The sequence below is a fragment of the Nonomuraea sp. NPDC003804 genome (assembly GCF_040610675.1).
Classification (GTDB): domain Bacteria; phylum Actinomycetota; class Actinomycetes; order Streptosporangiales; family Streptosporangiaceae; genus Nonomuraea.
In genome coordinates this window covers 112,022-168,375 of sequence record NZ_JBEXMT010000018.1, presented here as the reverse complement: position 1 = coordinate 168,375, position 56,354 = coordinate 112,022, and the positions used below count along the sequence as shown (strand labels likewise).

At 71.6% G+C, this 56,354-nt stretch carries 51 protein-coding genes and 1 pseudogene (2 of these 52 running past the window's edge); 34 read left to right on the top strand and 18 right to left on the bottom strand.

Annotation, left to right across the window (positions count from 1 at the left end; genetic code table 11):
• Positions 1-1,942, bottom strand: partial view of a discoidin domain-containing protein gene (locus ABZX22_RS24955; RefSeq protein WP_354913154.1) — the 5' portion only. Its footprint begins 1,202 nt before the window's first position; 1,942 of the gene's 3,144 nt are visible here — the first part of the coding sequence; the start codon lies at positions 1,940-1,942; the stop codon falls past the left edge of the window.
• A 205-nt stretch (positions 1,943-2,147) separates the two neighbouring features.
• Between ABZX22_RS24955 and ABZX22_RS24950 the strand changes: the two genes are divergently transcribed.
• The gene (locus ABZX22_RS24950) at positions 2,148-3,950 is read left to right on the top strand and encodes a DUF5107 domain-containing protein (protein WP_354913152.1); all 1,803 of its coding nucleotides are present in this window, start codon (positions 2,148-2,150) and stop codon (positions 3,948-3,950) included.
• 333 nt (positions 3,951-4,283) lie between these two features.
• Positions 4,284-5,768 (top strand): serine hydrolase domain-containing protein, encoded by a 1,485-nt coding sequence (locus tag ABZX22_RS24945; protein WP_354913151.1) that lies wholly within the window; start codon positions 4,284-4,286, stop codon positions 5,766-5,768.
• A 6-nt stretch (positions 5,769-5,774) separates the two neighbouring features.
• Here the strand turns inward: ABZX22_RS24945 and ABZX22_RS24940 are convergent, their stop codons facing one another.
• From ABZX22_RS24940 to ABZX22_RS24930, 3 genes and pseudogenes are all read right to left on the bottom strand, one after another.
• Positions 5,775-6,383 (bottom strand): cysteine hydrolase family protein, encoded by a 609-nt coding sequence (locus ABZX22_RS24940; protein ID WP_354913149.1) that lies wholly within the window; start codon positions 6,381-6,383, stop codon positions 5,775-5,777.
• 87 nt (positions 6,384-6,470) lie between these two features.
• Positions 6,471-7,454, bottom strand: a complete 984-nt coding sequence (locus ABZX22_RS24935) for a helix-turn-helix domain-containing protein (protein WP_354913147.1) — start codon at positions 7,452-7,454, stop codon at positions 6,471-6,473.
• 180 nt (positions 7,455-7,634) lie between these two features.
• Positions 7,635-8,078: pseudogene (locus tag ABZX22_RS24930) on the bottom strand (hypothetical protein); the annotation flags it as partial.
• A gap of 156 nt (positions 8,079-8,234) precedes the next feature.
• Here ABZX22_RS24930 and ABZX22_RS24925 point away from each other — a divergent pair.
• From ABZX22_RS24925 to ABZX22_RS24900, 6 genes are all read left to right on the top strand, one after another.
• Positions 8,235-8,909 carry a hypothetical protein gene (locus tag ABZX22_RS24925; RefSeq protein WP_354913145.1) on the top strand — a complete coding sequence of 225 codons (675 nt, stop codon included), beginning with the start codon at positions 8,235-8,237 and terminating at the stop codon, positions 8,907-8,909.
• A 127-nt stretch (positions 8,910-9,036) separates the two neighbouring features.
• On the top strand, positions 9,037-10,182 hold the full coding sequence (locus ABZX22_RS24920; RefSeq protein WP_354913143.1) for an epoxide hydrolase: 1,146 nt from the start codon (positions 9,037-9,039) through the stop codon (positions 10,180-10,182).
• Between the two features lie 235 nt (positions 10,183-10,417).
• Entirely contained in the window at positions 10,418-10,849 is a 432-nt protein-coding gene (locus ABZX22_RS24915; RefSeq protein ID WP_354913142.1) for an SRPBCC domain-containing protein, read from the top strand.
• Positions 10,839-11,219 (top strand): metalloregulator ArsR/SmtB family transcription factor, encoded by a 381-nt coding sequence (locus ABZX22_RS24910; RefSeq protein WP_354913140.1) that lies wholly within the window; start codon positions 10,839-10,841, stop codon positions 11,217-11,219. The genes ABZX22_RS24915 and ABZX22_RS24910 overlap by 11 nt, the downstream gene beginning before the upstream one ends.
• A 226-nt stretch (positions 11,220-11,445) precedes the next feature.
• Positions 11,446-12,294: a DUF899 domain-containing protein gene (locus ABZX22_RS24905; protein ID WP_354913139.1), complete on the top strand. Its 849-nt coding sequence runs from the start codon at positions 11,446-11,448 to the stop codon at positions 12,292-12,294.
• A gap of 219 nt (positions 12,295-12,513) precedes the next feature.
• On the top strand, positions 12,514-13,251 hold the full coding sequence (locus ABZX22_RS24900; RefSeq protein ID WP_354913137.1) for a dienelactone hydrolase family protein: 738 nt from the start codon (positions 12,514-12,516) through the stop codon (positions 13,249-13,251).
• Between the two features lie 64 nt (positions 13,252-13,315).
• Here ABZX22_RS24900 and ABZX22_RS24895 read toward each other — a convergent pair whose 3' ends face one another.
• A complete protein-coding gene (locus ABZX22_RS24895; RefSeq protein ID WP_354913135.1) occupies positions 13,316-15,454 on the bottom strand; it encodes an alpha-L-fucosidase in 2,139 nt (712 codons plus the stop codon).
• A 356-nt stretch (positions 15,455-15,810) separates the two neighbouring features.
• Here ABZX22_RS24895 and ABZX22_RS24890 point away from each other — a divergent pair, with 356 nt between their 5' ends.
• On the top strand, positions 15,811-16,107 hold the full coding sequence (locus tag ABZX22_RS24890) for a hypothetical protein (protein WP_354913133.1): 297 nt from the start codon (positions 15,811-15,813) through the stop codon (positions 16,105-16,107).
• A gap of 352 nt (positions 16,108-16,459) precedes the next feature.
• On the opposite strand, the gene ABZX22_RS24885 is transcribed toward ABZX22_RS24890, so the two are convergent.
• Positions 16,460-17,098 carry a hypothetical protein gene (locus ABZX22_RS24885; protein ID WP_354913131.1) on the bottom strand — a complete coding sequence of 213 codons (639 nt, stop codon included), beginning with the start codon at positions 17,096-17,098 and terminating at the stop codon, positions 16,460-16,462.
• Positions 17,099-17,328: 230 nt separating this feature from the next.
• Here ABZX22_RS24885 and ABZX22_RS24880 point away from each other — a divergent pair, with 230 nt between their 5' ends.
• Positions 17,329-18,345, top strand: a complete 1,017-nt coding sequence (locus ABZX22_RS24880; RefSeq protein ID WP_354913129.1) for a TetR/AcrR family transcriptional regulator — start codon at positions 17,329-17,331, stop codon at positions 18,343-18,345.
• Positions 18,346-18,718: 373 nt separating this feature from the next.
• Here the strand turns inward: ABZX22_RS24880 and ABZX22_RS24875 are convergent, their stop codons facing one another.
• Positions 18,719-23,173 (bottom strand): cation-translocating P-type ATPase, encoded by a 4,455-nt coding sequence (locus ABZX22_RS24875; protein ID WP_354913126.1) that lies wholly within the window; start codon positions 23,171-23,173, stop codon positions 18,719-18,721.
• 390 nt (positions 23,174-23,563) lie between these two features.
• On the opposite strand from ABZX22_RS24875, the gene ABZX22_RS24870 reads away from it, so the two are divergent.
• The 6 genes from ABZX22_RS24870 to ABZX22_RS24845 all read left to right on the top strand — a co-directional run bounded on the left by ABZX22_RS24870 (position 23,564) and on the right by ABZX22_RS24845 (position 27,479).
• The gene (locus ABZX22_RS24870; protein ID WP_354913125.1) at positions 23,564-25,330 is read left to right on the top strand and encodes a thiamine pyrophosphate-binding protein; all 1,767 of its coding nucleotides are present in this window, start codon (positions 23,564-23,566) and stop codon (positions 25,328-25,330) included.
• Positions 25,331-25,569: 239 nt separating this feature from the next.
• Complete coding sequence (locus tag ABZX22_RS24865) at positions 25,570-26,025, top strand: ATP-binding protein (RefSeq protein ID WP_354913124.1); 456 nt, start codon at positions 25,570-25,572, stop codon at positions 26,023-26,025.
• A 214-nt stretch (positions 26,026-26,239) separates the two neighbouring features.
• The gene (locus ABZX22_RS24860; protein ID WP_354913122.1) at positions 26,240-26,488 is read left to right on the top strand and encodes a DUF6400 family protein; all 249 of its coding nucleotides are present in this window, start codon (positions 26,240-26,242) and stop codon (positions 26,486-26,488) included.
• A complete protein-coding gene (locus ABZX22_RS24855) occupies positions 26,475-26,699 on the top strand; it encodes a hypothetical protein (RefSeq protein ID WP_354913121.1) in 225 nt (74 codons plus the stop codon). Before ABZX22_RS24860 ends, ABZX22_RS24855 begins: the two co-directional genes overlap by 14 nt.
• Positions 26,700-26,865: 166 nt before the next feature.
• Positions 26,866-27,060 carry a DUF5999 family protein gene (locus ABZX22_RS24850; RefSeq protein WP_354913119.1) on the top strand — a complete coding sequence of 65 codons (195 nt, stop codon included), beginning with the start codon at positions 26,866-26,868 and terminating at the stop codon, positions 27,058-27,060.
• Complete coding sequence (locus ABZX22_RS24845; protein WP_354913117.1) at positions 27,057-27,479, top strand: hypothetical protein; 423 nt, start codon at positions 27,057-27,059, stop codon at positions 27,477-27,479. The genes ABZX22_RS24850 and ABZX22_RS24845 overlap by 4 nt, the downstream gene beginning before the upstream one ends.
• A gap of 163 nt (positions 27,480-27,642) precedes the next feature.
• Here the strand turns inward: ABZX22_RS24845 and ABZX22_RS24840 are convergent, their stop codons facing one another.
• The gene (locus tag ABZX22_RS24840) at positions 27,643-29,946 is read right to left on the bottom strand and encodes a LuxR C-terminal-related transcriptional regulator (protein ID WP_354913115.1); all 2,304 of its coding nucleotides are present in this window, start codon (positions 29,944-29,946) and stop codon (positions 27,643-27,645) included.
• Positions 29,947-30,216: 270 nt separating this feature from the next.
• Between ABZX22_RS24840 and ABZX22_RS24835 the strand changes: the two genes are divergently transcribed.
• The 3 genes from ABZX22_RS24835 (at position 30,217) to ABZX22_RS24825 (ending at position 35,306) form a co-directional block, all read left to right on the top strand.
• Entirely contained in the window at positions 30,217-32,562 is a 2,346-nt protein-coding gene (locus tag ABZX22_RS24835; protein ID WP_354913113.1) for a LuxR C-terminal-related transcriptional regulator, read from the top strand.
• The gene (locus ABZX22_RS24830) at positions 32,559-34,628 is read left to right on the top strand and encodes an AAA family ATPase (protein ID WP_354913111.1); all 2,070 of its coding nucleotides are present in this window, start codon (positions 32,559-32,561) and stop codon (positions 34,626-34,628) included. Before ABZX22_RS24835 ends, ABZX22_RS24830 begins: the two co-directional genes overlap by 4 nt.
• A 213-nt stretch (positions 34,629-34,841) precedes the next feature.
• Complete coding sequence (locus tag ABZX22_RS24825) at positions 34,842-35,306, top strand: hemerythrin domain-containing protein (protein WP_354913109.1); 465 nt, start codon at positions 34,842-34,844, stop codon at positions 35,304-35,306.
• Positions 35,307-35,357: 51 nt separating this feature from the next.
• On the opposite strand, the gene ABZX22_RS24820 is transcribed toward ABZX22_RS24825, so the two are convergent.
• Positions 35,358-36,611 (bottom strand): hypothetical protein, encoded by a 1,254-nt coding sequence (locus ABZX22_RS24820; protein WP_354913107.1) that lies wholly within the window; start codon positions 36,609-36,611, stop codon positions 35,358-35,360.
• 459 nt (positions 36,612-37,070) lie between these two features.
• Between ABZX22_RS24820 and ABZX22_RS24815 the strand changes: the two genes are divergently transcribed.
• From ABZX22_RS24815 to ABZX22_RS24790, 6 genes are read left to right on the top strand one after another with little or no spacing between them, the layout of a single operon-like run.
• Entirely contained in the window at positions 37,071-37,763 is a 693-nt protein-coding gene (locus ABZX22_RS24815) for a hypothetical protein (RefSeq protein WP_354913105.1), read from the top strand.
• Between the two features lie 3 nt (positions 37,764-37,766).
• On the top strand, positions 37,767-38,270 hold the full coding sequence (locus ABZX22_RS24810) for a hypothetical protein (protein ID WP_354913104.1): 504 nt from the start codon (positions 37,767-37,769) through the stop codon (positions 38,268-38,270).
• Complete coding sequence (locus ABZX22_RS24805; protein WP_354913103.1) at positions 38,267-38,770, top strand: hypothetical protein; 504 nt, start codon at positions 38,267-38,269, stop codon at positions 38,768-38,770. The genes ABZX22_RS24810 and ABZX22_RS24805 overlap by 4 nt, the downstream gene beginning before the upstream one ends.
• 3 nt (positions 38,771-38,773) lie before the next feature.
• Positions 38,774-38,941, top strand: coding sequence for a hypothetical protein (locus ABZX22_RS24800; protein ID WP_354913102.1), 168 nt, complete (start codon positions 38,774-38,776; stop codon positions 38,939-38,941).
• An 18-nt stretch (positions 38,942-38,959) separates the two neighbouring features.
• The gene (locus ABZX22_RS24795; protein ID WP_354913100.1) at positions 38,960-39,502 is read left to right on the top strand and encodes a hypothetical protein; all 543 of its coding nucleotides are present in this window, start codon (positions 38,960-38,962) and stop codon (positions 39,500-39,502) included.
• Positions 39,499-39,882, top strand: a complete 384-nt coding sequence (locus tag ABZX22_RS24790) for a MauE/DoxX family redox-associated membrane protein (protein WP_354913098.1) — start codon at positions 39,499-39,501, stop codon at positions 39,880-39,882. Before ABZX22_RS24795 ends, ABZX22_RS24790 begins: the two co-directional genes overlap by 4 nt.
• Positions 39,883-39,892: 10 nt before the next feature.
• On the opposite strand, the gene ABZX22_RS24785 is transcribed toward ABZX22_RS24790, so the two are convergent.
• From ABZX22_RS24785 to ABZX22_RS24775, 3 genes are all read right to left on the bottom strand, one after another.
• A complete protein-coding gene (locus ABZX22_RS24785; RefSeq protein ID WP_354913096.1) occupies positions 39,893-40,915 on the bottom strand; it encodes an LLM class flavin-dependent oxidoreductase in 1,023 nt (340 codons plus the stop codon).
• 181 nt (positions 40,916-41,096) lie between these two features.
• A complete protein-coding gene (locus tag ABZX22_RS24780) occupies positions 41,097-42,548 on the bottom strand; it encodes a S1 family peptidase (RefSeq protein ID WP_354913095.1) in 1,452 nt (483 codons plus the stop codon).
• A gap of 86 nt (positions 42,549-42,634) precedes the next feature.
• Positions 42,635-43,564 carry a LysR family transcriptional regulator gene (locus ABZX22_RS24775; protein WP_354913093.1) on the bottom strand — a complete coding sequence of 310 codons (930 nt, stop codon included), beginning with the start codon at positions 43,562-43,564 and terminating at the stop codon, positions 42,635-42,637.
• Positions 43,565-43,662: 98 nt separating this feature from the next.
• On the opposite strand from ABZX22_RS24775, the gene ABZX22_RS24770 reads away from it, so the two are divergent.
• The 7 genes from ABZX22_RS24770 (at position 43,663) to ABZX22_RS24740 (ending at position 48,577) form a co-directional block, all read left to right on the top strand.
• A complete protein-coding gene (locus ABZX22_RS24770; protein WP_354913091.1) occupies positions 43,663-43,878 on the top strand; it encodes a DUF6158 family protein in 216 nt (71 codons plus the stop codon).
• Positions 43,875-44,111: a hypothetical protein gene (locus tag ABZX22_RS24765; RefSeq protein ID WP_354913090.1), complete on the top strand. Its 237-nt coding sequence runs from the start codon at positions 43,875-43,877 to the stop codon at positions 44,109-44,111. The genes ABZX22_RS24770 and ABZX22_RS24765 overlap by 4 nt, the downstream gene beginning before the upstream one ends.
• A 91-nt stretch (positions 44,112-44,202) precedes the next feature.
• Positions 44,203-44,577: a DUF4190 domain-containing protein gene (locus ABZX22_RS24760; RefSeq protein WP_354913088.1), complete on the top strand. Its 375-nt coding sequence runs from the start codon at positions 44,203-44,205 to the stop codon at positions 44,575-44,577.
• Positions 44,578-44,687: 110 nt separating this feature from the next.
• Entirely contained in the window at positions 44,688-45,806 is a 1,119-nt protein-coding gene (locus ABZX22_RS24755) for a substrate-binding domain-containing protein (protein WP_354913086.1), read from the top strand.
• Between the two features lies 1 nt (position 45,807).
• Positions 45,808-46,572, top strand: a complete 765-nt coding sequence (locus tag ABZX22_RS24750; RefSeq protein WP_354913084.1) for an ATP-binding cassette domain-containing protein — start codon at positions 45,808-45,810, stop codon at positions 46,570-46,572.
• A complete protein-coding gene (locus ABZX22_RS24745; protein WP_354913082.1) occupies positions 46,565-47,791 on the top strand; it encodes a sugar ABC transporter permease in 1,227 nt (408 codons plus the stop codon). Before ABZX22_RS24750 ends, ABZX22_RS24745 begins: the two co-directional genes overlap by 8 nt.
• Before the next feature lie 9 nt (positions 47,792-47,800).
• Entirely contained in the window at positions 47,801-48,577 is a 777-nt protein-coding gene (locus tag ABZX22_RS24740) for a putative hydro-lyase (RefSeq protein WP_354913080.1), read from the top strand.
• Positions 48,578-48,607: 30 nt separating this feature from the next.
• Here ABZX22_RS24740 and ABZX22_RS24735 read toward each other — a convergent pair whose 3' ends face one another.
• A complete protein-coding gene (locus tag ABZX22_RS24735) occupies positions 48,608-49,204 on the bottom strand; it encodes an ATP-binding protein (RefSeq protein ID WP_354913078.1) in 597 nt (198 codons plus the stop codon).
• Between the two features lie 85 nt (positions 49,205-49,289).
• Between ABZX22_RS24735 and secY the strand changes: the two genes are divergently transcribed.
• Positions 49,290-50,561, top strand: coding sequence for a preprotein translocase subunit SecY (gene secY, locus ABZX22_RS24730; protein ID WP_354913076.1), 1,272 nt, complete (start codon positions 49,290-49,292; stop codon positions 50,559-50,561).
• 296 nt (positions 50,562-50,857) lie between these two features.
• Here the strand turns inward: secY and ABZX22_RS24725 are convergent, their stop codons facing one another.
• The 3 genes from ABZX22_RS24725 to ABZX22_RS24715 form a co-directional block, all read right to left on the bottom strand.
• Positions 50,858-51,511 carry a response regulator transcription factor gene (locus ABZX22_RS24725; protein ID WP_354913075.1) on the bottom strand — a complete coding sequence of 218 codons (654 nt, stop codon included), beginning with the start codon at positions 51,509-51,511 and terminating at the stop codon, positions 50,858-50,860.
• Between the two features lie 205 nt (positions 51,512-51,716).
• Positions 51,717-52,991 (bottom strand): sensor histidine kinase, encoded by a 1,275-nt coding sequence (locus tag ABZX22_RS24720; protein ID WP_354913073.1) that lies wholly within the window; start codon positions 52,989-52,991, stop codon positions 51,717-51,719.
• 184 nt (positions 52,992-53,175) lie between these two features.
• Positions 53,176-53,823, bottom strand: coding sequence for a DUF899 domain-containing protein (locus ABZX22_RS24715; protein ID WP_354913071.1), 648 nt, complete (start codon positions 53,821-53,823; stop codon positions 53,176-53,178).
• An 81-nt stretch (positions 53,824-53,904) separates the two neighbouring features.
• Between ABZX22_RS24715 and ABZX22_RS24710 the strand changes: the two genes are divergently transcribed.
• Positions 53,905-54,534 carry a winged helix-turn-helix transcriptional regulator gene (locus ABZX22_RS24710; protein WP_354913069.1) on the top strand — a complete coding sequence of 210 codons (630 nt, stop codon included), beginning with the start codon at positions 53,905-53,907 and terminating at the stop codon, positions 54,532-54,534.
• A 252-nt stretch (positions 54,535-54,786) separates the two neighbouring features.
• Here ABZX22_RS24710 and ABZX22_RS24705 read toward each other — a convergent pair whose 3' ends face one another.
• Both ABZX22_RS24705 and ABZX22_RS24700 read right to left on the bottom strand, forming a co-directional pair.
• The gene (locus ABZX22_RS24705) at positions 54,787-55,965 is read right to left on the bottom strand and encodes an ROK family protein (RefSeq protein WP_354913067.1); all 1,179 of its coding nucleotides are present in this window, start codon (positions 55,963-55,965) and stop codon (positions 54,787-54,789) included.
• Positions 55,966-56,229: 264 nt separating this feature from the next.
• Positions 56,230-56,354: the end of an aryldialkylphosphatase gene (locus ABZX22_RS24700; protein WP_354913065.1), read on the bottom strand. 778 nt of this gene lie beyond the right edge of the window; 125 of the gene's 903 nt are visible here — the last part of the coding sequence; its start codon lies off the right edge, out of view; the stop codon is at positions 56,230-56,232.

Here is a 56,354-nt window from a genome sequence, read left to right as displayed (position 1 = left end):
TGGTGCTGCCGCCGCCGGCGTTCACCCCGATGATCCGCAGGTCGACGCCGGCCACCACGTCGCGGTAGGCCCGGCCCTCCAGCGCGGCCGTGACGCCCCAGCCGGCGGAGGAGTCGGACTGGACGTATTCGCCGCCGCTGACCGACCAGGAGCCTGCGCTGTGGCGCCAGCTCGCCTCGCCCGTGGCGAAGTCGTCGGCGTAGGGGAAGCTCAGGTCGGGTTCGGGCGAGACGAGCGCGTCGAGGATCTGCCGGTGACGGTTGTCGACCTCCAGGCCGCTCTGCTCGTAGGAGGTCGAGTCGGTGATGAGCGTGTTGGCGATGGCCCTGGCGGTGACCGGCTTGGTCCGCGCCAGCAGGTTCAGCAGCTCCACGTCCTCCAGGCCGTCCAGCTGAGCCTCGCTGCGCACGCTGTCGTAGATGTCGTAGGCGGCCTTGTTCGGCCGGACCAGCCAGTTGTCGCCGGTCTGCCAGTCGTCGAAGGTGTCAGAGGGCCGGTTGAGGTCGCTGAAGTCCCACCAGAAGTTCCAGCCCCAGTGCAGGTAGCCGGTCCCGCCGATCTTCCAGGTGAGCCAGGGAGTGAGCCGGGTCGAGGCCAGGTGGTAGGAGATGAAGCGGTTCATCCGCTTGTCCTGCGGGACGATGCAGTTGTAGAGCCACAGGTCCGCGCCGCTCAGGCGGCGGCGCTGGTAGTAGCCGACGTTCCCGTCGTAGAGGCCGGTGTACGGCGTCGCCGTGGTGAGGTCGCCCTCCATCGCGGGCAGCACGGCCAGGTGGGCCTCGTTGGTCAGCGGGTTCGGGAAGTACTGGCGGTACTTGGCGTAGAGCCATCGGGCCGCGTTGACCTGGTTGGCGGTGGACGGCTCGTCCAGCGCGCTCATGTAGAAGAGGTTCGTCCAGCCCTTGGCGTCCAGGTGGGCCTTGAGAGCGGGGAACAGCTGGGCGAGGTAGGCGTTGGTCTCGGCGGTGTCCGGGTCGGCCAGCACCCGTTGGACGACGCCGTTCACCTTCTTGATCATGTCCAGCTTGACGACGTCGTTCGGCAGGCTCTCGAGCAGGTGGGGGGTGTAGATGTACTGCATCGCCCCGGCGTCGACGAAGGTCTGGACGAACCTGTCGAAGGTGTCCCAGCCGAAGGTGTAGGTGCCGGCCGCGTCCACGGTCGTGTCGGGGATGAGCAGGGCCTGGAAGTCGGCGAAGATCACGTTGTTGCGATGCCTGGCGTGGTTGGCCGCGATGTTCTCGATGACCCGCCACCAGTTGGCGTCGAACATCTGCACGCCGTACTGGGCGGGGATGGCCCTGATCGTGCCGTTGTAGTCCCAGCCCGCCGAGGTGAACCAGTTGTTCATCTTGAAGGTGGACCGGTCGGCGGGCGGGATCGTGACGTCGTAGACGGTCACCGCGACGTTCACCGTGACGTCGCCGGCATCGCTCCTGACGGTGGCGGTCCCGGTGTAGGTGCCGGGGGCCTGGGTCGCGGGGACGCGGACGCTGTAGTGGTAGGGCAGGGTGAGGTCGGCGGCCAGCGACTGCGGGGTGTTCTCCACCAGCGCGTCGTAGTAGGCGGTGCCGCCGTCGGGCGGGTTCTGGTGGACGCCGATCTTGGAGATGCGCGGGTGGTTGTACTCGCGCCTGACGGTGATCGCGGACGCGGGGATCGTCGCGCCCGCCTGGCTGCTCAGCGCGCCGGCGGTGACCTGGACGCCGGTCGCCGAGGCGGTCGACCTGACCAGGATCTGGGCGGCCTCGGTCTCGCCGCGGGCGGCCCGCAGCGCGATCGACGAGGGGGCGCCGGACGGGCGGGTGGTGGAGGAGAAGGCCCGGTCGGCCGCGCTCTGCACCCAGACGGACAGGGGTGCGGCCGCGTGGGCCGGAACGGCCACGAGCATGGAGAGGATCAGGAGGGATAACGCGGCGAGCGGGACGGGTCTGATTGCCATGGACGGCTCCTCACGAGGTCCCCGAGCCTGCAATAAAACGTTTCAAATTGCTGGACTGGACGGTAGGCGTGCACAGACCTGTCGTCAATGACTCGTATTCGGACCGTTATACGCACCGATGGCGCCGTTGACAGACCCGCCGGGCGGTCTCTAGCGTTCGCACCGGATCTTCTTAAAACGTTCTGCGCGAAGGGCGGACGTCCGGATGAAGCTCACCATCGCCGACCCCGGGCCGGTCAGCGCGCTGCCGATCCTGCGGCCCCCCGCCGTGGCCGTCACCGACTTCGGGCACCCGCCCTCGATGCTCCCGTACGGCAGGCGCGACTCCTACGGGCGGGACCCGGTCGAGCGGGAGGTGCCCGCCGTCACGCTGGAGAACGAGCGGCTGCGGGCGGTGTTCCTGCCCGGCCTCGGCGGGCGGTTGTGGTCGCTGGTCGACCTCGCCACCGGCCGGGAACTGCTGCACCGCAATCCCGTGATCCAACCGGCCAACCTCGCCCTGCGCGACGCGTGGTTCGCCGGCGGCGTGGAGTGGAACCTCGGCACGACCGGCCACTGGGCGTTGACCTGCGACCCGCTGCACGCGGCCTGGGTGGAGGCGCCGTACCCCGTGCTGCGGCTGTACGAGTACGAACGGCTGCGCGGCCTGGTCGTCCAGATCGACGCCGGCCTCCCGCCCGGCTCTCCCGCCCTGGTCGTGTCCGTCTCCGTCCGCAACCCGCGCCGGGAGACCGTACCCGTCTACTGGTGGTCCAACATCGCCGTCCCGCAGACGCCCGGCACCCGCGTCCTGGCCCCTGCCGCGCAGGCCGATCACTTCGGATACGCCCAGCGCCTGACCACCGTCGCCTACCCCGGCGACCCCGACGCCAGCTATCCCGGCACCTGGCGCGCGGCCGCCGACTACTTCTTCCACGTCACGTCGGACACCCCCTGGATAGCCGCCGTCGACGGCGAAGGCCACGGCCTGCTGCACACCTCCACCTCCCGGCTGAAGGGCCGCAAGCTGTTCGGCTGGGGCACCTCTCCCGGCGGCGCCCACTGGCAGCGCTGGCTGTCCGGCCCGCACGCTCCCTACCTGGAGATCCAGGCCGGCCTGGCGCGGACCCAGCTGCAGCACCTGCCCATCCCCGGCGGCACCACCTGGACCTGGACCGAGACCTACAGCCCCCTCACCCTCGCCGACCCCCACGCCCCCTACGACCAGGCCCGCGCGGCCGTCGAGGCGTCAGCCGGGACACTCGCCCGGACCCGGACCACCGCCCAGGGGCACGCGGGCGGCGCGTGGGCCGATCGTCCCGTCGCCGAGGCCGTCCACCGCGGATCCGGATGGGGGGCGCTGGAGCGCAGGGCCGGAGAACTGCCGGCATCGGCGGTCACGCCGTTCCCCGACGACACGCTCGGGGAGGAACAGGAGCCGTGGCTGACCCTCCTCGACGAGGGCCGGTTGCCGGGCGAGGCGGTGTGCGTGGTCGGACCGCGCTGGCTGAGCCTGCTGCGCGCGGCGGCGGACTGGCACGGCCTCTACCATCTGGGCCTCAACCTGTGGGCCACGGGTGACCGGGCCGCGGCCACGGACGCCTGGGGCAGGGCGCTGGCCGAGCGGCGCCATCCGCTGGTCCTGCGGGCGCTCGCCGAATCCCGCCGCATCGACGGCGACGACGTGGCCGCGGCCGTCCTTCTCCTGGAAGCGCACACGCTGGCGCCCGCCGTACGCCCGCTCACCGTCGAGGCCCTGTCCGCCCTGATCGCCGCCGGCCGCCCGGCCGACGCCCTGACGCTCGTCGACGGCCTGGCCCCCGGCGACCGCGCCCACGGCCGCATCCGCCTGCTGGAGGCCCAGGCCGGCCTGGCCGCGGGCGACCGGGACAGGACCGGCCGCATCCTGGAGGAGGGCCTGGTCGTGCCCGACCTGCGCGAGGGCGAGGACGCCCTGGACGACCTGTGGTCCACCTATCACGGCGGTGACCGCGACCTCCCGGCGGAATACGACTTCCGCATGAGCTAGCGGCGCAGCCGTTGTCCGCGACCCGGCCGCGTCGTGGGAGCGGGGCACTACCGGATGGTCCGGCTCCTGGCCCCAGGAAGGAGACGACGATCGTCCACGGTGGGGAGGAACGGGCGATGGGCGGCTCCTAGCGTGAGCTTCGATCGTTCGAACCAAGGAGTCGTCGTTGCTCTCGCTCTTCCTCGCGGCGGGCCCTGTCGCCCCACCAGGCGGACCCGCCTGGCATCCCTCCCGCAACGTCGTCCCACGGTCGGTCCCGCCGCCGTCCGGGCCGGCCGCGATCTCCACAGCGGTGGCGCGCACCCGGGCGAGACGGCCGGAGGTGGACACCCGGTGATCCGGGAACGGACAAGCGTCCTCGTCGTCGCGGTGTCGGCCGCCGTCGCGGCACTGCTGGCCACCCTGGTCGTACCTGCCCGCCCGCACCTCGGCCCGCAGACAACGGGTGATCCGGCGCTGGCAGGAGCGGTACGGCACGCGGCACTGCCGTCGGCCGGCCACGTCGGACTGGCCGTGGCTCGCATCGAGAACGGCTCCGTCAAGACCGCGGGACTGGGCACCGACCGCCTGCGAGACGGGAAGCCCGTGACCTCGCGCACCCTGTTCGAGTTCGGGTCGGTCATCAAGACCATGACCGCCATGATCCTCGCCGACATGGTGGACAGGGGCGAGGTCCGCCCGCGGACCACCCTCGCCGAGGTCGTTCCGGCCCTGCGCGGCACCGCGGTGGCGGCGACATCGCTGGAGGAACTGGCCGGCCAGCGCTCCGGCGTTCCGAGCATTCCCGCCTCGTTCGGCATCTCGTCGGTGATAGCCGGCGAGACCGGCGGCAACCCCTACCGCGGGCAGCGCACCGCCGACGTGGTCGACGACGCTGCGCGCACGGTCCCCGTGGGCAGGGGCGAGATCGCCTACTCCAACCACGGCTTCGCCCTCCTCGGCCATGCACTCGCCGCGCGGGCGGGAACCACCTACGAAGCGTTGCTGCGCGAGCGTCTCCTCGATCCGCTGGGCATGCGGGACACGGTCCTGATCAGCGACAGCGCGCGCCTGCCCGAGCAGCGGGCGCACGGCTACCTCACCTCCGGCCTGGAGGCGGACCCCTGGCCCAGTGAGGGGTACGCGCCCACCGGCGCGGGCGGCTGGAGCACGGCCGAGGACTTGGCCCGCTACCTGGCGGCCACCATCGCGGGCGACGCGCCGGGGGCGTCCGCGACCGAGCCGCGCTGGCAGATCGCCGACGATGACCTCATCGGCTACGGCTGGCGCACCACCGGCGCCATCACCTGGCACGACGGCAGCACGGGCGGCTTCTCCAGCTACGTCGGCCTCGACCGGCGCAGCGGGCGCGGCGTGGTCGTCCTGGGCAACTCGTCCGCCTCGGTGGCCTACATCGGTGAGGCACTGCTCGGCGTCCGGACGCCGGCTCACGCCGACCCGCTCACCGGCGGGCTTCCGCTGATCGCCATCACGGTTCTGGGTCTGCTCGCCGTCGCCCGCACCGCGGAGGTGGCCGTTCGCCGCGGGAAGCGCCCCATGCTGCCGCTCCCCGACCGGCTCAAGCTGATCTCGATGACCTGGCGCGGGCTGGTGCTGCTCGCGATCACCTGGATGCTGGGCGCCTGGGCCGTCGTGTGGCCGGGGCTGTGGGTCCTGGCGGCGGTGTCGCTCGCCGCCGGAGCGGCCGTGGGGCTGGTGAGGGCGCCGCGGCTGCCCCTGGCCAGGACACCGCGACTGCGCTGGGTGACCACGGCGGCCTCGCTGCTGCTGTGGGCCTGCGCCGCCTCGGCCGTACTCGTGACGTGGACGGCACGCTAGCGTCGGTCAGGAGGGCAGGGCATCGGCGGTGGGCACCACCACGCCGAACAGGTCACCGATCGTGGTCAGGGCGGCGGCGTGCAGGGTGGCGGCGGGCAGCGGCGCGCCGCCGGGGCCGGAAAGCGGGCGGGTGGCGCAGGCGTCGGCGACGACGGTGGGACGGTAGCCCAGGTTGAACGCTCCCTGCGCGGTGAAGGTGACGCACATGTGAGTCATGAAGCCCGCCAGGATCAGGTCGGGTCCGGCGTTCAGGTCGGTCAGGACCTGGTGCAGGCCGGTCTGGTGGAAGGCGTCAGGGAACGTCTTGACCACCACCGGTTCGCCGTCGCGCGGCGCGACCTGTGGGCTGATGGCGCCGATCTCGGCCCGGATGTCGTAGGGAGTGCCGGGACCGCCGTCGTTGACGACGTGGACGACGCGGGATCCGGCGGCGCGGGCGCGCTCCAGCAGGCGGGCGCCGGCCGCAAGAGCCCGATCGGCGGCGGGCAGGGCCATGACGCCGGTGGAGTAGGCGTTCTGGTAGTCGATCAGGACGAGGGTCGCGTCGGCCAGGCACGCCGGGTCGGTGGGCAGGCCGATGACCTGACGGAGGGTGGGGGAGGCGGTGCTGCTCATGGCGGGGTTTCCTTTCGGGGTTCGGGCAGGCTCACGCCGCCGTCGGGCGCGCGGTGAACGGGTCGGGGTGAACGGGATGAACGGGGGTCAGGCCACCGTGTGGAAACGGCGGCGGTAGGAGCCGGGGCCGGTGCCCAGGCGGCGCCGGAACGCGCGGTGCAGGGTCTCCACCGAGCCGAGGCCGCTGCCGGCCGCGACCTGCGGCAACGGCAGGTCGGTGGTCTCCAGCAGCCGTCGCGCCACCTCCACGCGGGCGGACTCGATGTAGGCGGCGGGGGTGGTGCCGGTCTTCTGCCGGAACACGCGGGTGAACTGGCGTTGGCTCAGCCCCATCCGTGCCGCCAGTTCCGTCGTGGTGAGCTCCTCGGCGAGGTGCTCGCCGATCCACAGGCGCAGGTCGTCGATGTCGCGGCGGCCGGAGGCGGCGTAGGCCATGGGCACGCTGAACTGGCTTTGACCGCCCTGGCGTTTGAGGTACATGACCAGTTCGCGAGCCACCGCCAGAGCCGTCTCCTCGCCATGGTCCTCGGCCACCAGCGCGAGTGTCAGGTCCAGGCAGGCGCTGATGCCGGCGCCCGTCCACACCCGGCCGCTGGACCGTACGAAGATCGGGTCGGGGTCGACGGTGACGTCCGGGTGGTCGGCGGCCAGTTGCGCGGCGGTGGACCAGTGGGTGGTGGCGGTCAGGCCGTCCAGCAGCCCCGCCGCGGCCAGGACGTGCGCGCCGACGCACACCGAGGCCACGCGGCGGGTGGAGGGAGCGATCCGCCGCACCCATGCCACCACCTCGGCGTCCGTCAGGGCGCGCGGCCCGTCAGGGGTGACGTCCACGGCGCCCGGGACCAGCAGGGTGTCCACCTCGTCGCCGACCTCGTCGAACCTCAGGTCCGCGACCAGTCGCACCCCGGCGGCCGTGGTGACCTGGCCGCCCTGGGGCCCGGCGAGCCGCACGTCGTACAGGGCGCGGCCACCGATCCGGTTGGCCAGGGCGAACACCTCGGCCGGGCCGGTGACGTCGAGCAGGTCGACGTTCGGGAAGAGCGCGATGACGACGCGGTGCGCGGTGGACATGAGCAGATTGTTACCGGCCCCTCCGAGTGGCCGCAACGACAGTTATCTGTCACATACGGACATCGCCGCAGCTCGTCGCTCGCGTCCCGCGCAGCGGCGGGAAGCGGCCGGGGAACGAGGCCGCTACCTGTCTGGGCGATGCCGATGATCGGCCGCGCAGTCGATGGCATCAGGTACTCCTCATCGGCCTGGCCGGGCCCCCGCCGGGCCGACCTCCTGGGGGCGGGCGGGCCCGTCCGATCCGGCCGGGTATTGGAGAAGCGGGACCAGGCCCCTGGACCAGGCCGACATGACAAGTGCGAGGACCCGCCAGGACTCCTCGGCCTCGTCGCCGCGGATGGACAGGGCGGCGTTGCCGTGCAGGACGTCCAGCAGCAGCCGGCCGTAGGCAGGCAGATCGGGGGCCTCCAGCTGCGCGGTGAGAGTGAGCGGGGCAAGGGCATGGCCGCCGGGACCGACGCCGGTCAGCGCGAGGGTCATGCTCTCCGGCTCCAGCCCGAAGCGCAGCACGTGGGGCGCGTGCTCACTGTCGCCGAAGGGCAGATGTGGTGCGGGCCGGAACCGTACCGCGACCTCTTTGCGGTCCTGTTCGAGCGCTTTGCCGGTGCGGAGCCGGAAGACCGTGCCGGACCAGCGTCAGAAAGGGTGCCCACGATCTCGCGGCGTACGGCCCCTGATCGGTGCCGCCGCCCCTCCTTAAGTCGATGATTTCCGGACTTCGGTCGCCGATCGGGGCATGCGCCGGACAACGCGCCTCGGTTGGCGGTATCTACAGATGACGTGAAAGCCGGTAAAGACCCCGAGGCCACCGTCGTCGCCGATTCCGCCCTGATCGTGATGCTGGTCTGCGTCGCCGGTGGCGCCGTCCTGGGCTGGGTGGTGAAGCTGCTCGCGCGATGGCTGGTGTCCCTGCCCTGGGCGCCGTTCCAAGGCCCGGCCAAGCTGCTCAACTCGTTCCCGGAACCGGGGCTCACCGTCGGCGTCGTCGCCGTGGGCGCCCTGGCGGGCCTGCTGCTGGGCCTCACCGCCCTGCACGAATCCCTGACGGTCACCGTCTCCGACACCCAGGTGACGCTCTCCACCAGGGACGAGACCCAAGTGGTCGAGCGGGGCGAGATCGCCCTGGCGTTCAAGGACGGCAAGCAATTCGTCCTGCTCGGCCACCACGGCGGGGAGGCCGCGAGGGAAGAGACCGACCTGAGCGCGAAACGCCTGGCCAGGGCCTTCACCAAGCACGGGTACGGCTGGGCGGACGCGGACCCGCACGACGACGCCTACCGGCTCTGGGTGCCCGGCGCCTCCGGCCTCCCCGACGGGGCGAACGCCGTCCTCGCCGCCCGCGCCAAGGCGCTGAAGGCGGACAAGGGCGGCGACGCCCGGGAGATGCGCAAGGAACTGGCCAGATTCGGTGTCGTCGTGCGAGACAGGGACAAACGACAGTATTGGCGCATGTGATCTCCGACCGGTGGGCGGCACCGGGGTCGCGAAACTCCCAGGGCGCCGGGCGCGGTTGTGCGGGTGCTGAGGCCGGTGGGCCGATTGCGGAAAGGACCTTTCCGCAGTGCCGTCTAGCTTGGGCTTCATGACGCACGACGTGACCGACATCCGGCCCTTCCGCATCGAGATCCCGCAGGGCGACCTGGACGACCTGCGCGACCGGCTGGCCCGCACCCGCTGGCCCAGCCGTCTGCCGGGCGCCGAGTGGAGCCGCGGGGTGCCCGTGCCGTATCTCAAGGACCTGGTGGAGTACTGGGCGGGGGAGTACGACTGGCGCGCCCAGGAAGCGAAGCTGAACCGGTTCCCGCAGTTCACCACCGAGATCGACGGGCAGACCGTGCACTTCTTCCACGTCCGGTCCGCTGACCCTGACGCGCTCCCGCTGATCATCACGCACAGCTGGCCGAACTCGATCGCCGAGTTCACGAACCTCCTCGGCCCGCTGTCGGAGACCTTCCACGTGGTGGCCCCCTCGCTGCCCGGGTTCGGGTTCTCCCCGTTCCCCGAGCCCGCGGACGAGCGGCCCTGGAGCATCGAGCGGGTCGCCCGCACGTGGGCGGAGCTGATGAGCAGGCTGGGCTACGAGCGCTACGGCGTCCACGGCAACGACGCGGGCGCGCTGGTTTCGCCGCAGCTCGGCGCGCTGGCCCCGGAGCGGGTGGTCGGGGTGCACATCACCGGCGGCGTCGGCATGCCGACCGGCGACCCGGCCGAACTCGAGGGGCTGTCGGAGCAGGAGCGGGCCAGCGTGGAATGGCTGGCCGGCATGCTGAGTGGCGCGGGAGGAAGCGGCTACGCGCCTTACCTGGCCGCGCGGCCGCAGACGCTCAGCTTCGGCTGGGCGGACTCGCCGGTCGCCCAGCTGGCCTACCTGGTGGAGAGGTTCAAGGAGTTCGACGGCTGGCCCGACGGGGCGGCGCCGAAGGAGCCCGTCGACCGCGACCTGGTGCTCACCAACGCGAGCCTGTACTGGCTGACGGGCACCGGCGGGTCGTCGTCGTGGACCTACTACGAGGGCGCGGCGGGCATGCCGATCGACCAGAACGTGGTGCCGACGGGCGTCTCCCATGGCGGCCCGTCGGCCTTCCGCCGGATCGCCGAGCGCGGGAACGACATCGTGCACTGGGAGGACCACGAGCACCCCAGTCACATGCTGGCGATGGCGGCCCCCGATCCGCTGGTGGCCGACATCCGGACGTTCTTCGCGGGTCTCAGCCAGCCCATGGCCTAGCCCGGCCGCGATGGCCGTCCGGCACCTCCGCCGGGCCATGACGCTCACCGCCTCGCTGGACGGCTCGTGGCGGGCAACGCCAGGAAGGCGCCGGCCGTACGGCTGGACAGCCCATGGCGGACAACGCCAGGAAATCGCCGGCCGTACGGCCGGCCGACCTCCGGGTGCCCATTGACGCAACCAGTCGATTGCTATAGTGTCGCAACTGTTCGGTTGCTACTTGTGGGAGGGTCTCATGGGTTTTCCTGATCGCATCGAGCGGACCCTGGAGGTCGCTCACCCGCCGAGCAAGGTCTGGGCGGCGCTCACCACGGCCGAGGGTCTCGGCTCCTGGTTCGGCGACGAGGCGACGATCGACCTGAGTCCGGGCGGGCCAGCCCAGCTGAGGTGGGCCGGCGGAGCCACGGTCGACCTGCGCGTGGAACGGGTGGAGGAGCCGACGGTCTTCGGCTTCACCTGGCACATCCACGGGCTGCCCGAGGACGATCCGCGCCGTACCTATGTCGAGTTCACGCTCGAACCGGTCGGCGCGGGCACGCGGCTGACGGTGGTCGAGACCGGTTTCGCCCAGCTGCCCGAGGACGCCTACCGCAAGGCGTACGACTCCAACACCCACGGGTGGGCGAGCGAGCTGGGTGAGCTTGTCGAATACCTCGATGCCGCCTGACGTCGAGGCGGTCGCCGAACAGGTCTTCATCGCCCTGGCCGACCCGAGCCGGCGCGCCATCCTGGCCGCGCTGGCCTCAGGAGGGCCGGCCACGGCCACCGACCTGGCAGATCGGCTGCCGATCACGCGGCAGGCGATCGCCAAGCACCTGGCCCTGCTGGCCGAGGTGGGCCTGGTCACGGCCGAGCCAGGGGAGCGGCGCCGGGTGCGCTACCGGCTTCGCTCCGCGCCGATGCAGGTGGCCCAGCAGTTCCTGGCCGCGCTGGCGCGCGACTGGGACAGCCCGCTGGAGGCGTTGAAGGACCACCTCGACCGGGACGCCGGCGGGCCCGCCACAACCCCATCCCGCGAAAGGGGACATCAGGCCTGATCACGGGCTCCGCGTGACGGAGGCCGTTCCCTGGGAAGGGTTTCCCTGGCTCGGCTTCTCCGTCGACAGCAGCCCGCAGGGCTTGATCACCACCGGCGCGGGCGGCCCGAGAGCCGCGACCGCCCGCGCCTGCCCGCCGAAGAGGCGGCGGCCCGTCAGGGGCCGTGACAGCGGCTCGCGTGCTCGGCCCGTGAGAGTGGGCCCGAACCAGAAGGAGGAGAGCACGATGAAGACCCCACCGATCGTCACGCCGCAGGAGTGGGAGGCAGCGCGACAGCAGCTGCTCGTGAAGGAGAAGGAGATGACCCGCGCCCGGGACGCGCTGGCCGCGGAGCGGCGGCGGATGCCGTGGCTGGCGGTGGAGAAGGAGTACACCTTCGAAGGGCCCGGGGGCAGGGCGAGCCTGCTCGACCTGTTCGAGGGCCGTCGCCAGCTGATCGTCTACCGCGCCTTCTTCGAGCCCGGCGTGTTCGGCTGGCCCGACCACGCCTGCCGCGGCTGCTCCCTGGTGGCCGACCAGGTCGCCCACCTCGCGCACCTGAACGCCCGCGACACCACGCTCGTCTTCGCCTCGCGCGCGCCGCAGCAGGACATCGAGCGGGTGAAGGCGCGGATGGGCTGGACGATGCCCTGGTACACCATGACCGACGCGTTCGACGCCGACTTCGGCGTGGACGAATGGCATGGCACGAACGCGTTCATCCGCGACGGCGACGGCGTGTTCCGTACCTACTTCATCAACAACCGCGGGGACGAGGCGCTGGGCAGCACCTGGAGCTACCTCGACATGACCGCGCTCGGACGGCAGGAGGAGTGGGAGGACTCACCCGAGGGCTACCCGCAGAGCCGGCCGTACGAGTGGTGGAACTGGCACGACGAGTACGACGACGCCGGGCCGGCGCAGGGATGGCTGGACAAGATCGCCGCGGCCACCGGCACCGGCGACGACGGCAAGGACGACCCCGGCTCCACCAGCCCCGGCTTCACCGACTCCACCGACTCCCGGCCCAGCGCCGCGAAGGGCGAGGGCACGACGGGATCGAGCGGGTCGGCGGGGTGCTGCTGTCCGGGATGAGCGGCCAGGGCGGGGCGGCGATGTCCCGCTGTCGTCGACCGCTCCGGCGCCGTGGCCGATGCCGAAGAGACCGTGTCGGCGCAGGGGCTACGCCCGGCCGCGCGTCGACCGCCGGCGTGCAGCGACATGACGGTGCGGCCGCCGAAGCCCGCCTTCCGCGGCACCTGTGACGACCTGTTACGTTACGTCTCCTGTGACCGGGTCGGCGGAGGGCTGCCCATGAGGAGACAACACGCGCGCATCCCGTTACCGGACGGCAGCTCGCTGGCCGCGACGGTGGCACTGCCGGAGGGGCCGGCACCGGCGGCCGGATGGCCGGGGGCGGTGGTCGTGCACGAGGCCTACGGCGTCGAACCGGACATGCTGGATGTCGTGGACCTGTTCGCCGCCCATGGGTACGCGGCCGTCCTGCCGGATCTGTACAGCCACGGGAGCAGGATCGGGTGCCTGACCCGGGCCATGCACCAGCTCGCGACCGGCAGGCCGGGCCGGCCGGCCGCCGACATCGACGCGACCCGGCAATGGCTGGCCGGCCACGACGGCGTCGACGGCGACCGGCTCGGTGTGATCGGGTTCTGCATGGGCGGCGGGTTCGCCCTCGCGTATGCGGCGAGCGCGCCGCCCGGCGTGCGTGCCGTGTCGGTGAACTACGGCGTGGTTCCCCGCGACCAGGAACAGCTGCGGTCGGTGTGTCCCGTCGTGGGCTCCTACGGTGGCCGTGACCTGGGCTTCCGGGCGCAGGGCGCGCGGCTGCAGGAGCACATGCGGGCGCTCGGCATCGAGCACGACGTCGAGATCTATCCGAGCGCCGGTCACTCGTTCATGACCGACGGCCATCACCCGGTCGCGAAACTGGCGGCCTTCCCGCTGCGTCACGGCCTCGTCCGCGCGGCGGCCGACGACGCGTGGCAGCGCACCTTCGCCTTCTTCGACACCTACGTCGCCGACCACCGGTAGGACCGGCCGGCCGTACCGAGCGGACAGGCCGGTCCTGCCCGCTCGGTCCTGACGAAGCCGGGTCCTAGCCTCTGACCTGCACCTCGGCCAGGGACAGCGGGTTGGACGGCGAGGCGAGCTGGATCCTGACGTACCTGCCTCTGGTGCCCTCGGGCAGCTTGATCTTGCTCGGCGACCCGGCCTGGGCGCTGACGTGCACGGCGGTCACGCCGGGCGCGGTGCGGGCCTGGTCCAGGTCGTCGGTGGTGAACGGCTGGTCGGAGGCCATCACCCAGAAGTCCTTCAGCCGGTCGGCGCAGCAGTCGAGCCGGTTCCAGATGTCCACGCTGTCGAGCGCGGCCGAGGCGCCGAGATCGACCTGCCACCAGGCCTGCTTCTCCGGCTCGGCGGTGTGCGTCGTCGTTCCGGCGCCCCAGTTGCCGTCGGTGTCGCCGTCGACGGCCCGGGAGGCCGGGGCGTCGTAGCCGGTGCTCTTCTGCGTGGCCGGTTTGCCGAGCGAGAGGTTGGGCCGGTTGACCGTCAGGGGCAGGGTGGTGGTGGTCTCCAAGCGTCCGGTGCGCTGGCGCAGCTCAAGCGGGTACTCCCCGGGAGGGGTTCCCGCCGGGGCGCGCACGCTGATCGGCACGGTCACGCTTTCGCCGGGGCCGAGCGGGCGCACGCCGGTCGCCCCGAGCGTGGCCGTCCAGCTCTGAGGCGCGGTGAGGGAGAGCGCGGTGGCAGGGGCGTGCCGCTTGCCGGGGTTGGTGACCGTGAGTTCACCGGTGATCGTCTGATCGGCGGCGATCTCCTTGGCCAGGCTGGAGGAGGTACGCAGCAGGCTGCGCACGCCCGGCGTCTCGATCTTGAAGACGTAGGCGTGCTTCCCGGTCTGCTCCGGCGTGTCCACCACGAGGCGGCCCCGCTCGTCGCGGCTCCACGACAGGGGCGCGCCGGAGCCGAGCATGGTGATGCGGGTGCTGTGGTTCACCGGCAGGTCGGCGCCCAGTGTGAGCTGCTCGCCCGGCCAGGTCAGCGCCGTGGCGTACAGGGTGCCGTCCTTCACCGTGTAGCGGACGTCGTCGGGGCCGCCCTTCTCCTCGGCCCGGTTCCAGTACGTGGTGCCGTAGATCGCCTCGCCGTTGGCCTTGAGCCAGGCCCCGATGTCCAGCAGCCGCTGCCGCTGGATCTCGGGGATCGTGCCGTCGGCCTTCGGGCCGATGTCGAGTAGCAGGTTGCCGTTCTTGCTGACGATGTCCACGAGCGAGTCCACGAGCTGGTCGGAGGTCAGGTGGTCCTCCTCCGGCTCGTTCTGGTTGTAGCCGTAGGAGTGCGCGATGCCGCGGCTGGACTCCCACTTGACCGGGTCGATGTCCGGTTTGACGGTGTACTCAGGGGTCTGGAAGTCCAGCTCGGGGCTGTCGAGGTTGCCGCTCTGGATCTTGCACCGGTTGGCGACCGCGACTTCCTTGCCGCTCTTGACCGCCTTGTTGTAGTAGTCGGCCAGCACCACCGCGGTGTTCCAGTAGGAGGCCGGCTTCTCCCACTGGCCGTCGCACCAGAGGATGTCCGGGTCGTATCCGTCGATGAGCTCACGCATCTGCGGGAGCATGTAGTCCTTGACGTAGTCGACCCCGCTCGGCGCTCCGGCGTAGGGAATCGCCGCGCCCGTGTAGGGGTTGGTCGCCGGCCGTCCGGTGTAGGCGGGGTTGTACCACTCGTAGAGCGAGTAGTAGAAGCCGGCCTTCAGCTTGGCCTCGTCCTTGCGCGCCGCGTCGAACAGTTCCTTGGCCAGATCGCGGCCCGGCCCGAGGTCGACGCTGTCACGCCCGCTGACCTTGCTGTCCCACAGGGCCATGCCCTCGTGGTGCTTGGAGGTGAGGACGAAGTACTTGGCGCCGGCGTCCTTGAACAGCTTGATCCAGTCGGCCGCGTCGAACTTCTCCGCCTTCCACTGCCGCAGGAAGGTGTCGTAGTCGAAGCCCTGGCCGTAGGTGGCCTTGTGGTGGGCGTTCGTCGCGCTCCCGCGCGCGTTCATGTAGTTCCAGTACCACTCGGCGTAGCTGCCGCGCGGTCCCCACGCGGGCACCGAGTAGGCGCCCCAGTGGATGAAGATGCCGAACTTGTCGTCATTGAACCATCGGGGCACCGGGTGGCTGTTCAGTGACTCCACCGTGGGCTCGTACGCGGGCGGCGTGTCGGCGGCGACCGGCTGCGTGACGCACATAGGTCCGATGAGAAGGAGGCTGATTGCAGGAGCTAAGCGGAGATTTCGCCTCATGTGGGGGGCTCCAGACGTTGATTGATCGGATGAAAAGTAACCTCCGTGTCATCGCCTTCACAAGAGGGTCAGATCAAAACGAGAGTCGTCCCACGACGGGAGGCCCCGGTGCATGACGGCGAGCCCTGGCGGTCATTGCTCGCGCCACGCGGGCGCCGCGAGCGGGCCGACCGCCCTCACCCCACCGAGAGCTCCGGCGGCCAACGCCGTCTTCCCCGCGGCCACGCAGGGTGACGACGACGCGCGGGCACCCGAGGCGGCGCCCGTTCAGGACGATCACACAGCGTGCCGTACACGAGGTCATGCCCGCGACCGGTCGGCTGCGGGCGGGCGTCTACTCCCTGCGTTCCAGGACCTCGCGCCTTGCAGGCGAGCGGGTCGTGCTCAGCGGCGGGCGCAGGCTCGCCCCGGGACGGATCAGCCATCAGGGCGCCACCCCGGTCGCCGACATCGGCAAGGGCCTCGCCCTCGACGAACTCTTCCTGGACGTCAAGCGGCCGGCGCCGGCTTGGTTCCCGAACGCCGATTCCAAAGTCGCGGTGCGGTCGCTTGGGCGCCGGAGCCGGTTACCGCCCTGGTGGTGGATGTGGTCGGGCTGATGGTCCTGCCGGAGGTGATGAGTTCGGGCGGTCTGCGGAGGGTGTCGATCGCCCACCGCGCCGGGACGTCATTTCGCGGTTGCATGAGTGCATCGCCGGGCCGCTTGACGATGATCGCCAGGGCGTATCCGATCGGTTGATCTGCGGCCCAGGCGATGAGGGCACGGAGGTCTCACGCGCCAGGTGAGCTTTCCAGGGGGCTCCCCGGTGCTGAGCAGCCGTCGCAGGACCGTGGCAGACGCCCTGCGTACACAGGCCCAAGATCGTGCTCGACCAGTCCCCCGCTGGTGGCCAGTTCATGACCACCAGCGGGGACACGCACCCGCCTTCGACAAGGATGAAAAGGGTTTGCTCACGAAAAACCTTTGGATCGACTCCACCTAAGGCTTTTTTTCCAGGCTTCGTTGACAAACATGACAACGTCACCGTCACTCGATATGGAGAACTTCTCCCAGCCGTCGAAGCTTTCGGTAAGGTGCGTATCCCACTTTTCGAGTGTGCTCGCGCCGACTATGGCAACGGACTCCTGCGGGGGTTCGCCGTCAAAACAATAGGTACCCCAGTTGGCAACAGCCGCAACCGTTCCCGCCTTGGCCTCCAATTCGATGCCCTGACACGGGTGTTCCTTCGTTCGATAAAGCAGGACGGGCCTGGTCCATCCGCCATCTGTCGGATCGAAGTGTTGCTCCATGAGACCCTTGTCAGTGGCATAGAACATCGCCACCCGCCGACCGTCAGCGAGCTCTGTCTGTGCGTTATAAGAGCTGGCATCTTGATCGCTCCAGTCGCTCTTCTGCAATTCGAAGGAGTAGGCCGAGCGCCTCGCACGAGGTGCGGTGATCGTGGGCTGAGGAGACATGCCTTCAGTCCTGGCGCCCGGGGACGTAGGGGAGCCGCTTGCGACGACGACGTCCCGCTGTCCGCAGCCCGCCGCGACAGCGATTACCGCAGCAACGCTCAAGGGGGCCATGCCTCTCATGAATTTATGCATTCCATCTCCATGCCCGCTGTGAGGCCACGCCTGTCTTGGACAACGGTTCGACAAGGCCATAAACCTACCGTCATTGGGCGCATAACATCATGCCCAAGCATGAGGGCACGGATGCCGCCGCCCTGGCCCTCCTGGCGCGGGCGTTGGCTCCGACCGCCGCTCGCCGCCTCTTCCAGCGGCACCTGTCACCCCCCCACGAGGCAGGATTCATATCCCAGGTTGCCTCTTGGGTGAGTAACGGCATCGCCGGGCTGTTCACCGCGGAGCCGCAGGGCGAGGTGCGTCCCGGCGGGCAGCAGGTCAACCTGCCCGGTAGCCGAGCGTCCGCTTTCCACCGCGGCGGCGAAACAGCCGCCGCCGGGCAAGCGCGTCAAGGACCCTCACCGGGATGGTCAACGCCCTGGTATGCCACCGTCGATGCGCCGATGCACGGCTACGACCGGAGAGGCCGTCGAACCAACATCGGCGACTACAACGACCGCGGTGCCGTCACGAACGCGCTCGCTTCGCTGGGCTGTTGCCGATGCTCCACGAACTGGCCGGCAGATGGCCTGCCCTTGCCTGTCAAATGGTTGACCGTGCCGGATTCCATTCATACCGTCCGATTCATGACCTCTGCTGCCGACGACCAGCGCGAGGCGATCCTGCAGATTGCGACCCGCATGTTCGCGGCTCTCGGATATGACGGGACTTCCCTTCAGCAGATAGCGGAGGCCGCCGGATTCGAGGTCGCCAAGGTGACCTCCCTGTTGGGGAGCAAGCGGGACCTCTACCTGACCATCATGGAACGTGCCCACGAGGCTGATCGCGCCGCGATCGAGGCGGTCATGGCCCGATTCACTCCGCTGTCCCCCGCCGACGCCCCCAAGATGATCCATGCGCTGGCCGACAGCTATCTGGACTTCTGCCAAACCAACCCGCAGATCCCCGCACTCTGGGCGCACCGCAGCCTCTTCGACGCCCAGGACGTCACCGACCTCGAGCGTCGCTACGTCTGGCCGCTGCACGCCCAGATCCACAAGAGCATCGAGCCCGCCCTCGAGGCAGGACACATCGACGACGCTCCCGACTTCAGATACGTCCTCTGGACGATGATCTGGTGCGTCGAAGGCTTCTGCTGCGGCGACGTACTCGACGACGAGGGCAACCGCCTCGGCCCCGATGATCGGAAAGCCTCCATCGACTTCCGCAGGTACCTCCACCTCCTGCTCGACCGTCTGCTCATCCCGCCGCCGAAACCGGTGTGACTCGGCGGCGGCTGCGTGACGAAGGTCGTACGGTCCGCCTGCCAGGTGGAGGCGGACCTGGTCGGAGGACGGGGTGATGTTGTCGGCTCGGCGCTCGAGGCGGTTCTTGGTGGGGTGTCATCGCGGTCCGTGAACCGCTTGGTGCTTGCTGGCCGGACCGGCGTGTCAGGCGAGCCGGAGGCCGGCCGGTCGGGTCATCGACGCGATCAGGGCCTGGACGAGGCGCGTGATCAGCGCCTCCACGAGCATGAAGGCGGCCTTGGCAAGCAGAGACGCCAAGAAATCAGACACTTGCTACCTCACATGGAGAAAGTCACTGTTATAGGCATATTCCGCTATAAATTTCCGTGTTCGGGTGTCGTTCGGATGACGGTCAGGTGAACTGTCCAGAACGTTTCCGCCCCAGGCTTTCGATCACCGTGGCCAGCAGCACCGCGAGCGCCGCGCAGCCGAGCCCGATGCCCCAGCCGAGCGGCCCGATCGGCCGGTTCCCGAAGAACTGGCTGAGGCCGGGGACCGAGACGATCACACCCAGCGCCGCCAGCGACGACACCGAGGCCAGCACCACCACCCGGTCCTTGCTGCCCAGCGCCAGCGTCTGCAGCAACTGGGCGCCGACCAGGGCCACCAGCCCGACCGTGTCCGCGCGGCCGCGGGTGCCGGTCATGCGGGCGAGGATCCAGGCCGCGGTCGCCGCCGCGGCCGTGGTGGCCGCGCGCAGGTAGATGTCCCGCGTCAGCGCGGCGCCGAGCGACGCCTCGGGCCCCTCCGCCAGCAGCGCCTCCGGACTGGCGGCGCCGGGCGGCCGGACGGCCACCGCCATCGCCGGCAGCATGTCGGTGAGCAGGTTGACCAGCAGCAACTGTCGGGCGTTCAGCGCGCTGCGCCTGGTGAGCAGGCTCGAGCCAAGCGTGAAAGCGATCTCTCCGATGTTGCCGCCGAGCAGGATGCCCAGCGCGTCGCGGACGGAGCCCCACATGGCCCTGCCCTCGACGATCGCGTCGATGATCGTCTCGATGCGGTCGTCGATCACGACGATGTCGGCGGCGGCCCTGGCGGCGGGAGTCGCACGGGGTCCGAGGGCGACACCGACGTCGGCGAGCCGGATGGCCGGCACGTCGTTGGCGCCGTCACCGGTGACGGCCACCACCCTTCCCGCTCGGCGCAGGCTGGTCACGATCCGCGCCTTGTGCTCGGGGGTGACCCGGGCGAAGACCGCCACGTCCGGCAGCGCCGCGCCCAGGGCCGCGTCGTCCAGGCCGTCGAGCTCGGGGCCGGTCAGGACGCGCCCGCCGTTCAGGGCGTTGATCTCGGCGGCGATCGCCTCGGCCGTGCTGGGATGGTCACCGGTGATCATGACCACGCGGACGCCCGCCCGCATCAGTCCTTCCACGCTGCGCTTGGCCGTCGGCCGCACGGGGTCGGCCAGACCGAGGAAACCCAGGAAGGAAAGGCGTTCGATGCGGGACTCGTCGAGGTCGGCGCGGCTGGAGGCCGGCCGTTCGGCGACCGCGAGCACGCGGTAGCCCTGCAGCGCGAGCCGGTCCACCTCCTTCTCCAGCGCCCGCCTGGCCGCCGGGTCCAACGGGACCCGCCGGCCCCCGCGGACGAGGTCGGCGCAGCGGGTGAGCACGACCTCGGGAGCGCCTTTGACGCTCAGCAGATGACCGGACTCCGACAGGCCGAGGACCGCGTGGTAGCCGCGCCCCGGTTCGAAGGGCAGCTCGTCGACCCGCTCCCAGCGCGCCAGCCCGTTCCGCGCGGTGACCCCAAGCCGGGCGGCCCCCTCCACCACGGCCCGGTCCGTGGGATGGGGAATGGCCCGCCCGCCGCCGAACCGCGGTCCCGCGCGCAGCGCCGCGGCGACGATCTCCCGCAGCGCCGGTGTCGCCGCCTCCAGCGCCTCCTCGGACCACCCGTTCGACACCCTGCGCAGGCTGATGTGCCCCTCGGTCAGGGTTCCCGTCTTGTCGAAGCAGAGCACGTCGACCCGGCCCAGCGCCTCGATCGTCGACGGGTTGCGGACGAGCGTGTTGCGCGCCGACAGCCGCTTGGCCGAGGCGAGCTCGGCCACGGTGGCGACGAACGGCAGCCCCTCGGGGACCGCGGCCACCATCATGCTCACCGCGGGCGCCACCGCCTGCGCCAGGCGCGAGCCGCGAACCATCTCGACGACCATCAGGACCACCCCGGAGCCGACCGCGGCGGGCAGGATCCTGCTGCTCAGCTCGCGAAGCCGCAGCTCCACCCCGCTGTCCGGCGGCCGCTCGCGGGCCATTCTGGCGGTCCTGCCCGCCTCGGTCGCCTCGTCGGTGGCCACGACCACGGCGAGGCCATGGCCGGCCGCGACGGTCGTCCCCTGGTACACCATCGAGGCGCGGTCCGCGACGGCGCGCGCCGCGGTCGGCGCCGCCGTCTTGGCGACGAGCTGCGATTCGCCGGTGAGGACCGACTCGTCCAGCTCGAGGCCGGTCTCCTGGATGAGCCTGCAGTCGGCGGGTACGGCGTCGCCGGCCCGCAGCTCGATCACGTCCCCCGGCACCAGGTCGTCGGCGACGCCCGTCAGGCCGCCGCCGGGCCGGCGCAGCCGTACCCGCACGGCGGTGGCCTCGGTGAGGCGGCGCAGCGCCCGGTCGGCGCCCTGGCGCTGGGCGCCGCCGATGAGCGCGTCGACGACCATCACGCCGCCGATGAGCACGCTGTCCAGCGCCGAGCCGACGACGGCCGACAGGCCGGCGCCCGCGGCCAGGACCGGAGTCAGCGGGTTGGCCAGCTCGTGCAGCGACGCGCCCACCAGGGACGTCGGGCCGGCCGCCTGCCGTCGCGGCGCCTTCCGGCGGCGCCGGGCCGCCTCCGCCTCGGTCAGGCCGCCGGGCGAGGTGCGCAGCCGGGCCAGCACGTCGCGCACCGCCATGGCGTGCCAGGGCGTGTGGTCGGCCTGGATCGGCGGCAGCCGGCGCTCCACGTGACGTCCCGCCCACTCCCCGACGACCAGCGCGGCCAGGGAGGTGCAGTCGCGCACCAGGTGGGCCTGCCGGACGGCGACCGGCTGCGGCACCAGGAACGCCAGTCCCGCCCCCGCGACGGCTCCCGCGGCGGCCACCCGCACGCTTCGCGTGCTCGCCTTCCTGGCGTACGGCAGGCACTGGAGCAGCAGGTGCACCCCGTCGAGCTCGCCGATCACGTCCGCGTCCCAGGGGACCCGCCGCAGCCGTCCGAGCACCCCGATGCCCAGGTCGGCCTGGCTCAGGCCGCGGCGCGCGCGCTGGGACACCACGGCCACTGCGTGCCCCTCGAGCTGGAGCGCGCGGACCGAGGCGGCCAGCCGGGACCCGCCGGCGACGGTCCGTTCCACACCGAGCCGGCGGGCGAAGCCCGTGTCCCCGCCGGCCAGGACCACCTCGCAGACGCCGTCCGGCGCCGCGACCACGGCTTCGGCCAGCGGGTGCAACTCCCTGGCCAGGCCGACCATGGCCCGCGGGACCTCACGCTCGGCCACCACGACGGCCCGGATCCCCTGCTCGCGCCACTCGGCCAGGCGGGCGGGCCCGACGGCCGCCGCGACCGGCCCCTCCGCCTCCTCGTACGGCACGGCGGTCCACCCGTCGTGCTCGCACCTGGCCGCGGGATCGGTCAGGTCGAGCAGGGTGTAGAGCCTGGCGTGCAGGTCGTCCGTGTCCACGTCCTGGGCGAGCGGGACGACGCCGTCGACCGTCCAGGCGCCGGAGGCGAGCACGTCGGCGTCCAGGACGACCATGTCGATGCGATCCATGCGGTGCAGCGCGTGGCGATCCAGCACGATCGTGTCGCGTCCCGCCAGGGCACGCAGGGTGGCGCTGGTGAAGGCGTCCCTGCCGAGGCGCGCGGCCTTGGGCGCCCCGGTGATGAGCACGGACAGTCCCCGCTGGTGGTCCTGGCTGATGGCCGTGGTCACGCCGTGCGCCACCACCGAGGCCGCGCTGGCCGCGTCGGCGTAGCGCTCGACGGGCCCGTGGGGGAGCGGAACCGGGCGGGCGGTCGCCGCTGTCCTGAGATGGCGGTAGGCGCCCTGCTCGGCGGCGAACCCCTCCTCGCGCAGCGCCCAGGCCCGAAGCCCGGCCCGCGCGTCGACGTAGCGGCCCGCCGCGGCGACGGCGTCGACCAGCAGCGACATGGGCCGCCCGGCCAGCGTCTGGGAGACGACCCTGGTCGCGGTCAGCACCGTGTCGACGGCGTGCTTGCCGAGGCGTTGCTCCAGCTCGTGGCGGATCCGCGGGGTGTCCTCGGCCAGCGCCAGGAAGGGCGGCACCGCCGCGTGCAGCCTCGGCAGGCGCGCGGCCTGGCCGGCCAGCGCCACTCCGGCCCCGACGAGGTGCAGGCCGAGGCTGACCGCGGCGCGGGCCTGCTGTTCGACGCCGTCGAGCACGCGGGTGGCCGCCGGCCCCTCCTCCGCGCTGTCGTCAGTGCTCTCGTCCGCGCTGCCGTCCGCGCTGCCGTCCACGCTGTCGTCCGCCGTCTTGTCCGCGGTCGTGCCGGGGGTCCGCCCGTCCGTGTCGAGCTCTTCCACCAGCGCCAGGAGTTTGTCCATGTCGACCGTGGTGATGTCACACCCGACGAACACGCAGCCGAGCGCCCCGTTCACCTCGGCGCGCCCGGCGCCCGCCGCGCGCAGCCGCTCCTCGAGGGCGCGCGCGAACCGCTCGCTTCCCGGCCCGCCGACGCGCCGCAACTCGATGCGGACCCCGCCCGCGCACGGCTGTACCCGGCGAGGTCGTGGAATGAAGCCGCGCACCGGTTCGGGGACCAGGTCGAGCAGCGTGTCAACCGAGGGCAGGCCGAGCCATGCCATACACCCTCCCGGCAACGGTTCGTCGAGCCGCGAGAGCGCGCGGCTCGCTGGGATCACGGGGCAACGGAGCTCACCCCGGGTGTGCGCGAGCGGGGAGTGCCGGGATGACGACCATCGTTCCTCCTCCCCCTCCCCGGCGCGGGGCCGGGGGCGAGCACACACCGTGATGCTCCACATCTCCCTTTCGCTTACATATCTACCCATTCCAGTCATAGGTGACGTACAGCTCGTTTGGTTGCTTCAAGCCGTCTCCAGGAGCTCCTTTCGCCTCCTGGGCGGCCTGCGCAGGTCCGGCCCGTGGTCCTTGTGCCGGCCTGCCGGTGAGCGGGTGGCCAACCGTGGCGCGCCGCGCGCCGTATGGGCGAGCGGGTGACGGGTAGGCGCCGTCGCATGGCTCGAATCGCTTCGGAAACACTGATCGAGAGGCTGGCCGAGTGGGGCGTCGACACCGTCTTCGGCCTGCCGGGCGACGGCATCAACGGGCTGATGGAGGGGCTGCGGCGGCACCAGGACAAGGTGCGCTTCGTCCTCGTCCACCATGAGGAGGCCGCCGCGTTCATGGCCGCCGGGTACGCCAAGGCCACCGGCAGGATCGGCGTGTGCCTGGCCACCTCGGGCCCCGGCGGGCTGCACCTGCTCAACGGCCTCTACGACGCCAAGCTCGACCACGCGCCCGTGCTGGCCATCACCGGCATGCAGGAGACGACCGTGCTGGGCACCGGCTACCAGCAGGAGGTCCACCTCGACAAGGCGTTCGGCGACGTCGCCGAGTACAACATGGTCATCTACCACCCGGCGCAGCTGCCGGCCCTGGTGGACATCGCCGTCAGGACCGCCTACGCCAGGCGGGGGGTGGCCCACCTGTCGGTTCCCAACGACATCCAGGTCGCCGACGCCGCCGCCGATCCGTGGAAGCACGTCGGCCCCGTACGCCCACCCAGGACCGCGCCGTGTTACCTGCCCGCCCCCGGCGTCCCGAGGCAGGAGGACCTGGAGCGGGCCGCGCAGGTGCTCAACGCGGCCGAGCGCCCTGCCCTGCTGGTGGGAGCCGGCGCGCTGCACGCCAGGCAGGAGGTGCTGGCCGTCGCCGAGACGCTGGCGGCGCCGGTGATCAAGACGCTCGTCGGCAAGGCGGTCGTCCCGGACGACTCCCCGTACACCACCGGCGGGCTCGGCCTGCTGGGCACCCGGCCGAGCGAGGAACTGGTGGAGGACGTGGACGTGCTGTTCATGATCGGCACGAACTTCCCGTACACCAAGCACCTCCCCGAGCCCGGCACGGCCAGGTTCGTGCAACTGGAGGTCGATCCCGCCCGCGCGGGCACCAGGGTGCCCACGGACGTGCCCCTGGTCGGTGACGCCAAGGAAGGCCTCAGCGCGCTGCTGCCGCTCCTGGAGCGGCGCACCGACCTCCGTCACCTGGTGAAGTACCAGGAGAAGATGGACAAGTGGCGCCGCGAACTGCGCGCGCTGGAGAACCCGGAGCGCGACCCGATCGCGCCGCAGTACCTGGTGTCCGTCCTCGACGAGCTGGCCGCCGACGACGCGATCCTCGCCTGCGACAGCGGCACCGTCGCCACGTGGGCCGCCCGGCACTGGACGATCCGCGGCGACCGGCGGTTCTACCTGTCCGGCAACCTCGCCACGATGGCGCCCGGCCTGCCGTACGCCCTCGCCATGCAGCACGCCTTCCCCGGCCGCCAGGTGATCGCGTACGTGGGGGACGGCGGCTTCGCCATGCTCATGGCCGAGTTCCTCACCGCCGCCCAGCACGGGCTGCCGGTCAAGGTGGTGATCAACAACAACAACGCGCTGGGCCAGATCCTGTGGGAGCAGATGGTGCTCGGCTATCCCGAGCACGGCGTGCGCTACGCCGAGCCCTGGGCCGACTACTCCTCCTGGGCGACGGCCTGCCACGGGTTCGGCGCCAAGGTCACCAGGCCGGGCGACCTGCGCGGCGCCGTCGAGCGGGCCCTCGCCCATGACGGTCCCGCGCTGGTCGACGTCGACGTCGATCCGAACGAGCCGCCCATGCCGGGCAAGGTGAGCTACCAGCAGGCCGTGAAGTTCGCCCAGGCGTTCGTCAAGGGCCAGCCGCATCGTGCGGCCATCGCCACCACGCTGTTCAAGGACCGCATCCAGAAGCTGGGCGACTGAGCCCGCTCGCCCCCCTGACCGCTGGGAGGCTGCCGCACGCGAAGGGGAGGGTCGGCTGCCCGATTCGGGTACCGGGATACGGGTTTCTCCCCTCGCCGGTCGTGCCGCCCGCGTCGCATGCTCGCCCGTGGACATGTCGTGCCAGGCATGCCGTACGCGCATCCAGCGGAGAACCGGGGGCGAACCATGTCGTACCGTCAGCGGAAACGGCCACCAGCGCGCACGCGGGACGGCGCCGCGTGAAACCGACGTCCCGCACCGAGGTCCAGGGCCTCGCCGACGCGCTGACCCTGCGCGCCGGGTCGGCCGACGACGCGCCTGCCGCCTTCTGGATCCTGTCGTCCAGGCCCACCGCGGTGCCGATCGCCCGGCATCTCACCCGCGTCCGGCTGCAGCTGTGGCGGCTCCCGGAGCTGGTGGAGGCCGCCGAGCTCCTGGTCAGCGAGCTCGTGACCAACGCCGTACGGCACGCCGGCGGCCATGTCCGGCTCACCCTGACGGTCGACGACGGCCTCATGCGATGCGAGGTCGAGGACGGCGGGCCGCTTCTCCTTCCCGCTGAGGGCTGGTACGGGCGCGCCCTCCTCGATGCGCTGGCCTGCTGCTGGGGGACCGGCCGTACGGACTCGGGGGAGGTCGTCTGGTTCGAGATCCCCACCGCGGACCGGACCCGGACGGAACCGGTCCGGGGATGACCGTGGCGCGGGCAACGTCATGAATTGACCATAAATCCGGACATAAGGTATACAAATGGCAATACCCCTCCCCGGGGAGGGCCTCCTGCCTCAGCGTGCCTCCGAGTGGTCGCCGACCCCCTCCCGATCCTCGCGCTGAGCCTTCGTCCCGGGCCCTCCAGGAGGAGCCTCCCCGATTCCGCCCGCCTCCGCCATCCCACCGGAAAGTCGCGCCATGAGCCACGACAGCAGCAGCGCACACGCCGTCTTCGAGTTCGACCTCACCGCGGACGAGACCCGCCGGCGGGCCGCGGTCATGGCGGCGCTGGGAGCGAACTGGGATCCCCTGGCGGTGATGCGCGGGGAGGAGGAGGCGTACGCGCTCCTCTACTCGGGGCTCGACCGGCAGCAGCAGGAGACCTACGACATGCTCGTGGCCGCCGAGGTCCTCCCGCGGAAGGCGCCGGGCCGTGTTGCCGATTGACCCCCAGGCCGATCGGGGCCGCCGGGCATGGGTCTCCTGCCCCCGGTGCTTCGACGGCACCGACTGCGGGGACTGCCGCGGCGGACGCACCTGCGGGGTGCACTGGCGCTACCTGCTCGGCAACACCGGCAGCCGGCTGCACCTCCAGTGCCCCGGCTGCACGCACGTGTGGGATCACGAGACCCACTTCGGGGCGAGCGGCACCTCCTGACGGGCCGCCCCCGGCACTACCCCCACCCGCTACGTAGGTACCTACCTATGCCTTACGGGTACCCATACGGGGGTTTATCCCGTCTCGCTCGTGGCGCCGTGCGGTGCAGGCTGGTTCCAGACATGAGCTCAGCCGAACCCGAATGCCATGAGAGGGGTAACGAGCCATGTGCCAGCATCAACCGCCGTGTCCACCGGCGGACGCTCCGCACCACGACGCGGCCCGCCTGGTCGCCTTCCACCCGGAACAGGGCTGGGGGCTGCTGTGCAACGGGGTCGTCATCTTCGACGACTGCGGCGAGCTGCTGCCGGACGGCCGGAGCATCGCCATCGGACCTGTGCGCTCCGGACACGCGGCATGAGGCTCATGACCCCCAACCGCTTCCTCGCCTTCGCCGACGGCCTGTTCACCCGCGCCGTGCCGGGCGAGCGCAGGGCCTCCTGGGTGCTGACGGCCACGTCGTCAGCCGTGCCCAGCGCCCGCCGCATGACGCGCGCCCGGCTGGTGCAGTGGGGGCTGCAGAACGAGGCGGCGGTGGCCGACGTGCTGGTGGGCGAGCTGGTGACCAGCGCGCTGCAGGACAGCGCCGACACCGTCAGGGTCACGCTCACCGCCGAGGACGGGCTCCTGCGCTGCGAGATCGAGCACGCCGAGCCCTCGGGACGGCGCGCCGAACGCGAACACCTCCTGCTGGCCCACCTGGCCTGCTGCTGGGGCACCGCCCAGACCGACGAGGGGAAGGTCGTCTGGTTCGAGCTTCCCGCACCGGGACTCATCTGAAGGGAACCGTGACCGTGCGCAAGACCCGGATCCGCAAGACGAGGAGGTCGGCCGACCCCCACGCCCCGGACCTGCGGACACCGTCGGGACGGCCGATGCCCTACTGAGCGACCGGCTGGGTGACAGCACTGCTGGGCGACCGCGCCGCCCGCGTGGCAGGGTGTCAGCCGGACGGCTCGTCGCCGGCCACGTGGCCCTGCTCGGCCACCCAGACCGCGACCTGGGCGCGGGAGTGGTAGCCGAGCTTGCTCAGGATGCGTTCGATGTGCCCCTCCGCGGTCCGCTGGGAGATCACCAGGGCGGCGGCGATCTCCTTGTTGGTCAGTCCCTGCGCCACGAGGTGGGCGATCTCGGTCTCCCGCGGCGTCAGTGGCGCCGACTTGGCCGCGGCCGGCTGCTCGTCGCCCTGCTGCTGCCGGTCCTGGCGGAGGGCGTAGGCGAGCGCCTCGTCGTAGGAGAGCCGGGCACCGCGCTTGACGGCGGTGTCGAAGGCCGTGTCGCCGAGGGCTTGGCGCACGCTCTCCACGCATTCGTCGTGATAGTGGGACAGATGCCCGAACCCCGACAGTGGTGCGCCGATCGCCTGCCAGACGGTTTCGAGGATGCCGAGCAGCTGGGCCGCTCGCCGGTACTGCTTCTCGGCGGTGGCGATCCACGCCAGCACCTCCAGGTTGATTCCCACTCCCAGCGGGTCGTCGAGCGCGCGGTTGAAGACCAGGCTCGTCGCCTCCAGCTCGGTCGCCCGCGCGAGGTCGCCCTGCCGCCAGACCTCCACGCCGAGCGCCATCATCATGTACGCCCGGTGCCAGCCCTCGCTGTGGGCGTCGCACAGGGCCAGGCACTGGTCGCCCAGCTCGATGGCCCGCGGGGAGTCGCCGCGGAAGGAGTACGCCAGGGACAGCCGGATGAGGGCCAGCGCCGTGCCCACGGGGTCGCCGGCGGCGCGGTGCCCGGCCAGCGCGTCCTCGTAGCGCGTGATGGCGGACTCGGCGTCGCCCTCGTACATGGCGATCATCCCGCAGTAGAGCTCGACGTAGGCCAGGGTCGCGTCCAGCCCCAGCCGCTCGGCGATCGTCCGGCTCTCCTCGAGCATCGCCTTGGCCGCGGGGATGTCGGCCTGGATGATCGCCAGCCAGCCGGCGGTCCACAGCGCCCGTGCCCGCGCCTGGCTCGGTTCGGGCGCGGCGGCCAGCGCCCGGTCCAGCCAGCGCCTTCCCTCTCCCAGCCAGTAACCGCTGATCCAGTGGTAGAGCAGGTCGGCGGCCAGGTCGAGACCGGTGGAGACCTCCTCGGGGTCGCCGAAGCAGTTCTCCAGCGCGGTGTGCAGGTTGGCGTGCTCCAGCCGCAGCCGGTCGAACCACGCCACCTGCGACGGGCCGAACAGCTGGGCTCGCGACTGCGCCGCCAGCGTGCGGTAGTGGTCGCGGTGCCGCCGTTGCAGCGTGGCCTGCCGGCCTGTGTCGGCGAGCTTCTCCATGCCGTACTGGCGGATGATCTCCAGCAGCCGGTAGCGCGCCCGCGACCCGTGCTCCTCCCTGATCAGGATCGACTTGTCCACCAGACCGCACACCAGGTCGAGCACCTCGTCGCGGTCGATGCCGTCGCCGGAGCAGACCGCCTCGGCCGCCTCCAGGTCCAGGTCGCCGGCGAAGACCGACACGCGGGCCCAGAGCAGCCGCTCCTTCTCCGAGCACAGGGCGTGGCTCCAGTCGATCAGGGCGCGCAGCGTCTGGTGCCGCGGCAGCACGGCCCGAGAGCCCCCGGTCAGCAGCCGGAAGCGGTCGTGGAGGCGCTCGTCCAGCTGCTTGACGGACAGGGCGCGCAGCCTGACGGCGGCCAGCTCGATCCCGAGCGGCAGGCCGTCCAGCCGCCGGCAGATCCGGGCGACGACCTCTCTGTTCTCCTCGGTGATGGCGAAGGACGGCAGGACGGCTCTGGCCCGCTCGGCGAACAGGCACACGGCGTCGCACCTGGCCAGCGACTCGATGGGCATTCCCGCGCCGTCGTTGTCGGGCAGCGGGAGCGTGGGCACCGGCAGCGTCTGCTCGCCGGCGAAACCGAGGGACTCCCGGCTGGTGGCCAGGATGCTCAGCTCGGGCGCGGCGCGCAGCAGCGTCTCGGCGAGAACCGCGCACTCGTGCACCAGGTGCTCGCAGTTGTCGAGGATCACCAGGGCCTGCTTGTCCCTGAGGTGGTCGGTGAGCACCTCCATGGGCGAGCTGAGGCTGAGGTCGCGGATCTCCAGCGCCTCGACCACGCTCTGCGCGAGCATGTCCGGGCTCTCCACCGTGGCCAGCTCGACGAACCACACCCCGCCGCGGAAGTCGCGGGCCACGTCGAGCGCAACCCGGAGGGCCAGCCGGGTCTTGCCGACCCCGCCGGCACCGGTCAGGGTCACCCCGCGGGACAGCGGCAGGCGCCGTTTGACCTCGGCCACTTCGTGCCGACGGCCTACGAAGCTGGTCACCTCTGCCGGCAACCTCGCCGTCTGCTGCCGTCTGGAGGCGCTCGTCGTCATGGGTTTCCTCGCCGGCTGCGTCGCCGCTGGAGCGCGGCCGTAGCCGTCATCGTTCAGGTCGTGCGCAGGGCCTCAGCGGTCCGCACCCTCAGGATCCTTGTGGCCATTCATTACAGAAGGGTAAAAGCATGCCGAAAATGGCCCAGGCGTAATCTGGGTTTCGTCGGCTCCCGTCCCGACGGCACGGGTGCCTCGACGGATCCGAGCGGGTGAGCACGCATGGGGGTGGCGTCCAAGGGTTCGCAGACGCGCGGGTTGCCGGCCGAGCTGACCAGCTTCGTGGGCCGTCGGCGCGAGATAGCCGAGGTCAAACGGCTGCTGGCAGGCTCCAGGCTGGTGACCCTCGTCGGCGTGGGCGGCGTCGGCAAGACCAGGCTGGCCCGGCGGGTCGCCGCCGACGTACGGCGCGCGTTCCGCGACGGCGTGTGCGTGATCGAGCTGGCCGCGCTGGAGTCGCCCGACCTGCTCGTCCAGACCCTCATCGAGTCCTTCGGGATCGCGAACCTGTCCACCAGACCGCCGATCGAGGTGCTGACCGGCCACCTGCGCGACAAGCAGATGCTGATGGTCCTGGACAACTGCGAGCACCTGCTGCACGAGTGCGCCGTCGCGGCCGAGACGCTGGCGCGCGCCGCGCCCGGCCTGCGGATCCTCGCCACCAGCCGGCAGGTGCTCGGCGTCGCGGGGGAGCAGACGATGGTCGTGCCGTCGCTGCCGGTGCCCGACGGCGACATCGAGCGCCTGTCGAGGGAGTCGATGGAGCAGTCCGACGCGGTGCGGCTGTTCGTCGAGCGGGCCGGGGCGGTCGCGCCCGGCTTCGGGATCACCGACGACAACTGGGAGGCCGTGCTCCGGATCTGCCGGAGCCTGGACGGCATCCCGCTGGCCATCGAGCTGGCGGCCGTCCGGCTGCGGGTGGTCTCCGTGCACCAGCTGCTGGCCCGGCTGGAGGACCGCTTCCAGCTGCTCACCACGGGATCGCGGGTGCTGCTGCCCCGCCAGCGCACGCTGCGCGCCCTGATCGACTGGAGCCACACCCTGTGCACCGAGCAGGAGCAGCGGCTCTGGGCGCGGCTGTCGGTCTTCTCCGGCAGCCTCGACCTCGAGGCGGCCGAGCGCGTGTGCGCCGGTGACGGCGTCGCCGCGGAGGAGATCGTCGACCTGGTGTGCGGCCTGGTGGACAAGTCCATCCTGATCAGGGAGGAGGACGGCGCCCACGCGCGCTACCGGCTGCTGGAGACCATCCGCCAGTACGGCAGGGACCGGCTGCGCGAGGCCGGCCAGGAGGACACACTCAGACGCCGGCACCGCGACTGGTACCAGGACCTGGCGGTCCGGGCGCACCACGCCTGGTTCGGCCCTGACCAGGTGAGCTGGTACGCGCGCCTGCGCACCGAGCACGACAACCTGCGAACCGCCCTCGACTACTGCCTGGCGGTTCCGGGACAGGCGGCCTCCGGCCTGGTCATCGCCGCGGCGCTGCGGTTCTACTGGATCGCCTCCGACTCCCCGCAGGAGGGCCGGAGCTGGTTCAAACGCCTGCTCGCCGCCGACCGGCGGCCGACCCCGGTCCGGGCCCGTGCCCTCTGCGTCGAGGCGCGGCTGGCCGTCCTGCAGAGCGACTTCGCGACGGCCGCGACCCTGCTGGGGGAGGGCCGGCACCTGGCCCGCCGGTTCGACGACCCGGCGACCATGGGCGCCGCCATGTACGTCGCCGGCCTCGCCGCCCTGCTCCAGCGGGATCTGCCCAGCGCGCTGACCCTTCTCGGCGGGGCGCTGGACCACAGCCGCAGGACGGGCGACGCGATCGGCGTCGTCAACTCGTTGATCTATCTGGCCACCGTGCACTCGCTGCTCGGCCAGTCCCGCAAGGCGGTCGACAGGTTCGAGGAGTGCCTGGCGATCTGCGAGCCGCGCCGCGAGAACTGGTTCCGGTCGTACGCGCTGTGGACGTACGGGATCGAGGTGTGGAAGCAGGGCGACACGCGGCGGGCGGTCGCGATGGAACGCGAGGCCGTACGGCTCAAGGAGCCCTTCGACGACCGTCTGGGCGTCGCGCTGTGCATCGAGGTTCTGGCCTGGACGAGCTGCGGCGACGGCGAAGCCGAGCGCGCGGCCCTGCTGCTGGGCGCGCTGCGGGAGATCTGGCGCTCGTTCGGCGGGCCGCTGTTCGGCTACCTGGCCGACCACCATGACGCCTGCGAGCTGGCGGCCAGGAGGACACTCGGCACCAGGGCGTTCGAGACCGCCCTGCGCAGGGGCATGGGGCTCACCCTGGCCGACGCGCTGGAGTACGCGATGCGGGAGGACCGGCCGGCGGGCGGGGCCCGGCCGAAGTCCTCACCGCTGACCCGCAGGGAGATGGAGATCGCCCGGCTGGTCGCGCAGGGCATGAGCAACAAGGCGATCGCGGCGGCGCTGATGATCGCGCAGCGTACCGCGGAGGGGCACGTGGAACACATCCTCGGCAAGCTCGGCTTCACCTCGCGCGTGCAGATCGCCGCCTGGGTCAGCCGGCAGGAGCAGGAAGGCGACGAGCGGGGCCCGGCCGGAGGCTCGCCGTGAGCCCGGCCGAGCGCGCACGCGCGGCCACGACCGACCCGCCGGCGGAGGCCTCCAGGTTCGTCGGGCGGCGGCACGAGGTGGCCGAGGCCCGGCGGATGCTGTCCCGCACCCGGCTGCTGACCTTGACAGGAACGGGCGGCGTCGGCAAGACGCGGCTGGCCTTCAGGGTCGCCGAGTCGCTGGAGCGCGCCTACAAGGACGGCGTGGAGGTGGTCGAGCTGGCCACCCTGGAGGCCGGTGACCTGCTGGCGGCGACCGTGGCCGCGGCGCTGGGGCTGCGGGACGTCGGGCCCGATCCGGCGACCATGCTGGTGGACTACCTCGCGGACAAGCGGATACTGCTCGTGCTGGACAACTGCGAGCACCTGCTCGAGGACTGCGCCCGCCTGGTGGACCTGCTGCTGCGCGGCGCGCCCCGGTTGCGCATCCTGGCGACCAGCCGCCAGGCCATGGCGGTCGGTGGCGAGCAGGTCATGGTGGTGCCCTCCCTGTCCGTGCCGGACGACGGCGCCCTGCCGCCACGCGACATCGCCAGGCATGATGCCGTACGGCTGTTCATGGACCGCGCGGCGAGCGTGTGGCCTGGCTTCTCCCTGGACACGGGCAACGCGGCCGCCGTGGCGCGGCTGGCCCGGCGCCTGGAGGGCATCCCGCTGGCGATCGAGCTGGCCGCGATGCGGCTGCGAAGGGTGCCCCTGGAGCAGCTCGCCCGCGAGCTGGAGGAGCGTTTCGACGTGCCGGCGGAGGGCAGCCCGAGCGCGCTGCCACGCCATCGGACGCTTCGCGCGACCATGGACTGGAGCTTCGAGCTGTGCTCACCGGCAGAGCAGCGGCTGTGGGCGCGGATGTCGATGTTCGCCGGCGGCGCCGACCTCGACACGGCCGAGGCGGTCTGCGCGGGCGACGGGATCGACCCCGTCGAGGTCATCGACCTGGTGGCCGGGCTGGTGGACAAGTCCGTCCTGGTGACCGAGCACGGGGAGGCCGGGGTCAGGTACCGCATGCTGGAGAGCATCCGCGCCTACGGCGCGGAGCGGCTGGAGCCCGCGGAGGCGACGGCGCTGCGCGGCCGGTACATCGACCACTACCGGGACGTGACGGAAGGGCGGCGGATCGACCGGCTCGTTCCCGACCAGCTCGACCGCTACCGCTTCCTGGGCCGCGAGTTGCCCAATGTGCGTGTCGCGCTCGAGCTGTGCCTGAGCGCGCCGGGCACGGCGGCGACGGCCCTCGACATCGCCTCGTCGATGTGGAGCTACTGGATGCTCGCCGGTTCCCCCACAGAGGGACGGTACTGGCTGCGGCGCGGCCTTGACCAGGTATCCGGCGCGGGCCGCACCCGAGCGATCGCGCTGTGCACGGACAGCATGCTGGCCCTGCGGCAGGGCAACCTGGACGCGGCGACGCCGAGACTCGAGGAGTGCCGATCCATGGCAGAGCAGGCGGGCAACGAGAGCGTCCTGCCGCTCGTCCTGCGGGCCTCCGGCCTGGCCGCCTTCTCCACCGGCGACGCGCGACGCGGCCAGGCGCTCATGGAGCAGGCCCTGGCCATCCACCGCGCCGCCGGCGACCTCGCCGGCGTGACCGTCGACCTCTACTACACGGCCGCCTACGGCTCGATGGAGGACCCGGCGCGAGCGGCGGTGATCGGCGAGGAGGTGCTGGCGCTGTGCGAGGCCCATGGCGCGATCCTGTGGCGCGCCTATGCCCAGCTGTCGCTCGCCATCGCCGCGTGGAACCTGGACGACTGGCACCGCGCCGAGGCGCTGGCGAGCGAGGCCGCCGAGTTCACCAGGGAGGTCAACGACCGCTGGGGCCTGACCCAGTGCCTGGAACTGCTGGCATGGACGGCCTGCGCCAGGGGCGACCACCGGCGGGCGGCCAGGATGCTGGGGGCGGCGCACACGTTGTGGCAGGCGGTGGACTCCTCGCCGACCCGGCTCTGGTACCAGGCGACGTGGCACGAGCGCTGCGTCGAGCGAACCCGCCAGGAGCTGGGGGAGCGGGAGTTCGCCGCGGCCTTCCGCGACGGGGCCAGGCACGCCCGGACATCGTGCCGCTCCTGACGGTGCCCGCGCGGCCCGGCTGACCGCCCGCTCCTGAGGGCGCCCGTGCGGCCCCGCCGTCGGCCGCATCTGACGGCGCCCGCGTGGCCTCGCGGACCGGCCGCCGCGCGGGCCCCGGCGCGAAGGGCATGGTCAGCCGGTGGGTCGCGGTCGTACGGTGGAAGACATCCGCATACGGCTCGGGCCGTGGCAATGCGCGATCGAGTAGAGACCATGTCCGAGAATCCCGTCACTCCTCCGGAGGAGGAGCTCGCGACGCTCCGCAAACGTCGCGCCCATCTGCGCCGCGCCGCCGAGGAACTCGACCGCGCCCTGGCCGTCCCGCCGGCCGGCCGGGCCGCCGAGTGGGCGCATGAGCTGACACCGGTCCTGGCCAGGATGCGGGAGGCGTTCGACGCGCACATCTCGATCGTGGAGGGGCCCGAGGGGCTCTTCGACGAGGTCCGTACGGCGGCGCCGCGGCTGGACGGCATGCTGCGCCGGCTGCACCGGGAGCATCTCGAGATCGCCGCGCAGCTCGCCGCCGCGCAGGACGAGCTGGCGGCGCCCGGCGACGAGCCGGCCGTGGAGCGGCTGAGGCAGCGGCTGACCGCGGTGGTGACGGCGCTGGGCCGTCACCGGCGGCGGGGGGCGGACCTGCTCTACCAGGCCTACGAGATCGACATCGGCGGCGAGTGACGTGCCGTGCCGACCTGTACCCCGGGCCGGGGTACGGCACGCCGCGCCGTCTCAGCCGAGCCAGGTGGTGATCTGGCCCATGGCGTTGGTGGCCCAGCCGAGCTTGAGGTGGTTGAGGGGCAGGGTCACGGCGGCGGCCCGGTTGGCCACGCCGTCGGGGGCGGCGCAGCTGGCGACGAACACCGCGCCGTCCGACGGGCCGGTGTGCTCGTTGTGCAGCAGCGCCATGTCGGGAGAGTTGCCGCAGAGCTGGTAGACCGGCACGCCCGCCGGGGTGCCGGCGTCGATCAGCGGCCGGACCAGCGAGCCCCTGTCGATGGCGTACTGGATGCCGCGGCCGGCGGTGTAGAAGCCGGTGCCGCCGTAGTAGGTGGTGTACCAGTCCTGCTCGGCGGCGGGCAGCGGGTAGACGTCGTCCCAGCGGTAGAGCATGTCGTCCGAGCCCGGGTAGGCGTCGCCCTCGTAGCTCAGTTCGGGGTGGTTGCGCCAGAGGCCGTAGCAGACCATCTGGGTGTGCGGGGCGGGCGCGTTCAACGACCCTCCGCATTCCGGAAATATCGCGAAATCGTGGGTCCAGCCGTGCCGGTAGCCCCAGTCGAAGCCCTTGTTCGGACCGCCCACGAGAACGAGCTTGCGCACGTCTCCCGCGTAGGCCGTGCCCCACGAGCGGCGCAGCGACGAGACGTACATGCGCGCGTTGAACGCCCCCTTGGACCAGCCGATCACATCGACCTGGGCCGCGCCCGTCTTGGCCTTGATCCGCGCGATGGCGTCGTGGATCTGCTCCGCCCAGTAGTAGCCGTCGCCCGTGACGTGCGGGAAGCCGATCGCGAACACCTTGTAGCCCTGGCCGCTGAGGTGCTGCATGAGTCCGGTGGTGGGACAGCTCGCCTGGCCGCAGCCGTACGAGCCGCGGGCGTCGGGGTTGGCCCAGGCCAGGTCGGCGGTCTGGTTGGCGCCGTGGACCAGCAGCACAGGGGTGGCCTTGGCGCCGGTCTGCCAGCCCGGCGCGTGGTACAGCAGGAACCGCGACGCGTGCGGGCGGGCGACGTCGCCGAACAGCCGCCTGGTCTGGCCCGTGTGGTCGCCGCGGCCGTCAGGGGGATAGGTCTCGGCCTGGAACCCGCTGGAGGCGTCCCGGTAGCGCTCGACCTGCGCCCAGCCGTTCTCCAGCCCGGTCGTGTAGGTGGCCTCCAGCGTGACCGGTCCGGCCACGGCCGCCGCGGGCGCGGCCGGCGCCGTGAACACCGCTGTCGCCACCAGCGCTAAAGCGGTGGCGGTTCGTCCCCAAGGACGTCGCATCATCTCACATCTCCCAGAACCGATCGTGCAGGGACAGGTGAGCTCATCTCGCCGGATCGAGGCGGCCGGGTCAATGTGGGCCGGCGCCATGTCCGCGTCCGTGGCCGTGGGTGCGCGACATGCCGATCACGCTCAGACGTAACGGGAGATCACGCGCGCGCGACGATCGGGAACCACAAATTTCCCAATCGTCGCTCTTGTCAGACAGTTCACCACTGATCAATTATTGGCCCGTCAGCGGGAGGCGATCGCGGACCGATGACGAGGCGATGACTTCACTTCCTCCGACCGCTGTCCCCCACTTTGTTCTGCCCTCGTAGCAATACTCCAGCGAGCCCGCCACCCGGCGTTCTCGCTGGTTGCCATGCCTTCATCGAGACTCAGGGAAAGGAAGGCGGAATGGGCCAGAATTCAACCGTCCGAACCATTGACAACCAGCTTTTAACGCTTGACATCGACGGTGTGGAGCAGGACGATCTCCACGCCTGGACGGGCCACATCCGTTACACCCCCCGCTACGGCGTGCGCGAAACGACCGCCGACGTGTGGGCGCTGGAACTGGCCCCGAAGTCGTCGCTGGGCGTGGGCGTCTCCTCCGTGCGCGGCCGGGAGCGCGAGCGATTCTCCCTGGCCGGCGGCGAGGTCGTGATCTACGACTGCGAGGACCCCTCGGACGCGCGCTGGGCGACCTGGCTGGGCCCGTGGAACATGGCGCACGGCCTGTTCTACGCGCCGGAGTGGGAGTCGGCCGACGTGGTGGCGGTCTTCTCCAGGCTGCAGTGGACCGACACGCCCGAGGGCCTGGTCGCCACGCCGAACCGGCGTTTCGACCTCCAGCAGGCGGTCTACCTGCAGACCGTGGCCGGGGTGGGAACCATGCAGGTGGAGCCGAAGCGGCTGGCCGCCGGCCAGGTCCCCCGCTTCCGCGGCTTCTCGGCCCCCGCCGGCGAGGTGTGGCGGGTGCCCAGCTCCGACGGGCAGGACCGCGAGACCCTGCTGATGGTCACCGACACCGCGGTGATCAGGGTGAGCCCGTGGGACGCCCCACGCAAGGGCCTGCCGGCCGCCAACGGGGTGGCCAAGTCCGGCGGCGGCACGCCGGAGGCGGCCGCGGAGTTCCTCACCAAGGTCAAGCGCGTCACCTGGGGAGCGTGAGGAGTGGACCCGATCACTGCGGCGGTGGTGATCCTCTTCGTCCTCGTGGCGCTCACGTTCGCGGCCGGGGCCGGTCTCTACCGGCGGGTGCGCGAGCTGGAGCTGGCCACGTACAAGGGCGTGGGGATCCGCGTCGCCGCGGGCGGCGAGGAGCGCACGGGGATCGGCCGTCCCGGCCAGACCACCATCGCCGTCAAGGTCAACCGCCGGTGCCCGATCTGCGAGGACGTGCTGCTCGCCGTCGGGAAGCTGGCGGCCGACCTGCCCGAAGGCGTCGGCTTCACCGTGGTGTCCGACGACCCGGGCTTCGACAAGGAACTCCCCGAGTCCGTGCAGGTCATCAGGGATCCGCAGGTCTGGCGCTCGATCACGGTGCCCTACGTGCCCGCCGTGCTCGTCGTGGACGAGCAGGGGTTCGTGGTGCACACGACGCCCGCGGGCTCAGGGGAGATCGTGCCGGAGACAGTCGAACGGGTGCTCGCCCGGCGAAAGGAAGCGAAGCTGTGAAGAACCTCTCCCGTCCCTCCATCCTCGACCAGATCCCGAGCGTCGCGGACGAACCGGAGTCGCCGGAACCGTCCAGGTACGCCGTCACCGAGCAGCGCTGGAGCCGCCGCCGGCTCTTCGGCACGGTCGCGGGCGTCACGGTCGCCGCCGGGCTCGGCGCGCTCGACCTGCTTCCCTGGTCCAGGCCGAGGGCGGCGATGGCGCTGACCGAGTGGACCGACGGCTGCCACGGCTACTTCAACTCCTCCACCGTGTGCACGCCCTCCACCGCGTACTACGGCAGTGACAACTGCTCGGGCAGCTGGCACAGGAACCAGGGCGGCTCGGGCACCTGCTACAACTACCGCTACACGCCCAACGAGACCTCCTGCGGCGGCCGGAACGCCTGGCGGTGGACCGGCAGCGTCGCCCGCCGCAAGTGCTCCGACGGCTGGTACGAGTACCACGACTGCGGTGGCGGCAACATCTCCCGCTTCTCCATCTGCCGGACCGCGATCTGACGCATGCGGACCCTGAATCCCGCCACCCGCCTGCTGGTGCCCGCCATGGGCCTGGTCGTCGCGGCGGAGGCGGCGACGCTGAGCGCGTTCGCCTCCGGCTTCGACGTGCGGGGCTTCACCTGGCTCGTGGCGGCCCTGGTGGCGGGCTTCTCCCTGTCGGGCTCGGTTTGAAGCCTCAACAGCGCCTGGGTGCTGTCCTCGTCGGTCCGACGGGGTTCTGATGCCGCCGGCTTCATCGCCGGCCTGTTCCTCGGTGCGTTCCCCACCGCGTTCGCCTTCATGGTCATCGGCTCGGTGGTGCGCTCGCCGCTGCCCGTGATCGCGTGCCAGGTTCTCGCCGGCCTGGCGGCGGTGGTGTTCCTGTTGCGGGAGTTCCACGTCTTCAGCTTCCCGCTGCTGCAGAACGCCCGGCTGGTCCCGCAGTTCGTCGCCCACACCCCGGTCTGGGGCGCGGTGCAGTTCGGCGCGGAGATGGGCACGGGAATGCGCACCTACTCGCCGACCGGGTTGCCGCACATCATGGCGATCTCCCTCTTCCTGCTGGGCTCGTGGTCCGACGCGCTCATGGCGGGGGCGGGGTTCGCCCTGGGCAGGGCGCTCATGCTGCTCACGTTCCTGCTGGCACGGGACAAGATGCGCGCCGACACCGCGTTCGACTTCGCACTGCCGAAGATGACGTGGCTGTTCGCCCTGATGTTCGTTCCCCTGGTCGCGATCCTGGTGGCGGCATGACGCTCCTTGTCCTCCGGTACGGCCTGGCCGCGATCCTGGCCGTGGCCGTGCTGGGCAAGGCGCGACACTTCGCCGCCTTCCGCGGCAGCCTGGGCGGGTACGGGCTGTACGGCCCGCTCGCCTGGGCGGGCGCCTTCACGGTCCTCGCCGTGGAGGCGCTCGCCGCGGCCCTCGCCGTGTCCACGGTGGACGCCGCGCTCGTCGGCGTGGTGGGCACCGTGCTCGGCACGATCTTCACCGGCCTGCAGGTCCACCTGCTGGCCACCGGCAACCGGGCGCCGTGCCTGTGCTTCGGCACCGCGGCCCCGGTGTCGGCCACCTCCCTGGCGCACGCGGCCGTGGTGCTGCTGGCCGGGCTGGTGCTGCTGCTGGCGGGGTGAGCCGCCGCGGCTAGCCCTGGTCGAGCTCGAAGGCACGGGCGACGAGCTCGTAGGAGCGCAGGCGGTTGGCGCCGCCGTACACGCCGGTGGTGATCATCAGCTCGTCCGCCTCGGTGCGGTCGCGCAGCGCGGTCAGGCCGGCGCGGACCTCGTCGCCCGTCCCCATGACGACGTTGCGGAGATAGCCGTCGACGAAGTTCCGCTCGACGTCGGTGTAGGGGTGGGCCGCGGCCTCCTCGGGGGAGGGGATGGGGCTCGGCCGGCCACGGCGCAGCCGCAGCATGGCCAGCGCGATCGTACCCGCCAGGCGCAGAGCCTGCTCGGAGGTGTCGGCGGCGACGGCGCTGACCCCGATCATGGCGTACGGCTTGTCGAGCCACTGCGACGGCTGGAACCTCGTGCGGTACAGCTCGAGCGCGGGCTCGGTGTTCTCGGCGCTGAAGTGGTGGGCGAAGGCGAAGGGCAGGCCGAGCATCCCGGCGAGCTGGGCGCTGAAGCCGCTGGAGCCGAGGAGCCAGATGGGCGGCCGGTCGGCGTTGAGCGGGTAGGACTGCAGGCCGGCGGGCGCGTCGCCGTCCAGGAAGGCGGTCAGCGTGGCGACCTCCTCGGGGAAGGCGTCGGCGTCGCCCCTGCGCATCGCGGCGGCCGTGGCGGGATCGGTGCCGGGCGCCCGGCCCAGGCCGAGGTCGATCCGGCCGGGATGGAGCGCGTGCAGGGTGGCGAACTGCTCGGCGACGATCAGCGGCGGATGGTTGGGCAGCATGACGCCGCCCGAGCCGAGCCTGATGGTCTCGCTGTGGGCGGCCAGGTGGGCGATCAGGACCGCGGGGGCGGAGCTGGCGACGCTCGGCATGCCGTGGTGCTCGGCCACCCAGTAGCGGTGGTAGCCCCAGCGCTCGGCCCGCCGTACGAGCTCGGTGCTGGTCCGGAGGGCGTCGACGGCGGTGCCGCCCGCGCTCACGGTCGCCAGGTCGAGGATGGACAGCGGCACGTCGGCCCGGCCGCGGGCGGGGCCCCTGATCTGATCGGTCATCTTCCGGGCAACCCGCGGGCCCCGTGCGTCTATTCCACCGCCCCTGCCGCGGGAACGGCCGAGCCCGCCCTCAGAGCAGGGAACGGCCGAGCCCGCCCCCTGCGCTGGGGCGGGCTCTGTCCAGGGAAGCGGAGCGGCGGCGGCCACCCGGGGGCCGGTGGCCGCCGCACGGAGGGGGCGGCTACGGCCTGTTCAGCCCGAGGCTGTAGGAGCCGGAGCCGGAGTAGGCGTGGACCCGGTACCTGTAGGAGCCGGCGGTGCCGTTGTAGCTGATCGACTCGTCGGGGTTGGCGCTGTCGCTCTTGGCCACCTGCGCCCACGAGGAGCCGTTCCACTTCTCCAGGTAGAGGTCGAAGTCGACGCCGCTCGGACCGTCGAGGCAGCCGGCGTGCGTGCCGGACACGGTCGACTGGTAGGAGGAGTTGTTCGGCTGGTACTGGTTCTGGCCGCTGGTCAGCGAGCCGTTGAAGACCTCGCGGTAGTTCTGGCAACCGGTGGGCGGGTTGCCGCCGCCGGTGACGAGGGTGAGCCCGTAGGCCGAGAGGATCTCGTTGACCGGCTGGAAGTAGGTGGTGCCGCCGGAGGAGCAGTTGCCCGACCCGCCGGAGGTCACGCCCTGCGCCTGGTTGCCGGAGATGTACGAGCCGCCGGAGTCGCCTGGCTCGGCGCAGACGCTGGTCCTGGTGACCTCGCGCACGGTGCCCTGCGAGTAGGTGACGCTGGTGTTCAGCTGCTGGACGGTGCCGCAGTGCCAGCCGGTGGTGGAGCCGGCGCGGCAGACGGAGGAGCCGACGGGGGCCACGGTCGAGCCGTTGACCGGGATGATGCCGGCGCTGTAGCCGTTCACGACGCCGACGGGGGTCCAGCCGGTGTTGACCTCGACCCACGCGTAGTCGTTGCCGGGGAAGGAGGAGCCGCGGAAGGTGCCCTGGGCCTGCTGGTTGGCGCCACGGGTGGTGGCGCCGACGGTCCCGCAGTGGCCCGCGGTCACGAAACCGCCGTTGGTGCCGGCCTTGGTGACGGAGAAGCCGACCGAGCAGCGGGAGCCGCTGCCGATGTAGTAGGCGTCGCCGCCGCGGATGTCGGCGTACGGCACGGGCTGCTCGCCGGACTGCTCGACCCGGACGAGCGCCTTGTCGGCGCCGCTGGCCGCGATGAAGGCCTCGGCCTCGGCGGGCGCGGAGGACAGGATCACGACGCTGTTGGACCGCACGTCGACGTACCAGACGGGAGCGGTCTTGGGAGCGCCGGCCGCGGCCTTGTCGAGGGCTTCCTTGGCCGCGTCGAGCTGGGCGAGCGAGTGGGTGACGACCTTGAGCCGCGCGCCGGACAGGCGGCGCTGGGCGGCGTCGGTGGTGGCCACGACCAGCGCGCTCTCGGGGCCCTCGACCCAGGCGCCGGCGAACTGGCCGCCGAGGCGCTTGGCGAGCCCCGCGGCGGTCTGCGCGGCCCGTTGCTCGTTGGCCAGGCGCGTGAGCGCCTGCTCCCTGGTGAGGTTCAGGTCGCGCTGCATGGCCTCGACCATGCCCTTGGGCGGGTTGACTTCGGCGGGGATGGAGGCGATGGCCGGGGTCGTGGTCAGCGCTAAAGCGCCGATCGCGATGGCGACCAGCGCACGGGTGCGGCGAAGCATGCGGTCTCCTTCGCTTGCTGGGGGTGCCGTCACCGTAACGGCGTGCGACCAGCGCGAGGAGATATCAGTTGCCCCCTATCGCGGTGTTATGGGGAGGTGCCGAAGCCGGGGTTGCGGAGCACCCATTGGTGGTAGACGGGGCTGCGCCGTACGGCGTCGGCGTGGGCGGCCTTGGCGTGCGCGGCCATCCATGACGCGCCGGGCGCGCCCGGGTGGTGGCCGAGCATCTGGCGCCAGCGCAGGGGCGCGCCGGCGATGGGCACCATGACGAGGCCGGGGGCGAAGGGGTGGGTGGCCTGGCACAGGACCACCGCCCGGCCGACCTGGGCGAGATGGACGCAGGTGGCCACGTCGGTCTCGTACATCGTGCTGGGCGTGAAGCCGGCGCGCGTGCACGCGGCGGCGAAGCAGTCGCCGAAGCAGCCGTCGCCCGGGGTGACCGCCCACTGCTCGCCGGACAGGTCGGACAGGGTCAGCTCCTTCTCGCCGGCCAGCCGGTGATCCTGGGCGACCATGACGAAGACGGGGTCGACGCCGATGGTCTGCCAGGCGATGTCGCCGTCGGGCACCCCGTCGCCGCACGATCCGGCCAGCACGTAGTCGAGCCTGCCCTGGGCCACCATGGCGGCGAGCTCGCGCGACGACCAGGAGGTGTAGGTGGAGACGGGCCCCGCGGCGGCCAGCCGGTCGACCAGCCCGCCCAGCACGGGCCCGTTGGTCGCTCCGATGCGGTAGCCGACCGCGGTGGCGTTGGCGAAGCGCACGGCTTCGTCCTGCAGTTCCTGCGCCGCGGGCAGCAGCACGCGGGCTCGGGAGAGCACCAGTTCCCCGAGGGGGGTGGGCCTGGCGCCGTAGCGGTCGCGCTGGAAGAGCGCGCCGCCTAACGCGCGTTCGATGCGCTTGAGCTGGGCGGTCAGCGCCGGCTGGGCCACCCCGAGCCGGGTCGCTGCCTTGCTGACGCTGCCCGACTCCGCGACCGCTCGAACGATCTTGAGGTGCCGGAGCTCGAGGTCCATACCGGGAAAGTAAAACCACCACCACCTCCTCGCAATCCCCGGTTGTCAGGAAATTTGACGTATGTTGTGGTAGCGCGTCGCCGGGTAGCTCACTGTCCATGGGAATCGATCCAAGGGACCTGTCGGAAGAGGACCTGCTCCGCGAGCTGCGGCAGCTCTACCAGACACGGATGCAGACGCTGTTGCACGGGCCGGACGACGCGCTCGCCCGCCACACCTCGCGGACCAACGAGCTGGAGAGCGAGTACCTGCGCCGCCATCCCGTGCGGGACATCGATCCGGGCCGGTTGCGGGAGGGAGCACGGCAGCGATGACGGAACCACACGACGTGCAGGCGCTGTCCGACACCGACCTGGCCGTCTACGAGGCCGTCGCCGCCATCGCGGTCGGTGGCGACGAGGCTCGGGTGGCCGAGGTGTCGAGGATGGCCGGACTGAGCGAGGACGAGACGCGGCGCAGCATGGCCACGCTCGTCGCGATGGGGCAGGTGGTGCCCAAGGGCGAGGGCTTCGGCCTGGGTCGCCACGACTTCGGCCTCGAATACTGAACGATCACCCGCGGGGCTTCCCGCGGGTCTTGATCGCCTGTGGGATGTGCGGGATCGTGGCGGGAGACATCGCTCCGGCCATGGAGACGACATGCATCCTCCCCCAGCGGGCTACGGGGAAGGCGAGTGGCACCACGTTCCCCCGCCGCCCCCGCACCCCCCGGCCCCCACGTCGGGCACCGCCGTCGCCAGTCTCGTCTTCGGCGTTCTCGGGCTGGTCGGCAGCTGGTGCCTGTTCGGCGTCCCGTCGATCATCGCCATCATCCTGGGCCACGTGGCCACCTCGAAGACCAAGCGCGGCCTGCGCCCGGGGCACGGCCTGGCCGTCGCGGGCCTCATCCTGGGCTACATCGTCGTCGTGCCCGCGCTGATCGTCACGCTGATCATCATCGCGAGCTCCGACGCCTCCTCGCTCGCCGGCTGGGTCAACGCCGTCCTCTCCTGGCTGGATTCCATGCTGAATTAGCCCACGTCCCGAAAAATCAGAACATCGGCTGGCAAAGCTGTGACAAGACCGTGGCCATGACCGCCCCGTGAGGGTAGGGCCCCTCCCGAGTGAACCGATCGGGGGACGCGGTGAGAGCACAGGTCATCGGCGGGCTTCTGGCCGTTGCCGGACTTGCCGTCGCATGCGGGACGGCGGGGCAGTCCGGGGAGACGGGGGGCGCCAGAGGCGGCACCGCCAGCGCGAGCGCCATCGGCACCGTCGAGCAGGGCTTCAAGATCGGCCTGCTGCTGCCGGAGTCCAAGACGGCCAGGTACGAGAAGTTCGACCGGCCGTACATCACCAACGACATCAAGGCCTTGTGCCCCAAGTGCGAGGTCGTCTACAACAACGCCAACCAGGACCCCAACCTGCAGCAGCAACAGGTCGACTCCATGCTGACCAACGGGGTGAAGGTGCTGATCCTGGACGCGGTGGACGCCAAGGCCATCGCCTCCTCCGTCTCCAAGGCCAAGAGCCAGGGCGCCATGGTGGTCGCCTACGACCGGCTGGCCGGCGGCCCCATCGACGCCTACACCTCCTTCGACAACCTGCAGGTCGGCAAGGCGCAGGGGCAGGCCCTGCTGGATGCGATCAAGGCGGGCGGCGACCCCAAGCGCGGGCCGATCGTCATGGTCAACGGCTCGCCCACCGACCCGAACGCGGGCGACTTCAAGAAGGGCGCCCACTCGGTGCTCGACGGCCAGGTCACCATCGGCAAGGAGTACGACACGCCCGACTGGAGCCCCGACCAGGCCAACACCGAGGCGGCGGGCGCGTTCACCGCGCTCGGCCCGAGCAACGTGATCGGCGTCTACTCGGCCAACGACGGCATGGCGGGCGGCATCGCGAGGGCCATGCAGAACGCGGGCGTCAAGCAGGGCACCCCGCTGACCGGCCAGGACGCCGAGCTGGCGGCCATCCAGCGGATCCTGCTCGGCACCCAGACGATGACGATCTACAAGCCGATCAGGCCGGAGGCGAAGAACGCCGCCCAGATGGCGATCGACGTCGGCACCGGCAAGCCCGTTCAGAGCACCGCCAAGGTGGACAACGGGGCGAACAAGTCGATTCCCGCGCAGATCATCGCGCCCGTGGTCGTCATCAAGAGCAACATCAAGGACACCGTGATCAAGGACGGCTTCTGGACGGTCGCCGAGGTCTGCACCAGTGCCGTGAAGGTGGCCTGCGAAACGGCAGGAGTCACCTGAGATGGCCCCCGTCCTCGCCCTCGAGGGCATCTCCAAGCGGTTCGGCGCGGTCCAGGCGCTGACGGACGTCGATCTCGAAGTCAACGCCGGCGAGGTCGTCGCGCTGGTCGGCGACAACGGCGCCGGCAAGTCCACCATGATCAAGGTGATCGCGGGGGTGGGCCCGCCCGACGCCGGACGGATCACGTGGGAGGGGCGGCAGGTCACCATCCACAGCCCCTCCGACGCGCAGGGGCTCGGCATCGCCACCGTCTACCAGGACCTGGCGCTGTGCGACAACCTCGACGTGGTCGGCAACCTGTTCCTCGGCAACGAGCTGACGACGGGCGGCGTCCTCGACGAGGTCGCGATGGAGAAGCGCTCCCGCAACCTGCTCCACACGCTGTCGATCAAGATCCCGAGCGTGCGGATCCCCGTGGCCTCGCTGTCCGGCGGACAGCGGCAGACGGTGGCCATCTCCCGCTCCCTGCTGGGCGAACCCAAGATCGTGCTGCTGGACGAGCCGACCGCCGCCCTCGGCGTCGAGCAGACCGCCCAGGTCCTCGACCTGGTCGAACGGCTGCGCGCCCAGGACCACGGCGTCATCTTCATCAGCCACAACATGGTCGACGTCATGGCCGTGGCCGACCGCGTCGCCGTACTCAGGCTCGGCCGCAACAACGGGGTCTTCGACGCCAAGGCCACCTCCCGGGAAGAGATCATCTCGGCGATCACCGGGGCCACCGACAACGCCGTGACCCGCCGGCAGAGGAGGCTCGGTGAGTGAATCCTCGATAGACCCGCGGCTGGTGGTCCGCGAGCAGGGCCTCACCGGCTATCTGGGCGAGTTCCAGCGGCGGGTGAAGGGCGGCGAGCTCGGCGCGTTGCCCGTCATCATCGGCCTGATCGTCATCTGGGCCGTGTTCCAGAGCCTGAACAGCCAGTTCCTGTCCTCCCAGAACCTGTCCAACCTCAGCGTCGACATCGTCCCGACCGGACTGATCTCGGTGGGCATCGTGTTCGTGCTGCTGCTCGGCGAGATCGACCTGTCGGCGGGCGCGGTCAGCGGCGCCTGCGCGGCCGTCCTGGCGGTGCTCAACGTCAACCTCGGCATGAACCCGGTGCTGGCCATGGTGTGCGCCGTCGTCGTCGGCGCCGTGCTCGGCCTGATCCACGGCTTCTTCTTCGCCAAGATCGGGGTGCCCTCCTTCGTGGTCACGCTGGCGGGCTTCCTGGCCTGGACCGGTTTCCAGCTGTGGGTGCTCGGGCCCAACGGCACCATCAACCTGCCGAACGACGGCTTCATCGCCGGACTGACCAGCACCTACTTCGCCTACGTGATCGCCGCGTACGGCCTGGCCGCGGTGGCCGTGGCGGGCTTCCTGGTCGTCTCGCTGGTCGGCAACAACAGGCGCCGCGCGGCCGGGGTCCCGTCCAGGACGACGGGCGACATCGTCTTCCGCACGGTCGTGCTCGCGGTGGTGGCCTTCGGCGCGGCCTACATCCTCAACCTGTACAAGGGGCTTCCGCTCGCGCTGCTGATCTTCCTGCTGGTGGTCGTCGGCACGGACTTCGTGCTGCGCCGTACGAGGTACGGACGCATGATCTTCGCGGTCGGCGGCAACATCGAGGCGGCCAGGCGGGCGGGCATCAGCGTGGCGCTCATCCGGATCTCGGTCTTCGTCATCTCGGGCTCGTTCGCGGCCCTCGGCGGCATCTTCGCGGCCTCCCGCATCTCGAGCGCCAGCCAGGCGACAGGGCAGAGCAACGTGCTGCTGATGGCGATCGCCGCGGCGGTCATCGGTGGCACCTCGCTGTTCGGCGGCCGGGGCACCACCTACTCGGCGTTGCTGGGCATGCTGGTCATCCAGTCGATCGCCTCGGGAATGGCGCTGCAGGGTGTCAGCAACGCCATCCAGTTCATGGTCACCGGAGCGGTACTGCTGGCCGCCGTGGTCATCGACTCGGTCTCCCGCCGGAGCCAGAAGGCGGCAGGCCGAGCGTAACGTGGGGTCATGAAAGCCGCCCTTCCCTTACAGCGCTTGACCCCCCGCGAAGCACGGGCCCGGTTCCGGGCGGGGGAGCGCACGCCCACGGCCGGCTGGTGCGAAGGCTGGACACAGGCCAACCTCATCGCCGTCCCCGACACCCTCGCCGGCGACCTGCGCCTGTTCGCCGAGCGCAACCCGCAGGCCTGCCCCGTACTCGACGTCGGCGAGCCCGGCGCGACCAGCACCCGGATCTTCCCCGGCGACCTGCGCACCGATCTGCCCGGCTACCGGATCTACCGCGACGGCAGGCCGGTCGCCGACGTCGACGACGCCGTCGAGCACTGGCGCCCCGACCTCGTCGCCTTCCTCCTCGGCTGCAGCTTCACCTTCGAAGCGGCCCTCATGCGGGCGGGCGTGCCCGTGCGGCATGTCGAGCTGGGCGTCAACGTCCCGATGTACCGCACGGCGGTGCCCTGCCGCCCGGCGGGGGCGCTGCGCGGTCCGCTCGTGGTCTCCATGCGTCCCGTCCCCGAACACCTGGTGGCGACCGCGGTCGAGGTCAGCGGGCGCTACCCGCGGGTCCACGGCGCGCCGGTGCACGCCGGCGACCCCGCGGAGCTCGGCATCGCCGACCTGTCCCGGCCCGACCACGGCGACCCCGTCCCCGTACGGCCCGGCGAGGTGCCGCTCTTCTGGGCCTGCGGCGTCACCCCGCAGGAGGCCGTCATGGCCAGCGGCGTCGACTACGCCATCGGCCACCTGCCCGGCCACATGGCGATCACCGACCTTCGGGAGACCTAGCCGGCTACGTGGCCGGGCGGGTGGATGCCTTCACCCTGGTGGTCCCCCGGCTGCCGGCGGTGTTCGCGGCGGCACACCCGCCGCGCTGAGCTGCTCGCCCACGCTCGGCGCGCCCCGCCGGTTGTCGATCTCCAGATGCGGTACGGCCGGCGGCTCGTCCACCATGATCGCCTTCATGTAGGCGTCGAACGCCGCCAGCTTGCCCTCGTCCCTGGCCAACCCCCTGGCGACGAGCCGCTCGCGCAGGGTGGCCCCGTCCGAGCGGACCCACACCAGCCTGACCGGGGGCCCGCCGAGCCGCTCGACCCAGTCGGCCCACAGCGCCGCCGAGTGCACCTGAGAGGTGAACGGGCCGTCGAGCAGCACGGGGCAGCCGTGCGCGCGGATCTGCCGGGCCAGCCGCGTCAGGCCCGCGTACTCGTGCCGCTTGACGTGCTCGTCGTACCACGGCCCCTCACGCTCACCCCGCGGCCTGCCGTGCACCGACAGCAGTTCGGCGACGAAGTCGCCGTAGACGGCGTCCTTGTCCAGCAGCGCGGGGACCGGGTCGAGCCGCGCCAGCAGGGCGGCGGCGACGGTCGACTTGCCCGCGCCGGGCGGGCCGCTGATCACCCAGACAGGAACCACAAGGTCAGAGCGTACGCGGATCTGCGTAGGCCGATGCCGCCCGCCTGCGGACGCCCTCCCGCGCGATCATGGACAGACTCGGCGCATGCTCACCATCGTCCTGCGCGCCTTCTCGATCCCCGACCTGCGCAAGAAGCTGCTGTTCACGCTGGGCGTCATCGTGCTGTTCAGGCTGGGGCAGGTGCTGCCCGCGCCCGGCGTCGACATGGTGGCGGTGCAGCAGTGCCTGAGCGGAGCGCGGGGTAGATTCGTCGACCTGGTGCAGCTGTTCAGCGGCGGCGCGATGCTGAAGCTGTCGGTCTTCGCCCTCGGCGTCATGCCGTACATCACGGCCAGCATCATCATGCAGCTGATGGCGGTGCTCATCCCGCGCCTGGACCAGCTCCGCAAGGAGGGGCAGAACGGGCAGGTGAAGATCACGCAGTACACCAGGTACCTCACGGTGGCGCTGGCCGTCCTCAACGCCACGACCGTCGTCGCGCTGGCCCGCTCTGGAATGCTGCTGCCCGGCTGCACCCGCCCCGTGCTGCGCGAGACCGGCTCGCTCGCGCTCGCCGTACTGGTGGCCGTGCTCGTCGCGGGCACCTGCGTGGTGATGTGGCTCGGCGAGCGGATCACCGACAAGGGGATCGGCAGCGGCATGTCCATCCTGATGTTCACCCAGGTCGTCGCCGTCTTCCCGGCCTACATGTCGACGATGTTCGTGCTGAGCCCCTTCACCGCGGTGGTGATCCTGGTCTCGGGCCTGTTCCTCGTCGCGGCGGTCGTCTTCATGGAGCAGGCGCAGCGGCGCGTGCCCGTCCAGTACGCCAAGCGCATGGTCGGGCGGCGGATGTACGGCGGCAGCAACACCTACATCCCGCTCAAGGTCAACCAGGCGGGCATCGCCCCGGTGATCTTCGCCTCGTCCCTCCTGTACATCCCCACCCTGGTCGGCGGCTCGGTGCCGTGGATCAGCCAGTACACGGCCGGCGACCACCCGCTCTACATGCTGGTCTACTTCCTGCTGATCGTGGGCTTCTCCTACTTCTACGTCTCCATCACCTTCAACCCGGCCGAGGTGGCCGACAACATGAAGCGCTACGGCGGCTTCGTGCCCGGGATCAGGCCCGGCCGGCCCACCGCCGAGTACCTGGACCACGTGCTGTCGCGACTGACCGCGCCCGGCGCCGTCTACCTGGGCGTGCTCGCGCTGCTGCCCCTGGTGGCCTTCGCGATCCTGCGCGACCCCTCGACGCAGCAGAACTATCCGTTCGGCGGGACGAGCGTGCTCATCATGGTGGGTGTCGGGCTGGACACCGTGAAGCGGATCGAGGCCCAGCTCCAGCAACGCAACTACGAGGGCCTTCTCAGGTGACCGCCGGTCCTGGGGCCGGGGCGACGTGCCCGGCTGCCCCCTACGCCCCGGGAGAACCAGGCCGCCGACGCCGGCGAGACTCACCCGGAGGAGCCGCGCTCGTGCGGCTCACAGCTGAGCGCGCTTGCGTCGCTCTGGCGGGGAGGGTCGGGCTTGCTTGGGTCGGTCAGGGGGGAAGGGTCAGGCCCGCCTGCGTCGCTCTGGCGGGAAGGGTCGGGCTTGCTTGGGTCGGTCAGGGGGAAGGGTCAGGCCCGCCTGCGTCGCTCTGGCGGGGAGGGTCGGGCTCGCTTGGTCGGTCAGGCGGGGAGGGTCAGGCCCGCCCGCATGGCGAACACCACGAGCTGGGCCCGGTCGCGCGCGCCCAGCTTCACCATGGCCCTGCTCACGTGAGTCCGCACGGTGTCAGGGCTGATCACCAGCTCCCTGGCGATCTCGTCGTTCGACCTGCCGGTGGCCACCCACGCGGCCATCTCCCGCTCCCGAGGCGTCAACGTGTCGAGTCCGGCGACGGGCTCGGCCCCACCCGTCCTGCCGAACAGGCCGATGACCTTGCGGGTGATGGCGGGCGACAGCAGCGCCTCGCCCGCCGCCACCACCCGGATCGCGCTGACCAGCTCGTCAGGAGCGCTGTCCTTGAGCAGGAACCCGCTCGCGCCCGCCTGCAGCGCGGCGAAGACGTACTCGTCGACCGCGAACGTCGTCACCACCACGATCCTGGTGTCCCGCACGTCCGGCTCGGCGGCGACGGCCCGCAGCACCTGCACGCCGTCCATGCCGGGCATCCTGATGTCGAGCAGCAGAACGTCAGGACGCTTCTCCCTGACCAGCGTCAGCGCCTGCCCGCCGTCGGCCGCCTCGCCGACCAGCTCCAGGTCGGACTCCCTGGCGATGAGCGCCCTGAGCCCCATCCGCACGACCGCCTGATCGTCGGCGATCCCCACCCTGATCATCGCGCCCCGCCCCCGCCGGAACCGCCCTCGACCGGGATTACGACATCCCGCCTCTCGCCGGGCTCGCCTTCGGCCGTGAGTACGGCATGCCGCCTCTCGCCGGGTTCGCCTTCGGCCGTGAGTACGGCATGCCGCCTTCTGCCGGGAACGCCGCTGCCAGGGTTCACTGGGTCCAGCGTCGCGCCGGGAGCTCCTTCGGCCGGGATCACGCGGCGCCTCGCGGGAAGCGGGCGACCACGCTGAAGCCGCCGCCGTCCCTGGGGCCCGCGCTGAACTCGCCTCCCGCGGCCAGCACCCGCTCCCGCATGCTGGTCAGCCCCCTGCCCTCGCTCGACATGGAGGCCCCGCGTCCCCGGTCGGCCACCTCGAGCACGAACCCGCCGCGCCCGTCGTCGACCGCCTTCACCAGCGCCCTGGTCGGCCCCGCGTGCCTGATCACGTTCGTCAGGGACTCGCGGGCCACGCGGTAGACGGTGCCGCGCAGGTGCGAGGGCACGTCGGGCTCGGCAGGCTCGAGATCGACGGGCAGGCCCGCGGCCCGGACCCCGGCGACCAGGCCCGTCAGCTGGTCGTCGCCCTCGCGCGCATCGATCAGGTCGAGCGCGCCACGCAGGCCTGCCAGCGCCGCCAGGCTCGTCTCGCGGATCGCCCGCAGCGACTCCCTGGCCTGCTCGGGATTCTCCTCCAGGACCAGCAGCGCGAGCCCGGCCTGCATCGCGATGGTCGAGAAGCCGTGGCCCGCCGCGTCGTGCACCTCACCGGCGATCCTGGCCCGCTCCCGCGCCACCATCTCCGCCACCAGGGCGCTCGTGGCAGCCCGGCCGTCGGTCGTCTGTGTGGTCAGGGCGTTCGCGGCTGCCTGGGTGCCGGCCGTCCCCGTCGCCAGGGCGCTGGCGGGGGTGCGGGCCGAATCGGCGGACAGGGGGCTCGCGGCGGGCCGCGTGTCGGCGGGTGCGGCCGGGGCCGGGAGCGAGGACTGCCACAGGGCGGCGGGCGATCCGCTCGTGCCCCGTGCCGACCAGGCGTGCCGCCCGGCGGGGCGCGCGGAGCCGTCGAGGCTGGCGGCCCCGTCGGACAGGTCGCCGTAGCAGGCTGGGCGCGCCGAGAGGTCGAGACCCGCAGCCGCCTGGGACCCGTCGCCGTAGCACGCGGCGTGCGACGCGATGCCGGGCGCACCGGCGGTGTGGTGGCGGGCCTGATAAGCCGCCGTGTCGTGACCGTGGGGCAGGTGGGAGGCGCCGTGACGTGCCGCCCCGTCGTGTGTCTGGGGCACATGGGAGGTGCTGTGACGTGGCGCCGCGTCGCGAGCGGCGGAAACGCCTGACGTGCTGGGGTGGTCGGTCGAAGGCGCGGGCAGCGGGCTGTCGTGGTCGTAGGCGGCGGCCACCGCCGCGCGGGCCTGGGCCAGACCGCTCAGCGAGAGCGGTACCGCCAGCCACCCCGCCCACACCAGCATGACGACGGCGGGCATGTCGCCCATGCGGGCAGCACGGGAGGCCGCCGCGGACATGGACTTCCACAGGCGGCGGACAGGGCGTCGGTCCCGTGTCACCATTCCGCCCAGATCCTAACCAGTTTCGGTGTCCCCGCGATCGACCCTCCCGCGCCGGGACGCCCGCGCCCTGAGCCCGGCGGCGCGGTGTGGTCCCGCCCGCGACGGGCGATCAGGCGTATTCGTCGTTGAGCCGCCACCACTCGTAGGGCGCGGTCTGCGGCCAGCCCTCGGGGGAGTCCTCCCAGCTCTCCTGCCTGCCGTACGGGGTCAGGTCGAGCAGGTTGAAGTCCATCCGCAGCCGGTCGGCGCCACGCGAGGTGGTGAAGTAGGTGCGGAAGACGCGCTCGCCGTCGCGGAGGAACACGCTGATGCCGAAGCCGTCACCCGTGCCGCAGTCGAGGTTGAACTCCGGGCCGGAGTACAGCGGCTGTCGCCAGTCGAGGCGCTGCCGTATCTTCTCCAGGTCCGCGTACGGCGAGCGCGAAACGACCGCCATGGCCGTGTCCCTGGCCCGCAGGTGCGCCAGGTTGGGGATGTTGTCGGTGAAGGACGCGCATCCCCGGCAGGGCAGGCCGTCCTTGTGCAGCGGCATGAAGTGGTAGACCACGAGCTGGCGGCGGCCCTCGAACAGGTCGAGCAGGCCGACCTTCCCCTCGGGGCCTTCGAAGACGTAGTCGGTGCCGAACTCCACCATCGGCAGGCGACGGCGCTTGGCGGCCAGCGCGTCGAGCAGCCGGGTGGCCGCCTTCTCCTCGACGAGCAACGCGTCGCGAGCCGCCTGCCACTCCTCGGCGGAGACGATCTTCGGAAGGTTCATGGTGGTTCCCCTTGTCTCGTCCTACTCCTAATTTAGGAGTAGACACTTAGATTAAACAAGAGGAAGCGATATGCTGATCACGTGCGTAGCTATCAGGACCCGTGCGGGGTGGCCCGTGCGCTCGATCTCGTCGGCGAGCGATGGGCGCTCCTGGTGATCCGCGAGCTCATGCTCGGCCCCAAACGCTTCACCGACCTCCACCGCGACCTGCCGGGCAGCAGCCAGAACGTGCTGTCCCAGCGGCTGCGGGAGCTGGAGACGGCCGGAGTCGTACGGCGGCGCAAGCTGCCGCTGCCCGCAGCCGTCTGGGTGTACGAGCTGACCGAGTGGGGGCTTGGCCTCGAACCGGTCCTGCTGCACCTGGGGCGCTGGGGCAGCCAGGCTCCCATCACGACCACCAACCAGCTCGGGGTCACGTCCCTGCTGATGGCGTTGAAGACGATGTACCTGCCCGGCACCGAGGCGGTCATCGAGCTGCGGACAGGGGAGGAGACCTTCCATGTGCAGGCGTCGCCCTCCGCTGTCTCGGTCGGGCGGGGCGGCGCGGCAGGCCGTCCTGACGCGGTGCTGAAGGGGGAGGCGGGGGCGCTGGCCTCGGTGCTCCTCCAGCGCGGGGACCTCAGGGAGGCGGTCGCCACGGGGGTGCTGGAGATCGAGGGCGACGAGGCGGCCGTGACCCGCCTGATCGCCCACCTCGCCGTCTCCGCCTGAGCAGCGCCTCCACCTGCGCGCCCTATCCCGCTGAGCAGCGCCCCGGCAGAGCGCGGGCGGGGCGCCGGATTGGCGCGCGTGCGTGGTTGCGGGCGTGGAGGGCCGGCGTGCGGCCGCATGCACCCTGTACAGGCCCTGGGCGGGTGCTGGTTTCGTGTGCGTGCGTGGCTCCGGGCCTGGGCGGCCGGCGGGTGGCCGCGCGCTCGCTCACGCGGGGTCGGGCGGGGCGCCTGCGAGTGAGTCCGCCCGGGGTCAGCGCAGGACGGAGCGGTCCACCGTGCCGGGGTCCAGGACGTGCTCGATCACCATGACCGCCGCGCCGACGACCCCCGCCCGGTCGCCGAGCTCGCTGGTGCGGATGCTCAGGTGCTGGGTCGCCAGCGGGAGCGACCTGCTGTAGATGACCTCCCGCACCCCCGCCAGGACGTGCTCGCCCGCCTCCGCGATGTCCCCGCCGATCACGATCACCGCGGGGTTGAAGAAGTTCACGATGGAGGCCAGCACGTCGCCTACCTCCCTGCCGGCCTGCCTGATCAGCTGGACGGCCTGGGTGTTGCCCTGGCGTACCAGGGTGACGACGTCTCGGCTGTTGGCCGCGGGCACCCCGGCGGCGGCCAGCTTGGCCGCCACGGCGGCGCCGCCCGCGACCGCCTCGAGGCAGCCGGTGTTGCCGCACCGGCAGATCACGTCGGCCGCGGAGGAGACGCGCACGTGGCCGATGTCGCCCGCGGCGCCCTGGGCGCCCCTGTGCAGGCGGCGGTCGGAGATGATGCCGCACCCTATGCCGGTGCCGATCTTGACGAACACCAGTTGGTCGGCCTCCGGCCTGGCCGCCCAGTGCTCGCCGAGCGCCATGATGTTCACGTCGTTGTCGACGAGGACGGCGGCGCCGAGCCGTTCGCCGAGCCACTCGGGGACGGGGAAGCCGTCCCAGCCGGGCATGATGGGCGGGCTGATCGGGCGGCCCGAGGCGTGTTCGACGGGTCCGGGCAGGCCGACGCCGACGCCGCAGATCTGCTCGACGGTGTGGCCGGTCTCGGCGAGCAGGTCGAGGAAGGTGTCGACGAGCCATTGGAGCGTCGGCTCGGGGCCGCGGTCGATCGGCAGGTCGGCGGTGCGCTCGGCGAGCACGGTGGTGGCCAGGTCGGTCACCGCGACCCTGGCGTGGGTGGCGCCGAGGTCGGCCGACAGCACGACGCGGGCCGCGCTGTTGAACGCGAACGCCACGGCGGGCCTGCCGCCCGAGGAGATGGCCTCTTCGGTGGGCACGATCCACTGGTGGTTCAGCAGCGCGTCGAGCCGCTGCGAGACCGTGGACCTGGCCAGGCCGGTGAGCTGGACGAGCTCGGCTCTGGTGCGGGCCTGGCCGTCCCTGAGGATCGCCAGCAGCGCGCCTGCTCCGGCGACCGCGCCGCCTGGTTCGTTCAGCATGTCCGACGACAACCCCCGCTCCTCCCGCCACCCCGATGCAATATGTCGAATTGAATCACACTTGTGCATGACCATCGGCGGAAGAATCATGTCATCTCCGCGCACGATGGCGGGCCGGTGTTGGTGTGCCCATGGCTCGTCGAACAACGGGACCCTCGCTCGCGCGCACGGCATGCGCGGCGCGAGGTTCCGGTGGCGCGACGACTCACGCGGCGCGGGGCATGCGGGTCATGCCGGGGACGCGCCGCGCGAATCCCGGACGGCTCAGCCGTTGGTCAGCCAGCGCAGCGGGTTGTCGTGGGTGATGGACTGGATCGTCTCCTCGTCCACCCCCGTCTCCCGCAGGCGCGGAAGGAGCGTGCGGAAGGCGTGGGAGTACCCGGCCCCGC

Coding starts and splice junctions, on each gene's coding strand:
- ABZX22_RS24740 (WP_354913080.1), top strand. CDS start 47,801: ATGAAAGCCGCCCTTCCCTTACAGCGCTTGACCCCCCGCGAAGCACGG.
- ABZX22_RS24910 (WP_354913140.1), top strand. CDS start 10,839: ATGCCGCCTGACGTCGAGGCGGTCGCCGAACAGGTCTTCATCGCCCTG.
- ABZX22_RS24935 (WP_354913147.1), bottom strand. CDS start 7,454: ATGTCCACCGCGCACCGCGTCGTCATCGCGCTCTTCCCGAACGTCGAC.
- ABZX22_RS24850 (WP_354913119.1), top strand. CDS start 26,866: ATGTGCCAGCATCAACCGCCGTGTCCACCGGCGGACGCTCCGCACCAC.
- ABZX22_RS24835 (WP_354913113.1), top strand. CDS start 30,217: ATGGGGGTGGCGTCCAAGGGTTCGCAGACGCGCGGGTTGCCGGCCGAG.
- ABZX22_RS24950 (WP_354913152.1), top strand. CDS start 2,148: ATGAAGCTCACCATCGCCGACCCCGGGCCGGTCAGCGCGCTGCCGATC.
- ABZX22_RS24775 (WP_354913093.1), bottom strand. CDS start 43,564: ATGGACCTCGAGCTCCGGCACCTCAAGATCGTTCGAGCGGTCGCGGAG.
- ABZX22_RS24770 (WP_354913091.1), top strand. CDS start 43,663: ATGGGAATCGATCCAAGGGACCTGTCGGAAGAGGACCTGCTCCGCGAG.
- ABZX22_RS24820 (WP_354913107.1), bottom strand. CDS start 36,611: ATGATGCGACGTCCTTGGGGACGAACCGCCACCGCTTTAGCGCTGGTG.
- ABZX22_RS24825 (WP_354913109.1), top strand. CDS start 34,842: ATGTCCGAGAATCCCGTCACTCCTCCGGAGGAGGAGCTCGCGACGCTC.
- ABZX22_RS24875 (WP_354913126.1), bottom strand. CDS start 23,173: ATGGCATGGCTCGGCCTGCCCTCGGTTGACACGCTGCTCGACCTGGTC.
- ABZX22_RS24780 (WP_354913095.1), bottom strand. CDS start 42,548: ATGCTTCGCCGCACCCGTGCGCTGGTCGCCATCGCGATCGGCGCTTTA.
- secY (WP_354913076.1), top strand. CDS start 49,290: ATGCTCACCATCGTCCTGCGCGCCTTCTCGATCCCCGACCTGCGCAAG.
- ABZX22_RS24785 (WP_354913096.1), bottom strand. CDS start 40,915: ATGACCGATCAGATCAGGGGCCCCGCCCGCGGCCGGGCCGACGTGCCG.
- ABZX22_RS24760 (WP_354913088.1), top strand. CDS start 44,203: ATGCATCCTCCCCCAGCGGGCTACGGGGAAGGCGAGTGGCACCACGTT.
- ABZX22_RS24790 (WP_354913098.1), top strand. CDS start 39,499: ATGACGCTCCTTGTCCTCCGGTACGGCCTGGCCGCGATCCTGGCCGTG.
- ABZX22_RS24845 (WP_354913117.1), top strand. CDS start 27,057: ATGAGGCTCATGACCCCCAACCGCTTCCTCGCCTTCGCCGACGGCCTG.
- ABZX22_RS24765 (WP_354913090.1), top strand. CDS start 43,875: ATGACGGAACCACACGACGTGCAGGCGCTGTCCGACACCGACCTGGCC.
- ABZX22_RS24720 (WP_354913073.1), bottom strand. CDS start 52,991: ATGGGCGACATGCCCGCCGTCGTCATGCTGGTGTGGGCGGGGTGGCTG.
- ABZX22_RS24890 (WP_354913133.1), top strand. CDS start 15,811: ATGCCCGCGACCGGTCGGCTGCGGGCGGGCGTCTACTCCCTGCGTTCC.
- ABZX22_RS24905 (WP_354913139.1), top strand. CDS start 11,446: ATGAAGACCCCACCGATCGTCACGCCGCAGGAGTGGGAGGCAGCGCGA.
- ABZX22_RS24860 (WP_354913122.1), top strand. CDS start 26,240: ATGAGCCACGACAGCAGCAGCGCACACGCCGTCTTCGAGTTCGACCTC.
- ABZX22_RS24940 (WP_354913149.1), bottom strand. CDS start 6,383: ATGAGCAGCACCGCCTCCCCCACCCTCCGTCAGGTCATCGGCCTGCCC.
- ABZX22_RS24750 (WP_354913084.1), top strand. CDS start 45,808: ATGGCCCCCGTCCTCGCCCTCGAGGGCATCTCCAAGCGGTTCGGCGCG.
- ABZX22_RS24725 (WP_354913075.1), bottom strand. CDS start 51,511: ATGATCAGGGTGGGGATCGCCGACGATCAGGCGGTCGTGCGGATGGGG.
- ABZX22_RS24915 (WP_354913142.1), top strand. CDS start 10,418: ATGGGTTTTCCTGATCGCATCGAGCGGACCCTGGAGGTCGCTCACCCG.
- ABZX22_RS24920 (WP_354913143.1), top strand. CDS start 9,037: ATGACGCACGACGTGACCGACATCCGGCCCTTCCGCATCGAGATCCCG.
- ABZX22_RS24705 (WP_354913067.1), bottom strand. CDS start 55,965: ATGCTGAACGAACCAGGCGGCGCGGTCGCCGGAGCAGGCGCGCTGCTG.
- ABZX22_RS24715 (WP_354913071.1), bottom strand. CDS start 53,823: ATGAACCTTCCGAAGATCGTCTCCGCCGAGGAGTGGCAGGCGGCTCGC.
- ABZX22_RS24900 (WP_354913137.1), top strand. CDS start 12,514: ATGAGGAGACAACACGCGCGCATCCCGTTACCGGACGGCAGCTCGCTG.
- ABZX22_RS24885 (WP_354913131.1), bottom strand. CDS start 17,098: ATGCATAAATTCATGAGAGGCATGGCCCCCTTGAGCGTTGCTGCGGTA.
- ABZX22_RS24870 (WP_354913125.1), top strand. CDS start 23,564: ATGGCTCGAATCGCTTCGGAAACACTGATCGAGAGGCTGGCCGAGTGG.
- ABZX22_RS24895 (WP_354913135.1), bottom strand. CDS start 15,454: ATGTGCGTCACGCAGCCGGTCGCCGCCGACACGCCGCCCGCGTACGAG.
- ABZX22_RS24800 (WP_354913102.1), top strand. CDS start 38,774: ATGCGGACCCTGAATCCCGCCACCCGCCTGCTGGTGCCCGCCATGGGC.